Origin of the sequence: Streptomyces cinnamoneus, from assembly GCF_014650495.1 — a bacterium.
In the GTDB taxonomy this organism is placed as follows: Bacteria; Actinomycetota; Actinomycetes; order Streptomycetales; family Streptomycetaceae; genus Streptomyces; species Streptomyces cinnamoneus.
Genome location: NZ_BMVB01000010.1, coordinates 1 through 56,819, shown reverse-complemented (window position 1 = coordinate 56,819; position 56,819 = coordinate 1). Strand labels below are relative to the sequence as shown.

The following is a 56,819-nucleotide window of genomic DNA, read 5'->3' as shown; positions in this document are numbered from 1 at the left end:
CGGGCGTCCGCCATCACCCGTGACCCCCACGGAAACCAGGGCAACGAGAGCGACTATCTGGTCATCGCGCTCGTGCACGACACGCTCACCGCCCCCGGCGCGAAGACCAACACCACCGGCCGCCTCGCCACCTCCTGGACCGCCTCGGACGACCTCAGGACCTGGCGCTTCACGCTCGCCGAGGGCGCCGCCTTCCACGACGGCTCCCCGGTCACCGCCGACGACGTGGTGTGGTCCCTGCGCCGGCTGCGGGGCACCCCCGCCGGGGCCGCCCGGCTGCCCGGCGTCCAGGCCGCGGACATCACCGCGGACGGCAAGCGGACCGTCGTCCTCGTCTCCGACTACGCCAACGCCGAACTCCCCCTGCTCACCCGCCTGTCGACCTTCGTCCTCAGAAAGGACACCGGCGAGAAGGAGCTGGACAAGGCGCCCGGGACCGGGCCCTTCGCCCTCGACTGGTACCGGGGCGGCAACGCCCGCCTGGTGCGCAACGAGCACTGGCACGGCGGCACGGTGCTGCTCGACGCCATCGAGGTGACCATGTTCGAGAGCCCCCAGGCCATGGCCAACGCCATGCTCGCGGGGCAGCTCGACCTCGCCTCCAACGCCGGTGCCGTCGCCGGCCGGAGCGCCGCCTCCCGCAAGGACGTCCAGGTCGTCCGCCGGCCCGACGACATGGCGATGCCCATCGTGATGCGCACCGCGAAGGGCAGCCCGTTCGCCGACCCCCGGGTCCGCGAGGCCGTCAGGCTCGCCGTGGACCGGCAGGCCATGGTCAAGCAGGTGCTGTCCGGCTACGGCACCGTGGCCAACGACGTCCTCGGCACCGCGGACCCCGCCTACGCCGAGGACATCGCCCAGCGCACCCGCGACCTCGGCCGGGCCGGCCGGCTGCTGAAGGAGGCGGGCTTCGACCTCGGCCGGACCTACGACCTCGTCACCACCGAGGACATCGCCGGCCTCGCCGAGTCCGCGACGCTCTTCGCCTCCCAGGTCCGCGAGGCCGGCATCAAGGTCAAGGTCGTCAAGCAGGAGTCCGGCACCTTCTACGACAGGACCTGGCTCAAGGGCGACCTCTACACCACCTACTGGGGCACCAACGACTCCGTGGTGTTCTTCGCCTCCAAGACCCTGGTCACCGGCGCCGGCCAGAACGAGGCCGGCTTCTCCGACCCGGGCTTCGACGCCGCCTACCGCAAGGTCATCGGCACCAGGGACCCCGCGGCCCGCACGGCGGAACTGCGCACGCTCCAGCAGATCGAGCACGAACGGTCCGGCTACCTGCTGTGGGGCATGGCCGACGGCATCGACCTCGCCGCCGCGAGGGTCCGTGACCTGCCCAGGCTGCCCGGGTACGGGCGCGTGCAGCTCGAACGCGTGTGGCTCGCGCGGTGACACCGGCTCCGGCCGGGGCGGCCGCGGTGCGCGCGGCCGCCCCGGCGGTCCGCCGCCTCGCCGCCCCGGCCCTGCGCGTCGCGGCGCTGCTGGGCCGGCGGCTGGCGCTGCTCACCGTGCTGCTCGCCGTCGTCTTCGCGGCCGTCGAGCTGCTGCCCGGCGACGCCGCTTCCGCCACCTCCGACCGCGGCGAGGGCGCCGCCGGCGTCGCCCGCCGCCGCCACCTGCTCGGCCTCGACCGGCCGGTGGCCGAACGGTTCCTGGACTGGATCACCGCCCTGCCCACCGGCGACCTGGGCACCTCGGCGCGCGGAACGCCCGTCACCGGCCTGCTGTCGGCGCCCTTCCCCAACACCCTGCTGCTGGGCGGCACGGCCTTCGTCCTCACCGTGCTGCTCTCGCTCGCCCTGGGCTGCTGGGCGGCCGCCCGTCCCGGCGGCACGGTCGACCGGATCGTGGACCTCACCTCCACCGCCGCCTTCGCGCTGCCCGAATTCGTCGTCTCCATCGGCCTGTTGCTGGTGTTCTCGCTGGGGACCGGCTGGCTGCCCGCCGCCACGCTCACCGGCGCCGACGGCTCCCCCTCCGACGCCTCCATGCTGGTCATGCCCGTCCTCGCCCTGGCCGTGCCGCAGACCGGCTGGAACACCCGCGTCGTCCGCGCCGCGCTGGCCGACCAGGCCGCGACCCCGCACGTGGAGGCCGCCGTCCTCGACGGCCTGCCCGCCCACCGGGTCCTGCTGCACCACGCGCTGCCCGGTGCGCTGCCCGCCGTCGCCACCGGCATCGCCACCTCCACCGGGATGCTGCTGGGCGGCGCCGTCGTCGTGGAGACCCTCTTCAACTACCCGGGCGTCGGCACCGTCCTGGCCGGGGCCGTCGCCGACCGCGACACCCCCGTCATCGCCGGCGTCGTCGCCTGCGCCGCCGCCGTCATCACCGTCGTCCTCTTCCTCGCGGACCTCGTCCGCGCCCGCACCCTGGGAGCCCGCCCATGAGCGTCGCCGCCGCACCCGGACCGTCGCGGGGCGGGCGCCCCCCGCTCCGTGCCCTGGCGGCCGCGGCCCCCTTCCTCGCGCTCGTCCTGCTCGCGCCGGCCGGACCGCTGCTCGCGCCGCACCCCGTCGACCGGCCGGTCGGCGCCCCGTACGCCCCGCCCGGCGCGGGCGCCCTGCTGGGCGGGGACCAGCTGGGCCGTGACGTCTGGAGCCGGCTGCTGCACGGGGGCGGCGCCCTGGTGGCGAGCGCGCTCGCCGTGGCCGTGGCCGTCACGTTCCTCACCACCGTCCTCGGCTGCTTCGCCGTGCTCAGCCCCCGCCTGGGGCGGGCCGTCGAACGGACCGCGGACCTCGTCATGCTGCTCCCGCCGGTGCTGGGCTTCATGCTCCTGGCGCTGGCCTGGCCCGGCGGCCGCCGCCTCGCCGTCGCGACCGCCGCCGTCGCCCTGGGCACCCCCTACGCCGTACGGGTCGTGGCCGCCGCCGCAGCACCCCTGGCCGCCTCCGGATTCGTCGAGGCGGCCGTCGCGGGCGGGGAACGCCCGGTGCACCTGGCCCTGCGGGAGATCCTGCCCAACCTGCGCTCCACCGTCCTGGCCCTGTTCGGGCTGCGCTTCGTCGAGGCCGTCTACGTCATCTCCGTGGCGGCCTTCCTCCAGCTCGGCCCGCAACCGCCCACGCCCGACTGGGCCCTGATGATCCGCGAGAACGCGCCCGGCATCCTGCTCAACCCCTGGGCCGTCGTCGCCCCCGCCCTCGCCATCGGCGTCCTGGCGATCGGCACCAACCTCGCCGCCGACCACCTCCTGCCCGCCGGACGGCGCACGGCGGCCCTGCGATGACCGCCGGCCCGCACCCCGACGCCCCCCTGGTGAGCGTCTCGGACCTGGAGATCGGCATACCCGGCGGGCCGGTGCTGCTCCCGCGCACCGGCCTCGTCCTTCGCCGCGGCCGCGTCACCGCACTGACCGGCGCCTCCGGTTCCGGCAAGACCACCCTGCTGCGCGCGGTCCTCGGCGCCCTGCCCCCCGGGGCGCGCGTCCTGGGCGGCAGCGCGCACGTCCTGGGCGAGGACGTCCTCGCCCTGCCGCCCCGCCGGCTGCGGGAACTGCGGCGCCACCGCCTGGCCCACGTCGGCCAGGACCCCGGGTCCGGGCTCGACCCCCGCATGCGGGTGCGGCGCCTGGTCGCCGAGACCGCCACCGACCCCCGGGAGCAGGCGGTGCGCGACCTGCTCGCCGAATGCCGGCTGCCGGCCGGCGACGGGCTCCTGGACCGCCGGCCGGCGGCCCTCTCCGGCGGCCAGCAGCGGCGCGTCGCCCTCGCCCGCGCCCTCGCCCGCACGCCCGACGTCCTGCTCCTGGACGAGCCCACCGCCGGGCTCGACGCCGCGCTGCGCGACGCGGTGGCCGCCCTCCTGCGCGATGTGGCCGCGCACCGCGCCATCGCCGTCGCCCTGGCCTGCCACGACCCCGCCCTCCTGGAGCTCTGTGCCGACGACGTCGTCCACCTCGGCACCCGGCCGCCCCCCTCCCCCGCCCGGACGGCCGGAGCGGCCGTCGTACCGCGCAGCGCGGGGGCGCCGGAGCCGGCGGTCCCGGAGCGCCTGCCGGCCGCCGGGCTGGCCGCCCGGGGACTGCGCGTGACCTTCGGCCGGTCCCGCGACCGGGAGGCCCACCGGGCGCTCGACGGCGTCGACTTCACGGCCGCGCCCGGTAGCGCCACCGGCGTCATCGGACCGTCGGGTTCGGGCAAGACCACCCTGCTGCGCGTCCTGGCGGGGCTCCAGCCAGCCGAGGAGGGGCGGCTCTCGCTCGACGGCGCACCGCTGCCCGGCAGCGTCCGCAGGCGCAGCCGCGACCAGCTGCGGCGCATCCAGCTGGTGCCGCAGAACCCGCTCGGCGCCCTCAACCCCGCCCGTACCGTCGGCGCGGCCCTCGCGCGCCCCCTGCGGCTGCACGGCGTGGTGCCCCGGCGGAGCACGGCGGCCCACGTCGCCGAACTGCTCGACGCCGTGGGCCTGCCGGCCGGCTTCGCCCGCCGCTACCCGCACGAGCTCTCCGGCGGCCAGCGCCAGCGCGCCTCCATCGCCCGCGCCCTGGCCCCGCGGCCCGAGGTGCTGCTGTGCGACGAGGTGACCTCCGCCCTCGACCCCCGCACCGCCACGGCCGTCATGGACCTGCTCGTGCGGCTGACGGACGAGCGGCGGCTGGCGCTGGTCGTCGTCAGCCACGAGGTGCACCTCGTCGCCGCGTACACCGGCACCGTCCACGTCCTCGACGCCGGCCGCGTCGTCCGCCGCGGTCCCGGCGTGAGCCTGCTCGCACCACCCGGACGAGCGACGGCCCCGGATTGACAGACCGTAACCACGCGGGAAGTCTGGCCCCGCGATGATCGACTGATCATCGATGAACGGACTCTCCCACCCTTTTGGAGTATTTGTGGCATACGTGCGCCCACGTGGCGGCCGGTACGCCAAGGCTCTGGCGGCGCTCGGCGCGGCCTCGGCCCTGACGGCGGCGGCGACCCCCTCCGTCTCCGCCGCCCCCGCCCAGCAGGCCGGCAGCGCCCGCTACGTCGCCCTCGGCGACTCGTACACCTCCGCGCCCGGTGTCCCCGAGCAGAGCGGCGGCGACTGCGCGCGGTCCAGCGTCAACTACCCCGCCCTCACCGCCGCGCAGTTGCAGCAGAAGTCCTTCAAGGACGTCAGCTGCAGCGGTGCGACGACGGACGACTTCTGGCGGGCACAGGGCGAGAACGCCCCGCAGCTCGACGCCCTCGGCAAGCAGACCAAGCTGGTGACCGTCGGCATCGGCGGCAACGACATCGGCTTCGGCACGATCATCGGCACCTGCGCGCAGCTGTCCCCCACGGACCCGGCCGGCGCCCCCTGCAAGAAGCAGTTCACGGCCGCCGACGGCAGCGACCAGCTCACCGCGCGCATCAACGAGGCTGCGCCCAAGATCGCGCGTGTCCTCAAGACCGTGCACGAGCGCGCCCCGTACGCCAAGGTCGTGCTCGTCGGCTACCCGACGATCATGCCGGACAGCGGTGAGAGCTGCTTCCCGGCGGTGCCGATCGCGGCCGGCGACGCCCCTTACCTGCGTGACACCGAGAAGCGGCTCAACGCCATGCTCAAGGAGCAGGCCCGGGCGGCGCACGTCCGCTTCGCCGACACGTACGGGCCGACCGTGGGCCACGATGTGTGCAAGCCCACCGCCGACCGGTGGGTCGAGGGCGCCCAGCCCGAGAACCCGGCCGCGCCCTTCCACCCCAACGCCAAGGGCGAGGCGTCCATGGCCCGTTCGGTGACGGCGGAGCTCCGCAAGCACTGAGCGTGCCCTGTCGGCGGACGGGCTCCGCGAGTAGGCTCCGGGGCCCGTTCGCCCGAATGGAGGCACCGATGGCCCTGCAGAGACCGTCCGCCCACCGCAACCTGCCCGTCCTCGCGGCGGCCGCCGCGCTGCTCGCCGGCGCACTGACGGCGCCCGCCGCGGCCGCCGGCCCGGGCACGGGCGCGGCCCCGCCGCCCCCGAAGTCCCCGCTCGCCGTCGGCTACGGCGGCGTGGTGTCCAGCGTCGACCCCGACGCCTCGGCGGCCGGCATCGAGATACTGCGCAAGGGCGGCAACGCCGTCGACGCGGCCGTGGCCACCGCCGCCGCCCTGGGCGTCACCGAGCCCTACTCCGCCGGCATCGGCGGCGGCGGGTTCCTCGTCCACTACGACGCCACGACGCGCACCGTCTCCACCCTGGACGGCCGCGAGCGGGCGCCGCTCAGCGCGGACAAGGACCTGTTCGTGGAGAAGGGCAAGCCCCTGCCCTTCGCCGACGCGGTCACCAGCGGGCTCTCCGTCGGCACCCCCGGCACCCCCGCCACCTGGGACACCGCCCTGCGCACCTGGGGCAGCCGCTCGCTCGCCCAGGTGCTGGCACCCGCCCGGCGGCTGGCGCGCGAGGGCTTCACCGTCGACGCGACGTTCCGCAACCAGACCGCCGACAACCAGGCCCGCTTCAAGGACTTCCCGGCCAGCGCCCGGCTCTTCCTACCCGGCGGCCGGCTCCCCGAGGTGGGCTCGACGCTGAAGAACCCCGACCTCGCCCGCACCTACGGCCTGCTGGCGCAGCAGGGCACGGACGTCTTCTACCGGGGCGCGGTGGGCCGCGACATCGTGCGGACCGTCCGCAAGCCGCCCGTCGACCCGGCCTCGCACCGCGTGGCCCGCCCCGGCGACCTGACGGAGAAGGACCTGCGGGCGTACGGCGTCAGGAAGCAGGCACCCACCCGGACGGCCTACCGCGGCCTGGACGTCTACGGCATGGCCCCGTCCTCGTCGGGCGGCACGACCGTCGCGGAGGCGCTCAACATCCTGGAGAACGGCGACCTGAGGAAGCTGGACCCGGCGACCTATCTGCACCGCTACGTCGAGGCGAGCCGGATCGCCTTCGCGGACCGCAACCGCTGGGTCGGCGACCCGGCGTTCGAGAACGTGCCCGTCGCGGGGCTCACCTCGCAGCGCTACGCCGACTCGCGCGCCTGCCTGGTCAAGGACGACGCCGTGCTCACCAGCCCCCTGGCGCCGGGCGACCCGCGCCGGCCGGACTCGTCCTGCACCGTCCGCGGCACGGCCGCCCCCACGCCGTACGAGGGGGAGAACACCACCCACCTGACGGTGGCCGACAAGTGGGGCAACGTCGTCGCCTACACCCTGACCATCGAGCAGACCGGCGGCAGCGGCATCACGGTGCCGGGGCGCGGCTTCCTGCTCAACAACGAGCTGACCGACTTCTCGTTCGTGCCGGTGAGCCCGGGGGTGCACGACCCGAACCTGCCGGGGCCGGGCAAGCGGCCGCGCTCGTCGATGTCGCCGACGATCGTCCTCGACCACGGCAGGCCGGCCTTCGCGCTGGGCTCTCCCGGCGGTGCGACGATCATCACGACGGTGCTGCAGACGCTGCTCAACCACGTGGACCGCGGGATGCCGCTCGTCGACGCGATCGCCGCGCCGCGCGCCAGCCAGCGCAACGCGGCGGTGACCGAGCTGGAGCCGGGGCTGTGGAACAGCCCGCTGCGGGGCCGCCTGGAGGCCAAGGGCCACGTCTTCAAGGCCAATCCGGAGATCGGCGCGGCCACCGGCGTCCAGCGTCTGCCGGACGGGCGGTGGCTGGCGGCGGCGGAGACGTCCCGGCGCGGCGGCGGCGCGGCGATGGTGGTGCGGCCGGCGCGGTGACGGCCGGCCGGCCCCGCGGGCGTGCAGGGCACGAGGGCCTGGTGCCCCTGCCCGCCCGCGGGGTGCGGACGCTCGCCGCGGGCGGACCCGGCGCGTGCACGCGACGGCTTTTCCCGGGACGTGGTGCGATGGTCTTGCCACGCGGAGTGACGGCACCTACGGTCGCATGCACACACGGATCTTCGCGTGTCAGCCTGGTGGAAGCCCCTGGCATAGGAGCAGCTCATGGCCAACGTTGTCCGCGCCGCACTGGTCCAGGCGACCTGGACCGGCGATACCGAGTCGATGATCGCCAAGCACGAGGAGCACGCCCGCGCCGCCGCCGCGCAGGGCGCCAAGGTGATCGGTTTTCAGGAAGTCTTCAACGCCCCTTACTTCTGCCAGGTGCAGGAGGACGAGCACTACCGCTGGGCCGAGCCCGTCCCGGACGGGCCGACCGTCCGCCGGATGCAGGACCTGGCCCGCGAGACCGGCATGGTGATCGTCGTACCGGTCTTCGAGGCCGAGCAGTCGGGCTTCTACTACAACACCGCCGCGGTCATCGACGCCGACGGGCGCTACCTCGGCAAGTACCGCAAGCACCACATCCCGCAGCTCAAGGGCTTCTGGGAGAAGTTCTACTTCAAGCCCGGCAACCTCGGCTGGCCCGTCTTCGACACGGCCGTCGGCAAGGTCGGCGTCTACATCTGCTACGACCGCCACTTCCCCGAGGGCTGGCGCTCGCTGGGCCTGGCCGGGGCCCAGCTCGTCTACAACCCCTCCGCCACCTCCCGCAGCCTCTCCTCCCACCTGTGGCAGCTGGAGCAGCCGGCCGCGGCCGTCGCCAACGAGTACTTCATCGCGGCGATCAACCGCATCGGCCGGGAGGAGTACGGCGACAACGACTTCTACGGCACGTCGTACTTCGTCGACCCGCGCGGCCGCTTCGTCGGCGACCCGGCCAGCGACACCAAGGAGGAACTCCTCGTCCGCGACCTGGACTTCGACCTCATCGACGAGGTGCGCCGGCAGTGGGCGTTCTACCGCGACCGCAGGCCCGACGCGTACGACGGGCTGGTGCAGCCGTGACCGCGCCCCAGCCCTCGCTGCACGCCCGGCACCGGGCCGTCATGCCCGAGTGGCTCTCCCTCTACTACCGCGAGCCCCTGCAGCTCAGCCACGGCGAGGGGCGCTACGTCTGGGACGCCGAGGGGCGGCGCTACCTCGACTTCTACGGCGGCGTCCTCACCACCATGACCGCGCACGCCCTGCCCGAGGTCACCAAGGCCGTCGCCGAGCAGGCGGGGCGCATCCTGCACACCTCGACGCTCTACCTCGACCGTCACATGGTCGAGCTGGCCGAGCGCATCGCGGCCCTGTCCGGCATCCCGGACGCCCGGGTCTTCTTCACCACCTCCGGCACCGAGGCCAACGACGCGGCCCTGCTGCTGGCCACGTCCTTCCGGCGCTCGAACCAGATCCTGGCCATGCGCAACGGCTACCACGGCCGTTCCTTCTCCACCGTCGCCGTCACCGGCAACGCCGCCTGGTCGCCGACCAGCCTCTCGCCGCTGCAGACGCTGTACGTGCACGGCTGCGTCCGCACCAGCGGCCCCTACGCCGGGCTGACGGACGGGCAGTTCATCGACGCCTGCGTCGCCGACCTGCGCGACGTGCTCGGCCAGACGCGCCGCGACGTCGCCGCCCTGATCGCCGAACCGGTGCAGGGCGTCGGCGGCTTCACCTCGCCGCCCGACGGGCTCTACGCCGCCTTCCGCGAGGTGCTGGACGAGCACGGCATCCTGTGGATCAGCGACGAGGTGCAGACGGGCTGGGGCCGTACCGGCGAGCACTTCTGGGGCTGGCAGGCACACGCCGCGAGCGGCCCGCCGGACCTGCTCACCTTCGCCAAGGGCATCGGCAACGGCATGTCCCTCGGCGGCGTCGTCGCCCGGGCCGAGGTCATGAACTGCCTCGACGCCAACTCCATCTCCACCTTCGGCGGCAGCCCCGTCACCACGGCGGCCGGCCTCGCCAACCTCACCTACCTGCTGGAGCACGACCTCCAGGGCAACGCCCGCCGCGTCGGCGGCCTCCTCATCGAACGGCTGCGCGCCGTCACCGCCGGCCTGCCCGTCGTCCGCGAGGTGCGCGGCCGCGGCCTGATGATCGGCATCGAGCTCGCCGGACCCGACGGCTCGCCCTCACCGGAGGCCGCCGCACTCGCCCTCGAACACACCCGTGAGCAGGGCCTGCTGGTCGGCAGGGGCGGCCGCGAGGCAAACGTCCTGCGCATCGCCCCGCCCCTGACCCTCACCGTCGCCGAGGCCGAGGAGGGCGCCGCCGCCCTCGCGACCGCCCTGCGCGCGGTGCAGCACGACGTCGAGCCGGCCGTCGACCCGGCCGTCGACCCGAAGGAGCTGCCGTGACCAGAACGATCATCAAGGGCGGGCTCGTCGTCACGGCCGCCGAGGAGATGCACGCCGACGTCCTCGTCGAGGACGGCACCATCGCCGCCCTCGCCGCCTCCGACAGCTCCTGCGCACGGGGCTGGACCGCCGAGCACACGATCGACGCGACGGGGAAGTACGTCGTCCCCGGCGGCGTCGACGCCCACACCCACTTCGAGCTCCCCTTCGGCGGCACGTCCTCCTCGGACACCTTCGAGACGGGCACGCGGGCCGCGGCCTGGGGCGGCACCACCACCATCGTCGACTTCGCCGTCCAGACACGGGGGCAGGCCCTGCGCGAGGGGCTCGACACCTGGCACGCCAAGGCCGAGGGCCGGTGCGCGATCGACTACGCCTTCCACATGATCCTCTCCGACGTCAACGAGGGTTCGCTGAAGGAGATGGACCACCTGGTGGCGGAGGGCTGCACGTCGTTCAAGCTCTTCATGGCCTACCCGGGCGTCTTCTACAGCGACGACGGGCAGATCCTGCGCGCCATGCAGCGGGCCGCGGACAACGGCGGCCTGATCATGATGCACGCCGAGAACGGCATCGCCATCGACGTCCTGGTCGAACAGGCCCTCGCCGCCGGGAAGACCGACCCCCGCCACCACGGCGAGGTCCGCAGGGCCCTGCTGGAAGCCGAGGCCACCCACCGCGCCATCCAGCTCGCCCGCGTCGCCGGCAGCCCCCTGTACGTCGTGCACGTCTCGGCCCAGGAGGCCGTCGCCGAGCTGGCCCGGGCACGCCACGCGGGGCTGCCGGTCTTCGGCGAGACGTGCCCCCAGTACCTGTTCCTGTCCACCGACAACCTCGCCGAGCCCGGCTTCGAGGGCGCCAAGTACGTCTGCTCGACCCCGCTGCGCCCCCGCGAGCACCAGGCCGCCCTCTGGCGCGGGCTGCGCACCGACGACCTGCAGGTCGTCTCCACCGACCACTGCCCGTTCTGCTTCGCCGGCCAGAAGGAGCTCGGCCGCGGCGACTTCTCGAAGATCCCCAACGGCCTGCCGGGCGTCGAGAACCGCATGGACCTCCTCCACCAGGCCGTCGTCGACGGGCACATCTCCCGCCGCCGCTGGATCGAGATCGCCTGCGCCGCCCCCGCCCGGATGTTCGGCCTCGCCCCGCGCAAGGGCACCATCGCCCCGGGCAGCGACGCCGACGTCGTCGTCTACGACCCGCACGCCCGGCAGACGCTCTCCGCCGCCACCCACCACATGAACGTCGACTACTCGGCCTACGAGGGCAAGGAGATCACCGGGCAGGTCGAGACCGTGCTCTGCCGCGGCGTCACCGTCATCGACCGGCGGCGGTTCACCGGACGGGCCGGACACGGCCACTACCTGCCCCGCTCCACCTGCCAGTACCTCACGTAACGCGTAAGGAGCACCCCGCACCGTGGACTTCGGCCTCGTCCTCCAGACCGACCCGCCCGCCACCGCCGTCATCGACCTCATGCGCCGCGCCGAGGGCGCCGGCTTCCGCTACGGCTGGACGTTCGACTCCGTCGTGCTGTGGCAGGAACCCTTCGTCATCCACAGCCGCATCCTGGAACACACCGAACGCCTCGTCGTCGGCCCCATGGTCACCAACCCCTCCACCCGCAGCCCGGAAGTGACCGCCTCCACCTTCGCCACCCTCAACGACATGTACGGCAACCGCACGGTGTGCGGCATCGGCCGCGGCGACTCGGCGATGCGGGTCGCCGGCCGCAAGCCCACCACCCTCGCCACGCTCAGCGAGGCCGTCCGCGTCATCCGCGACCTCGCCGAGGGCCGCGAGACCGACATAGACGGCACCCTGCTGCGGCTGCCCTGGGTCCGCGAGGGCAGACTGCCCGTGTGGATGGCCGCCTACGGTCCGAAGGCCCTGGCCCTGGCCGGGCGGGAGGCCGACGGCTTCATCCTGCAGCTCGCCGACCCGTTCCTGACGGAGTGGATGATCAAGGCCGTCCGCACCGCGGCCGCCGAGGCGGGCCGCGACCCGTCCTCCGTGACGATCTGCGTCGCCGCACCGGCCTACGTCGGCGACGACCTCGCGCACGCGCGCGAACAGTGCCGCTGGTTCGGCGGCATGGTCGGCAACCACGTCGCCGACCTCGTCGCCCGCTACGGCGCGCACTCGGGGCTGGTCCCCGAGGAGCTCACCGCCTACATCGAGCAGCGCCACGGCTACGACTACAGCCACCACGGGCGCGCCGGGAACCCCTCCACCGACTTCGTGCCCGACGCGATCGTGGACCGCTTCTGCCTCCTGGGCCCCGTCGCGGCGCACCGGGAACGGCTGGAGCACCTGCGCGACCTGGGCGTGGACCAGTTCGCCGTCTATGCGATGCACGATGCGAAGGAGGCCACCATCGACGCCTACGGCAAGGACGTCATCCCGGCACTCGGCTGACCGACGCGCTCGTGGACCGTTGCTCTGCTGCTCAGACGTCGAGGTCGACGACCACCGGGGCGTGGTCCGAGGCGCCCTTGCCCTTGCGCTCCTCGCGGTCCACGTACGCGTCCTTCGCGGCGGCGGCGAAGGGGGCGTTGCCGTAGACCAGGTCGATGCGCATGCCCTTGTTCTTCGGGAAGCAGAGCTGACGGTAGTCCCAGTAGGTGTACGGCTGGTCGTACTTCAGCGGACGGGGGACGACGTCGGACAGCCCGGCGTCGCGCAGCGCCGCGAGGGCGGCACGCTCGGCGGGCGTGACGTGCGTGGCGCCCTCGAAGACGGCGGGGTCGAAGACGTCCGCGTCGGTGGGGGCGATGTTGAAGTCGCCGAGGACCGCGAACGGCCGCTCCCCCGCCGCGTCGGCGGCGACCACGTCACGCAGCGTCTCCAGCCAGTGGAGCTTGTACGTGTAGTGGGCGTGGCCGACCTCGCGGCCGTTGGGCACGTAGACCGACCACAGACGCACGGGGCCGCAGTCCGCGGACACGGCCCGCGGCTCCTGCGCGTCCTCGTAGGCGGGGCCGCCGGGCAGGCCGTGGACGACGTTCTCCAGGCCGACCCGGGAGACCAGGGCCACGCCGTTCCACCGGCCGGTGGCGTGGACCGCCGACTCGTAGCCCAGCTCGCGCAGGGCGTCGGCGGGGAACTGCTCGGCCGTGCACTTGGTCTCCTGGACGCACAGCACATCCGTGCCGCTGCTCTCCAGCCAGGCCAGCAGCCTCGGGAGACGGGCGGTGATCGAGTTCACGTTCCAGGTGGCGATGCGCATGCAGCCACCCTAACGGGAGGGTCCGACAGTCAGAGCTCGATGCTCTGACCGGTGACCATGCGCGTGTGCTCGGTGCCGCCGGCGCCCGGCCCGTCCGGGCCCAGCATCCGGTCGTAGACCGGCCGGGCGAGGTCCGTGAGCAGCGCGTCGTGGATGTCGATCGCCCGCCGCGGCCCGACCTCGCGGAGGTAGTCGATGACCTCGGCGACCTTGTTCCAGGGCGCCATGACCGGCACCATCAGCGTGTCGACCGGCTGCCCCGGGAGGGTCAGGGCGTCGCCGGGGTGGAAGACCGAACCGTCCACGAAGTAGCCGACGTTGGTGATCCGCGGGATGTCCGGGTGGATCACGGCGTGCAGCTGCCCGTGCACCTGGACGTCGAAGCCCGCGGCCGTGAAGGCGTCGCCCTCACCGACCGTGTGCACCCGCCCCGGGAAGGCCGCCGAAACCCGCTCGGCGACGCTGCGCAGGGTCCACAGCTCCGCGGCCGGGTTGGCCTCCAGCCCGGCGCGCAGCCGGCCCTCGTCGAAGTGGTCGGGGTGCTCGTGGGTGACGAGGACGACGTCCGCACCGACGGCCGCGTCCTCCTCGCTGAAAACTCCGGGATCGATGACGAGCGTGCGGCCGTCCTTCTCCAGACGGACACAGGCGTGACTCTGCTTGATCAGCTTCATCCCCCCATCTTGCACCGGCCGGACCGGAGGACCGGAAGGGACGGGCGGGGCGGCCCCGGGGGGGGGCGGCCCCGGGGGGGGCGGCCCCGGGGGGGCGGCCCCGGGGGGGGGCGGCCCCGGGGGGGGGCGGCCCCGGGGGGGGCGGCCCCGGGGGGGGGCGGCCCCGGGGGGGGCGCGTCACCCGGGCGGGCGGCGGGGGCGGCTGGCCGGACCCGGGGGCCGGACCCGGGGAGGCCGGCCAGGGCGGAGCCGGCCTGGGCGGAGCCGGACCGGACGGCCGGCCCAGGGCACCGGCCGGGGGGCCGGACCCGGGGGCCGGACCCGGGGGGCCGGACCCGGGGGGCCGGACCCGGGGGCCAGACCCGGGGGCCAGACCCGGGCGGTTCGGTCAGGAAGCCGGTGCCTCTTGGGCCACGACGCGTGCGGCCACCGAGATGGCCGCCCCGGCGGCCGGCACCCCGCAGTACGTCGCCGCGTGCAGCAACGTTTCCTCTATCTCGTCGGCGGTGACGCCGGCGCTCAGGGCGGCCCGCACGTGCACGGCCAGCTCGTCGAGGTGACCGCCCGCGGTGAGGGCAGTGAGCGTGAGGAGGAACCGGGTGCGCCGGTCCAGCCCGGGCCGCGCCCAGGTCCCGCCCCAGGTCATGCGGGTGACGAAGTCTTCGTAGGCGGCTCCGAAGCCGGTCCGCTCCCGCGACCGGTCCTCGCCGCCGAGCACCTCGGCGCGGATGCGCAGACCTGCGGCGTACGGGTCGGCCTCCGCGGCCGACGGGGCACCTGTGCCGGCCCCCTTCCTGGCTCCGGTGTCAGTGCCGGTTTCGATGCCGGTGCCACTCCCGGCCCCGGTCCTGGTGCCGGTGCCCGCACCTATGCCAGTGCCGGTGCTGGTGCTGGTCCCTGTGCCGGTCTTGGTGTCAGTACCGGTGCCGACTCCGGTGCCGGTCCCGGTGGCGGTGCCCGCACCGGTGCCGTGGCCGGGGGCCGTGCCCCCCGGGGTCGCGCTCGGCGTTGCGTACGGGTTGCCGTTCTCTCGGCTGACCGGGCCGGAAGGTACGCCCGCGGTCGCCGGGTCGGGGACGGGCGCCGGGGCCGGGACGGCACCGGGCACCACGGCGGGGCCGGGCCCGAACCCGGGAACGGGGCGAGGACCACCGCCCGGTTCCCCGGCGTCCGCAGCTGCCGCCGACGGCTCGACGACCGCCGGCTGCGGCACGGAAACCCCGTCGCCCACCGCCCCCGGAACCGGTGCCGTGGCAGCGGCCCCAGCCGCTGGGCCCGTGCCGGCGCCCGCGCCCGCCGAGGACGCGGGCGGGGCTCCGAATCCGGCCGGGGCCGGTGCCGGCTGCCAGGGCGCGGAGAAGTGGCGGACCAGCAGGTCCGTGACGGCCGCGGGCTGTTCCACCGGCGTCAGGTGACGCGCCGCCGGCACCACCGCCAGGCGGGCGTCGTGGATGCCCGCCACCAGGACCCGGGCCTCCGCGGCCGGCGTCACCTGGTCGTCGGACCCGACGATCACCAGCGTCGGGGCGCCGATCCGGCCCAGCTCCGCCCGTGCGTCGAACGCGGCAAGGGCCTCGCAGGCCGCCGCGTAGCTGTGGAGGTCGGTCGTGCGCACCATTTGGACGGCCCAGTCCACGATCGCGGGCTGCGCGCCGCCGAACGCGGGCGTGAACCAGCGCTCGGGCGCGGAGAGGGCGACCGGTTCGAGCCCGTTCGCGCGCACCTCCGCGGCACGCGGGCCCCAGCGGTCGGCGACGGCGAAGTGCGCGGCGGAACCGACGACGGCCAGGGAGGCGAGCCGGTGCGGGTGGCGCAGGGCCAGGTCGGTGCCGACGGCACCGGAGACGCAGCAGCCCACGTACCCGAAGCGCTCGACGCCGAGCCCGTCGAGCGTGGCCAGCAGCCGGTCGGCGAGGTCGCCGACGGTGGCGGCGGGCTCGGCCGGGGCGCCGCCGTGGCCCGGCAGGTCGAAGCGGAGGACCCGCCAGTGCCGGGTCAGCTCGGGCACCTGCCGGTCCCACATGTGCCACGTCGTGCCCAGCGCGGGGCCGAGGACGAGGACGGGGGCGTCCTCAGGCCCGTCGAACCGGTGCTGGAGGGACTGCTGGGAAGAACGGGTCTGCTGCTCACTCACCCGCGCCACGCTATCCGCCGGTGGGGCGGCCCCGCCTCAGGGGGTCACGGTGGAGATCACGAACACCCGGGGCCGGTCCGGGTTGTCCATGTTGGCCGTGATCTGGAAGTTCGGCTTGGGCTTGTCCTGTTCCCGGACCGTGCCCTTCCAGTGGTGTCCGCTGCCGAACTTCCAGCCGACCACCGCCGCCTCGTCCGCGTCGATGGTGATGCGGCCGTCCTGGAGGGCCGCCCGGTTCGTGCCGACCTGCTTGAGCCACTTGTCGAGCTTCTTGCGGTTGGTCGTGAACTGCAGGTACAGCGAGCTCGTGCGCCAGGAGTTGGTCTCGTAGTGGGCGACGTCGGTGGCGTAGGCCGGAACCGTCATGCCGTAGATGCGCCGCTGGACCTTGGACGGCCAGCCCTCCTCCAGGCCCTTGGAGACGGCCTCCTCGCGCTTGGTGGTGCTGCCCTTGCGGCTCTGCATCGCGGAGATGTAGAGGTAGCCGGCCGGGATGGCGAGCAGCAGGAAGATGACGACGGGCTTCACCCAGGGGCGGGCCCGGCGGGCGGCCGGCGGAGTGTCGCCCGGGGTGCCGCCCTGAGCGCCGCGCGGAGTGCCGCCCCGGGTGGCGTCGCCGCCCGGGCCGTCCTCGCCGGCCGGCTCGTTCTTGCGGTCCGTGTGTTCCATGGTGCTCATCCCCGGCCCGCCCGTGCGTACCGCTCGTAGCGCTCGACGCGGCGCCGGTTGGCGCGGCGGAAACGGCGGGCGACGAGACGGGCCAGGTCGGCGGCGCCGACCATGCCGGCCTCGGGGCCCAGCTGTGCCTTGACGATCCGGGCCTCCGGGCGGTAGCCGCGCCCGGTGAGGTGCCGGCGGAAGGCGTCCCGGGCCGGGCCGATCAGCAGGTCGTCGGCGGCGCTGACGCCACCGCCGATGACGAAGCAGGAGGGGTCGAGGGCGGCGGCCAGGTTGGCGATGCCGACGCCCAGCCACTGGCCGATGTCCTGGAGGAGCTCGACGCACATGGCGTCGCCCTCCCGAGCCAGCTCGGTGATGAGCGGGCCGGTGATCTCGGGGATGTTGCCGCCGACGCGGTCGATGATGCCGTAGGCGACCGGCGACTCCGCGGCGGCGAGCTCACGGGCCTCGCGGACCAGGGCGTTGCCGGAGCTGTACTGCTCCCAGCAGCCGCGGTTGCCGCAGGGGCAGCGGTGGCCGCCGGGCACGACCTGCATGTGGCCGAACTCGCCGGCGACGCCGAACTTGCCGCGCTTGACCTGACCGTCCTCCAGGATGGCACCGCCGATGCCCGTACCGAGGGTGATCATGACCAGGTGGTCCTCGCCCCGGCCGGCGCCGAAGCGCCACTCGGCCCAGGCGGCCGTGTTGGCATCGTTGTCGACCATGACGGGAACGGCGAGGCGGCCGGCGAGGCGGTCGCGCAGCGGCTCGTTGCGCCAGGAAAGGTGCGGGGCGAAGAGGACGCGGTTGCGGTCGGCGTCGACCCAGCCGGCGGCACCGATGCCCACGGCGTGGACGTCGTGGCGGTCGGAGAGGTCGAGGACGAGCTCGACGATGGTGTCCTCGACGACCTTGGGGCTCTTGGACTTGTCCGGGGTCTCCGTGCGGAGCTTCTCCAGGATGTTGCCGTCGGCGTCGACGACGCCGGCCATGACCTTGGTGCCGCCGATGTCGATGCCGACGGTGGGGACGCGGGGGGCGGTGAGGTGCGAGCGCCGCTCGCGTGTGCCGACCGTGCGGAGCACGGTCGCTGTGGCGGTGCCCCGGTGTACCCGCTCGCGGTACATGCTCATCGCGGTCGTTGCCCCTGCGGTGGTCTCGGGAGGCCAGGGCCTCGGTCGGTGGTCCTGGCCGATTGTGCCTCACCGGCGCCTTGCGCGGCGAAACGGCGGGTTTGGCTGTGGGGCGGGGCCGGGGTGGGGCGGGCCCTTCTGGGGGCTGCATTATTTACGGCAACCCTCAGCCGTCCAGCGTGCTCCGAACGCCGCCGCACATAACGCTTCACGCCCCCTGCCAGGGCCCGCCCCACCCCGGCCCCTCACGCCGTCGGCCCGTCCACAGGCCGTCCTCGGTCCGTCCCCTCACGTCACTACGCAGTGAGTGACGGTGCCGGGTGGGTGGGTGGCGAAGCCCCCCGCCGAAGGCGCAGGACCCGTGGCCGGGCGCCGACGCCGTCAGGCGTCCTCGTCGGTGACGACCGGCTTGCCGCCGATCACGTCCGGCCCCGGCGCCCGCTCCAGCTCGTGGCTGAGCTGGTCGAGCTCACTGCCGCCCGCCATCTGGCGGGTCAGTTCGTCGAGGGCGATCTCGTTCTTGCCGTGGCTGCCCGCCATCGCACCCCGCTTGAGCAGGACGAAGCGGTCGCCGACCAGGTACGCGTGGTGCGGGTTGTGCGTGATCAAGACCACGCCCAGGCCCGCGTCACGGGCGGCCGCGACGTACTTCAGGACCACGCCGGACTGCTTCACGCCGAGCGCGGCGGTCGGCTCGTCCAGGACGAGGACCTTGGCCCCGAAGTACACCGCCCGGGCGATCGCCACGCACTGGCGCTCGCCGCCCGAGAGCGTGCCGATCGGCTGGTCGACGTCGCGCAGGTCGATGCCCATGCGGAGCAGCTCCGCGCGGGTCGTCTCGCGCATCTTCTGCACGTCGAGGCGCTTGAAGGGGCCCGCCCCCTTCGTCGGCTCCGAGCCGAGGAAGAAGTTCCGCCAGACCGGCATCAGGGGGACGACCGCCAGGTCCTGGTAGACCGTGGCGATGCCCTGGTTCAGAGCCTCGCGGGGGGAGGCCAGCTTCGCCTCTTCGCCCTCGATCTCGAAGGTTCCCTCGTCGTGCTGGTGCAGACCCGCGATGATCTTGATGAGGGTCGACTTGCCCGCGCCGTTGTCGCCGAGGACGCAGGTGATCTCGCCGGCGTGGACCTCCAGGGAGACGCCCTCCAGCGCGCGGATGTTGCCGTAGAACTTGCTCACGTCCGTGAGCTTGACCAGGGGGCTCACTTGGTTGCCTCCGCACGCTTACGGACCCAGGCGTTCAGCAGGGTCGCCAGGAGGAGCATGGCGCCGAGGAAGAACTTGAACCAGTCCGGGTTCCACTGCGCGTACACGATGCCCTTGCTGGTCATGCCGAAGATGAACGCGCCGACCGCGGAGCCGATGGCCGAGCCGTAGCCGCCGGTCATCAGGCAGCCGCCGATGACGGCCGCGATGATGTACAGGAACTCGTTGCCCACGCCCTCGCCCGACTGGACGACGTCGTAGGACATCAGCAGGTGCTGGCCCGAGATCCAGGCGCAGAAGGCGACGGCCATGTAGAGGCCGATCTTGGTCTTGTTGACGGGGACGCCGACCGCCCGGGCCGCGTCCGCGCCGCCGCCGACCGCGAAGATCCAGTTGCCCACGCGGGTGCGCAGGAGGATCCACGTCGCCACGGCGACCAGGGCCAGCCACCACAGGATGGTCACCTGCAGGTCGACCCCGCCGATGGTGAGGTGGGAGGCGAAGACCGTGCGGGCGGAGTCGAAGCCCTCCATGTCGCCGATCGTCTTGGTGGAGACCGTGCCGCTGATGAGCTTGGTGAAGCCCAGGTTCAGGCCCGTCAGCATCAGGAACGTGCCGAGGGTGATGATGAAGCTCGGCAGTTTGGTGCGGGTCAGCATGAAGCCGTTGAAGAAGCCGATCGCCAGGGTGGTCAGGAGGGAGACCCCCACGCCCACCCAGACGTTCGCCGTCATCTGGTAGCTGAACATCGACGAGACCAGGGCCGACGTCGTGACCATGACGCCCGTCGACAGGTCGAACTCGCCGCCGATCATCAGCAGCGCCACCGGGACGGCCATGATGCCGATCGTGGAGGACGCGTAGAGGACCGTGGAGAGGCTCGACGCCCTCAGGAAGCTGTCGGCCGCGAACGAGAAGAAGAGGAAGACCGCCGCGGCGCCGACGACCGCGCCCAGCTCGGGGCGGCCGATCATGCGGCGCAGCATGCTGCGGTGGACCAGTCGTTCGTCGGCCTGTGCTGTCGCTGCGCTCATCGTGTGCCCCGCTTGGCGTACTCGGCGAGGACCTTGGCGTCGTCCTTGGTGACGATCTGCGGGCCGGTCAGGACCGGGCGGCCGCCGCCGAGCATGTCGCGGTTGTACCGGTAGAGCCACAGGAGGTCGACCGCCTCGTAGCCCTGGAGGTACGGGTCCTGGTCGACGGCGAAGGCGAGGGTGCCCTTCTGCAGGGCGTCGGCGACCTTGGCGTTGAGGTCGAAGGTGGCGACCTCGGCCTTGCTGCCGGCCTGCTCGGCGGCCTTGACGGCGGTGGGGGCGAAGGGGGCGCCGAGGGTCACGACGGAGTCGATGTCCTTGTCGGACTGCAGCTTCGCCTCGATGGACGACTGCACGTTGGGCATGTTCGTGCCCTCGACGTAGAGGTTCTGCAGGTCGCCCTTGAAGCTCTTCTTGACGCCCTCGCAGCGCTGCTCGTGGCCCACGTTGCCCTGCTCGTGCAGGACGCAGACGGCCTTCTTCCGGCCGCGCTCGTTGAGCTGCTCGCCGACGGCCTCGCCGGCGATCGTCTCGTCCTGGCCGATGTGGGTGAGCGCGCCGAACTCCTTGGACTTGTCGGAGCCGGAGTTCACGGTGATGACCGGGATGCCGGCCTTCTTCGCCTTGGCGACGACGTCCTTCATGGCGTCGGGCTTGGCGAGCGTGACGATCAGGCCGTCGACCTTCTGGTCGATCATGGCCTGCACGTTCTGTGCCTGCTTGTTCCCCTCGACGTCGTGTGCGTAGAGGAATTTGATGTTGTCCTTGGCGGCCGCCTGCTTGGCACCGCTCTGGACGATGTCCCAGAAGGTGTCGCCATCGCCCGAGTGGGTGACCATTGCGAAGGTCCACCGGGGGGTGTCGACCGCGGCGCGGCCCTGGGCGGCCTTGGCGGCCCGCTCCTCGGCGCGCTTGCCGCCCGTGCTGCTGCACCCCGCCAGTGTGGCGCCGAGCACCGCTGCCAGCACGGCGCTCACCGCACGTACGCCTGTCCGAACCCTTGCCACGAGGACTTGCCCTTCCACTGTCTGTCACGGTGCGGTTGGGCCCGCTCAGCGGGCCCAACCGCCCAAGTATCCGTCACCATCCGTCACCGCCGTCGGCCGGGGCGTCGGCGGTGCCGTGCCGGGCGTTCCCTCCCTGGTCCTTGTGGGTGGATGTGTAGTGGCGGGCGCCACAACACGTCAAGACTTTGTCAGAACATTCTTACGCCATGACAGCTCAGGGGCGGGCCAGCAGCTGGAAGTCGAACGCGTACCGCGAGGCCCGGTAGAGATGGGAGCCGAACTCCACGGCGCGGCCCGTGTCGTCGAAGGTCGTGCGCTCCATCGTCAGCAGCGGCGCCCCTTCCGGCTCGGCGAGCAGCTCCGCCTCGGCGGCGGTGGCCGCACGGGCGCCGATGCTCTGGCGGGCGCTGTGCAGGGTGATGCCGGCGATGCGCATCAGCCGGTAGAGGCCGGTGTTCTCCAGCGTGTCCTGGTCGAGGTCGAGCAGCCCGGCGGGGAGGTGGTTGCGCAGCCGGGCCACGGGCTCGCCGTGCGCGAGGCGCAGCCGCTCGACGAGCACGACGTCGGCCCCCTCGGTGACGCCGAGGGCCGCGGCCACTTCGGCGGTCGCCGGCTCGACGGTGTGGCGCAGCACCCGGGTGGCGGGCTTCTGGCCGGCCGCCTCCAGGTCGTCGTAGAGGCTGCTCAGCTCCAGCGGACGCCTGACCTGGCTGTGCACGACCTGGGTGCCCACGCCGCGGCGGCGTACGAGCAGGCCCTTGTCGACCAGCGACTGGATGGCCTGCCGGACGGTGGGCCGGGACAGGCCCAGCCGCCCGGCGAGGTCGATCTCGTTGCCGAGGAGGCTGCCGGGGGCGAGCTCACCCCGCTCGATGGCGGCTTCGAGCTGCTGGGACAGCTGGAAGTAGAGCGGGACCGGACTGCTGCGGTCGAGGGAGAACTGAAGGGGTTGGTGCTTCGCCACGGAGGGAGCGTAGCCCCGGGACCTGATGACGGGAAGTCCGGAGGTCCGATTGTCCTGACATGAGCCATGGGGGGGTCAGAACCGGACGGGCAGGTGGTGCGGGCCGCGCATCAGCAGGCCCTCCCGCCAGGTCAGTGCGGCCGGGTGGGCGTCCAGGGCGAGGTCGGGGCACCGCTCCAGCAACGAGCGGACGGCGATCCTGGCCTCCAGCCGGGCCAGCGGGGCGCCCACGCAGTAGTGGATGCCGTGGCCGAAGGCGACGTGGCCGCGGGGGTCACGGTGGATGTCGAAGCGGCCGGGCTCCTGGAAGCGGGCGGGGTCGTGGTCGGCGTCGGCGATGGCGACGAGCACGAGCTCGCCGCCGCCCGGCACGAGCGTGCCGCCGATGTCCATGGGCGCGGTGGTGAAGCGGAAGGTGGAGGTCTCCACGGGGCCGTCGTAGCGGAGCATCTCCTCGACCGCGTTGTCCAGCAGCCCGGGGTCCGCGCGCAGCTCGGCCAGCTGGGCGGGGTGGGTGAGCAGGGCGAGGACGCCGTTGGAGATCAGGTTGACGGTCGTCTCGTGGCCCGCGACGAGCAGCACCCAGGCCATGCCGAGGAGCTCGCGGGGCGAGAGCCGGTCGCCGTCCTCGTCGGTGGTGCGGATCAGGGCGCTCATCAGGTCGTCGCCGGGCCGCTCGCGCTTGTCGTCGACCAGTCGGGCGAGGTAGGCGGCGACCTCTGCGGCCGCCTCGGCCTTCACCTTCGGCGGGGCGGATCCTATGGCGGTGTTCGACCAGTGGCGGAAGGCGGCGCGGTCGAGGTCGGGCACGCCCAGGAGTTCGCAGATGACCCCCATGGGCAGCGGGAAGGACAGCGCCTCGACGAGGTCGGCGCGGCGGTCCGGGGCGGCCAGCATGGCGTCCAGCAGGTCGTCGGTGAGCTGCTGGACGCGCGGGGCGAGCGCCTCGACGCGCCGCGGGGTGAACTCCTTGGCGGCGAGCCTGCGCAGCCGGGTGTGGTGCGGCTCGTCGGTGATCAGCATGTGCGGGCCGGGGGCGACCACCGGCAGGCCCACGTGCTCGGAGGCGTTCGCCCAGTCCTTGGAGAGCCGGGGGTCGTTGAGCGCGGCCCGCACCTCGTCGTAGCCGACGACGAGCCAGCACTCGGCGCCCTCCGGCATCCGCACCCGGTGCACCGGACCCTGCTCGCGCAGCCGGGCGTAGACGCTGTACGGGTCGCGGGCGAACTGCCCGCCCATCGCCGCCAGGTCGACGATGCCGCCCACCGCGTCGTCCGTGGTCGCCCCCATGGCACTACCCCCTGATCGTCGGAGAATTCGGCGGAGGGGCCCCGGGCCGGCCGCCCCTCGACCGCTTCACCGTACGATGGCGTACGGGCGCCGGGCATCCGTCGCGAGGAGGAGCCTCAACCGCACCTGCTGCTCCACGGGTTGCACCACCGTCAGGCGCAGCGGCGGCCGGCCTCCGCCAGGCGGCCGAGGAGCTCCCCGGCCCGCTTGGCCACCGCGTCGCGGTCCCCCTCGGAGAGTTCCGCGCCCATGCCGCAGGCGACGGCGCCGGCGGCGATCCAGTCGGGCGCGCTGTCGACCGATATCCCGCCGCTGGGAACCAGCGGCGCCTGCGGCAGCTCGGCCCGCACCGCGCCGACCCAGTCGGGGTGCCGGCCCGCCGCGGGGAAGAGCATGAGCGCGTCGGCGCCCAGCTCCATGGCGCGCAGCAGCTCGGTGGGCGTCGCGACGCCCGGGAAGACCGGCACGCCGTAGCGGTGGCCGGTGCGGATGACCCCGGCGTCGAGGCCCGGCGAGGTCAGGAAGCGGGCGCCGGCGTCGATGGCCATCCGGGCGGAGGCCGCGTCGAGCACGGCGCCCGCGCCGATGATGGCCTCGTCGCCGACCTCACGGGCGAGCGTGGTGACGGCCTCCAGGGCGAAGGGCGTGGTGAGGGATATCTCCAGGCTCGTGATCCCCGCGGAGAGCAGGGTGCCCGCCGTCGATGCGGCCTGGTCGTAGCTGTCGCCACGGACCTGGGCCAGGACGCCTTGGGCCAGCGCGGCCCGGGTGATCTCCCAGCGGTACACGGAAGTTCGCCGCCCTTCTCGAAGTGCGTGGGTGTCGTGCCTCCCCGGACGTCGTTCCACCAAAACGTTAACGGGAAGCAGTGACAATCGGCCCCCGTCGGACGGCGACGACCGCCCTCACCACTGGCGCCCTGCCCGGATCGCGTCCAGGTGCGGCGCGGAGAGGTGCAGCACCTCGTAGCGCTCGTCCTGCGTGCCGGCCGTCGCCGGGACGGCCGTCTCCCACAGGACGAACCGCAGCAGCTGCCAGTGGCGCGGGTCGAGGGCCAGCGCCGCGGTGTGCACGCCCTCGGTGCGGGCCAGGTCGCGCAGTTCACCCAGCGCGTCCTCGACCAGGGCGGCGGGGTCGGCCCCGGCCGGCAGCGGCGTCAGCCGCCGGGAGGCCGCGCGCGGGGCGGCGGCCCGGGCCGGGCCCGCCTCGCACGCGATGCCCGTCCAGTGGTGGACGGCGGGTCGCCCGAAGTCGCCGATGATGCCCTGGAATCCGCCGCCGCCGACCAGGAACCGGCTCATCGCGCCGGTCTCCGCCCACAGATAGAAGGGGGCGTACTGGTTGACCGGCGAGCCGTCGACGCCGCGTTCGCGGATGACGTATGCCTTCAGCCCCAGCCCGGCACGGTCGTCGAGGGCGTGGCCACGGGTCGCCACCCGATTCCGGATGACGTTCATGTCGTAGTCGGCGGGCAGGGTGATCTCGTACTGCATGGCGTACACGGGAAGGCTCCCCTTCTCAGGGCGCAGCGCTCGGCGGCTGCGCGGTGGTGGTCTCGGTGACGGTCACGCGGCGGAGTGCGCGGCCAGCAGGCCGAGCACGCCGTCGACGGCCTGCCGGAACGGCTCGTCGGAGCCGGCCGCCCGGGCCAGGACGTAGCCGCCCTGCAGCACGGCCACGACGGTCGACGCCGTGGCGGCGGGGTCGAGGGCCGCGGCCAGCTCGCCGCGGTCACGGCCCTCGGCCAGCACGGAGGCGAGCCGCTCCCGCAACCAGGCGAAGGTCTCGTCGACCGGGGCGCGCAGCGCCGGGTCCGCCATGACGTCCGGGTCCTGGGTGAGGCGGCCGACGGGGCAGCCCTTGAGGACGTCCCGCTCGCGCCGCAGGTACGCGGCGATGCGCTCCACGGCCGTGCCGGGCCCGGCGAACTGCGCCTCCGCGGCGGCGCGCAGTTCCTCGGCCGTGCGCGTGATCGCGGCGAGGGCCAGGTCGGGCTTGCCGGCAAAGTGGTGGTACATGCTGCCCTGCCCGGCCCCGGCGCGCTGCTGGATGGCCTTCGGGCTGGTGCCGACGTATCCGCGTTCCCACAGGAGTTCGCGGGTGCTCTCGATGAGCCGTTCCGGGGTACTCATGATCACCAGTGTACATACCAGTAGGTACAGAACGATCAAGAAAAAGGTCCCGCCCCGGCGAAGGGGGCGGGACCCGGGGCGGGCGGGGTCAGCAGCCGAAGTCGACCAGGTCGAAGGTCGCGTAGTGGTCCCCGGTGTAGTAGTCCTCGTGCGCCTTCTGGCCGGCGACGATGCGGCGCGCACCGCGGTCCGGGGAGCCGGGGGTCACCACGGTGTACTCGTGGTAGTAGCCGCTCGACTGCCTGGGCAGGACGCGCTCACGGTTGGAGAAGACCGTCCCGTCCTTCGGGTACGGGAAGGGGCCGCCCGCGTCGATCAGGCGCAGGGTGTCGTGAGCCTGCGAGGGCAGGTCGGAGTAGCAGATGTCGCCGACGGTCTTCACGGCCGCGGCGCTGTGGACGGCCGGTGCGACGGCCGGGGCGGTGGCGGCGACGGCGGGCGTACTGACGAGCAGCGTCGAGGCCAGGGCGGCGAGGGCGGCAACTCGCACGAAGCGATGGGGGGTTGTCATACGCACAGCATGACGCGCGTAGCACATGTCATGTCAACGCCAATATTTAATGTTTTCCTGACGTTCACCACGGTCGGAGGGGCACATGGGGGAGGCTTTGCCTCTGAGGCAAAACTTTTGCCCCTGAGGTACGACCCGGCTATACCGGAAGCATGAGTGCAGACGACCTGCCCGCCGTGGCACCGCAGTTGCGGGCCCTGCGCCGGCGCAGCGGGCTGACCCTTGAGGCCGCCGCCGCGCGGGCGGGGCTCTCCCCCGCCCACCTCTCCCGGCTGGAGACCGGGCAGCGGACGCCGTCCCTGCCGATGCTGCTGGCCCTGGCGCGCACCTACGGGACGACCGTCTCCGACCTGCTGGGCGAGGTGCCCGAGGGCCGCGATCCGATCGTACGCGCCGACCGGATGGAGGCGCAGGAGGCCGGTGGCTGGACCTACTGGCGGGCGGGCGGCTCGGGGCGGGCCATGCAGGCCCTGCGGCTGCACGTGCCGCAGGGCCGGGGCGGCCAGGAGGACCTGGTGCGGGTGCACCCGGGCGAGGAGTGGCTCTACGTCACCGGCGGCCGGCTGCGGCTGACCCTCGGCGAGAGCGTGCACCTGCTCGACCCCGGGGACGCGGCCCACTTCGACTCCCTCACCCCCCACCGCATCGCGGCCGCGTCGGGTGGCGGGGTGGACCTTCTGTTCATGCACACGCTGATGCAGAGCAGCGCCGCCGGGCTGTGCCTCGGCGGGGCCGCACCGACCCGGAGGGCAATGCCGTGAGCGACCACGCGAAGGACTACCTGGAAGAGGACCGCGCCCCGATGGGCATGACGGTCCGCGTCTTCATCTACCTCGTCGCCGTCCACTTCATCGTGGCCTTCTTCTTCCTCCTCTTCTATCTCGGCGGGGCGCGGTGACGGTCGTGGCTACCCTGGGCCCATGGCCCGTACCGCCCGGGAAGTCCTCGACGACGCCGTGCGCGCACTGCCGCCCGGCGCCAACCGCCTCGTCTCCCTGATCGCCTCGGGGGCCGCTCCGCGCACGGCCGTCGCGGCCCTCGCCCTGGAGCAGCACCACGTCATCACCGGCGACCGCCGCAGCTTCCTGCACCTCGCCGCCCGCGCCGCCGGACGGGGACAGCCGGCCGTCGCGGCCTTCTTCGACCACCTCGCGCTCGGCGAGGTCCTCGCGCTCGGCCTCCTGCCTCCGCTCGCGGCCGCCTGCGGGCTGGACGAGGAGGCGGTGCGGGCCCACGAACCGCGGGCCGGCTGTCAGGCGTACCCGGCGTACGCGGCCTGGCTGGCCCTGGGCGCCGAGCCGGTGGACGCGGTGGTGGCCCTCACCGCCAACTTCGCGGCCTGGGGCGGCTACTGCGCCACCGTCAGCCGCGCCCTGCGCACCCACTACGGCTTCGCCGACACGGCCTGCGGCTTCTTCGACTTCTTCGCCGACCCCGATCCGGACGGCGCGCAGAAGGCGCTCGGGGCGGTCGCGGAGGGGCTGGCGGACGGCCGGCTCTCGGAGCCGCTGGCGCACCGCTACGGGCGGCTCCTCCAGGACTACGAGTCGATGTTCTGGAACACCCTCGCCGACAGCTGACGCGCCCCGGCGTCGGTCAGCGAACCGTGGAGGCGCAGCCGTGCGACACCCCCGTCGGGGTAGATGTCGATCCGGGCGTGGGTGGCGGTGGGCGCGTCCGGCAGCGGGAAGCGGTGCACGGTGTCGGGCTGGAGGCGGGTGCGGGGCAGCACCTCCGTCCAGCCGGTGGTGCGGTCGGCCGGGTCGGCGCCGGTGGTGGCGTCGAGCACGGACAGGGCGGCCCACCCGGCCGCGTTGCCCTTGTAGCAGCCGGTGTCGATCTCGACGGCCCTCGGCACGCACTGCCCGGTGAGGCGGTAGCGCACCCAGTCGTTGCCCTTGTCGCGGCGGCGGCGCGTCTCCCAGCCGTGGTCCATCCGGTGGGAGCGGCCCGGATGGATGGTGTTGGCCGGGGAGGAGAAGAAGCGGTCGGAGGCGTCCTCGGCGTGGCCGCCGTTCTCCAGGGCGGCGAGGTCGAAGGTGCCCAGGGCCGCGAGCCAGGCGGGGTCGGGCAGGGCCTCGCCGTGGACACGCAGGCGGGCCACGCCGCCGTCGGGGTACTGGCGCAGGCGGACGTGGGTGAAGCGGCGCGGGCTCTCCACCGGGAAGCCGTTGGCGGCGTGTCCGCCGACGGGGGTGCGCGGCACGAGGGGGGTCCACGTCACGTCGTCGGCGAGCAGTTCCCGGGGGGACGGGGTGCCGGGCAGTGCCGTGGCCTCGACGCTGACGGCCTGGGGGTGGTTGCCGCGGAAGTGGGCGGTGTCGACGACGACGCCGTGGACGGTGCCGGGGGCGCCGAGGCGGACCAGGGCCCAGTCGTGGTCCGCGTCCTCGGGGTGCGGGCTCTCGCCGGAGGGGCCGCGCCGGCGGCGGGTCTCCCAGCCGTCCATGACCTTGCCCTTGTGCCCGTAGTGCCCGGGGTCGAAGCGGGCGGGGCCCGGCGTGAGCAGGTTCTCCCGCTCGGCGAAGAACTCGTCGTTCGCGGCGATCACGGCGGCGCCCAGCCGCCGGTCGGCGAGGTCGGGGAGGACGGTGAAGGGGAAGTCGGCGGTGCGGTAGTCGGCGTAGGGGTCGCCGCCCGCGTAGGGGCTCGCGGCCCCGAGGAAGGAGGAGGAAGAGGTGCCGGGTATGCCGGGCGTGCTCATGTGCGCTCCAGGAGTCGGCCGGTGGGCTCGGGGGAAACGGCGCCGCGGTCGGCGATCTTGCGGCCGCGCAGCCACGTGGACCGTACGACCCCGTGCAGGGTCCGGCCCGCGTAGGCGGTGACGGGGTTGCGGTGGTGGAGGGCGGCGGGGTCGACGGTGAAGGTCTCGTCGGGGGCGAGGACGGCGAAGTCGGCGTCGTGGCCGGGTGCGATGGCGCCCTTGCGGTCGAGGCCGGCGAGGGCGGCGGGGGCGGTGGACATCCAGCGGGCCACGTCGTGGAGGGCGTGCCCGCGCCGCCGCGCCGCGGTCCAGACGGCGGACAGGCCCAGTTGGAGGGAGGAGATGCCGCCCCAGGCCGTGCCGAAGTCGCCGTCCTTGAGGTCGGCGGTGCAGGGCGAGTGGTCGGAGACGATGCAGTCGATCGTCCCCTCGGCCAGTCCGGCCCAGAGCGCGTCCTGGTTGGCCGCCTCGCGTATGGGCGGGCAGCACTTGAACTCGGTGGCGCCGTCGGGGACTTCCTCGGCGGTCAGGGTGAGGAAGTGCGGGCAGGTCTCGACGGTGACCCGTACGCCGTCGGCCCGGGCGGCGGCGAGCGCGGGCAGAGCCTCGGCGGAGGACAGGTGCAGGACGTGGACGCGCGTGCCGTGCCGACGGGCGGCGGCCAGCAGCGCGCCGACGGCCTCGTTCTCGGCGGCGCGGGGGCGGGAGGCGAGGAAGTCGGCGTAGCGCGGGCCGCCGCAGCGCGGGGCGCGCTCCAGGTGCCCGGGGTCCTCGGCGTGCACGATGAGCAGGGCGCCGAGGCCGGCGACCTCCCGGGCGACGGTGTCGAGGGCGGCGCGGTCCAGGTGCGGGAACTCCTCGACGCCGGACGGGGAGAGGAAGGACTTGAAGCCGAAGACGCCCGCTTCGTGCAGCGGTCCCAGGTCGGCGACGTTGGTGGGCAGCGCGCCGCCCCAGAACCCGACGTCGGTGTGCACCCGGCTGCGGGCGGCGGCCCGCTTGGCGTGCAGGCCGGGCACGGTGGTGGTGGGCGGCAGGCTGTTGAGGGGCATGTCGAGGAGGGTGGTGACGCCGCCGGCGGCCGCCGCGCGGGTCGCGGCCGGGAAGCCCTCCCAGGCGCTGCGGCCGGGGTCGTTCACGTGCACGTGGGTGTCGACGAGCCCGGGCAGCAGCACGTCGTCCCCGAGGTCCTCGACGGCGGCTCCGGGCGGGGGCGGCTCGTCGTACGGCAGGACGCCGCCGATCCGGCCGCGGGTCACGGCGACGGTGGCGGGGCGCACGGCCCCGGGGGTGACGACCCGCGTCGACCGCAGGACCAGCTCCACGTCCCGGCCCGCGCCGCGATCCGCGCCCCGGCCCGTTCCCCGGCCCGTGCTCCGGCCCGGTCCTCGCTCCGTGCTCTGGTCCCTGCGCTCGTCCACGCCTCGGCCTCCCGGCAGCCCGGATGACGCGGTGTCAACGGTCTGTTGAACCGCGATGCGGGCAGTCTTCAATTGCCGCCCACCGCCGTCAAGACCCTTTCACATGCCGGAATCCGTATTTCTCAGAACAGAAACCGCCATGTGGGGCCGGCGGCGGCCGGTAGGCTGCTGCCCACCCATCCCGGAAGGAGCGCCGTGCCCTCGCCTGCCGAGCCCCGAACCGCCGCGACCACGGGCGGAGTCCAGTCCCTTGAGCGCGCCTTCGACCTGCTGGAGCGGATGGCCGACGCGGGGGGCGAGGTCGGACTGAGCGAGCTGTCGGCGAGCAGCGGGCTGCCGCTGCCGACGATCCACCGGCTGATGCGCACGCTGGTCGCCTGCGGGTACGTCCGCCAGCAGCCCAACCGGCGGTACGCCCTGGGCCCCCGGCTCATCCGGCTCGGCGAGAGCTCCTCGCGGCTGCTCGGCACCTGGGCCCGCCCGCACCTCGCCCGCCTGGTCGACGAGACCGGCGAGACCGCCAACATGGCGCTTCTGGACGGCGACGAGGTCGTGTACGTCGCGCAGGTGCCCTCGCGGCACTCGATGCGGATGTTCACCGAGGTCGGCCGGCGGGTCCTGCCGCACTCCACGGGCGTCGGCAAGGCGCTGCTGGCCCAGTCGCCCGACGAGGAGGTGCGCGCCCTGCTGGGGCGTACGGGCATGCCCGCGGCGACCGAGAAGACCATCACCACGCCCGAGGGCTTCCTGGAGGAGCTCGCCCGGGTGCGCGAGACGGGCTTCGCGATGGACGACAACGAGCAGGAGATCGGCGTCCGCTGCCTCGCGGTCCCGGTGCCCGACTCCCCCACGTCCGCGGCCATCTCCGTCTCGGGCCCGGCGGGCCGGGTCACCGAGGCGGCGACGGAGCGGATCGTGCCGCTGCTGCAGGAGGTGGCGGCCGAGCTCTCGGCGACGCTCGCCGGGGCGGCCGCCTCCGCCTGAGCGGCCCGCACGCGGCGTCAGGCGCCCTCGCGGGGGCGCGGCAGCGCACGCTCGTCCGGCGCACCACCCGGCGCCCCGTTCACCGGGCCGTCCGCCGACCCGTTCACCGGCCCGTTCGCGGCCTCGGCCTCGCCCGGCAGTCCGCCGAAGCTCTCGACCGCCGCGCGGACGTCGCCGAGGGCGGGTGCCAGGGCGCTGACGGAACCGACGGCACCGGCCACGAGCAGGAGGGAACGCCGCAGCCGGGAGACGTCCGTCGCACCGGCCCGGGCCATCGCGTCCAGGGCGGCCAGTTCGTCCTCGGCCGCGTCCCTGTCGGGTAGGAGGGCGGGGTGCCCCGCCAGGGCCCGGCGCAGGCGGGACACCGCCGCGCCCAGCTCGCCGGCCCTCGGATCCGGCTCCTCGCCGAAACGGTCCGCTCGCTCCTCTTCCACCACAACGGCGCCTTCCGCCACGACTGCCCCCCTCCCACACACGCGCTCGCGCGGATCAGTTAACGCCACTTTCCGTGCGACGCGCCACACGCACAGCGAAATTCAGGCCGCGTGTTCACGTGCGGGTGACGAACTGGCGTCCGGCGCACATCCGGTCACCCATGCGGTATGCAGGGCCTATGGCTGCGATGACGGACACGAGTGCGAAACGGGCGTCGGTGGCGGGGCTGTTGCTGGCGGCGGGGGGCGGGCGGCGGCTCGGGGGCCGGCCCAAGGCGCTGCTGGCGCAGCGGGGCGGCGAGCTGCTCGTGGAGCGTGCGGTGCGGGTGATGCGGGAGGGCGGGTGCGCACAGGTGCACGTGGTGCTCGGCGCCGGGGCGTCCGCGGTGCGGGCGCGGCTCGGCGACCGTCCGCCGGGGGCGGCCCTGGTGGACCACCCGGGCTGGGCGGAGGGCATGGGTTCCTCGCTGGTGGCCGGCCTGGCCTCGCTCGCGGCCGCCGCGGACGCGACGGCGGCGCTGGTGATGCTCGTGGACCAGCCGCGCGTCGGCCCGGAGGCGGTGGCGCGGGTGCTGGCCGCGCACCGGGCCGGGGCGGGGCTCGTGGCGGCGGCGTACGGCGGCGAGCGGGGGCACCCGGTGCTGCTGGGGCGGGAGCACTGGGACGGCGTCGCCCGTTCGGCGACGGGCGACCGGGGCGCCCGCGCGTACCTGCGCCAACACGGCGCTGCCGTACGGCTCGTGGAGTGCGCGGACGTCGCGGCGCCGGACGACGTCGACACCCCGGACGACCTCGCGCTCCTGGAGTGAGGAGGGCTCCGGTCCGGCGCCCGGCACCCTTGAACTTCCACCATGAGGAAAATATTCTCCATTCGTCCGCGCGGCACTGCGTGCCGCGCCTGCCGTGACCGGCTGACCCCGGCGGCTGCCTCCGGGCAGCGCGCCCGCTGAAGGAGTGACAGCCCATGTCCGCACCAGCGCCGTCCCCGCTGGCCGTCGTCGACGCCCCGTACGTGGAGCGGCAGGAGGAAGTGCTGACCGATGCGGCGCTCGCCTTCCTCGCCGCCCTGCACCGCCGGTTCACGCCCCGGCGCGACGAGCTGCTCGCCCGCCGCGCCGGGCGCCGCGCGGAGATCGCCCGCACCGGACGCCTGGACTTCCTCGCGGAGACCGCCTCCGTCCGCGCCGACGCCGGCTGGCGCGTGGCCGCGGCACCGGCCGCGCTGCAGGACCGGCGCGTGGAGATCACCGGGCCGGCCGACGACCGCAAGATGACGATCAACGCCCTCAACTCCGGTGCCCGTGTGTGGCTCGCCGACTTCGAGGACGCGTCCGCGCCCGCCTGGCGCAACGTCGTGGGCGGCCAGCTGAACCTCATCGACGCCTACGAGCGCCGCATCGACTTCACCTCGCCCGAGGGCAGGACGTACGCCCTCGGGCCCGCCGACGAGCTCGCGACGGTCGTCATGCGGCCGCGCGGCTGGCACCTCGACGAGCGGCACCTGACCGTCGACGGCCGTCCCGTCCCCGGGGCACTGGCCGACTTCGGCCTCTACTTCTTCCACAACGCGCGCCGGCTGCTCGACCTCGGCAGGGGACCGTACTTCTACCTCCCCAAGACCGAGTCGCACCTGGAGGCCCGGCTGTGGAACGACGTGTTCGTCTTCGCGCAGGAGTACGTGGGTCTGGACCGGGGCACGATCCGCGCCACCGTCCTCATCGAGACGATCACCGCCGCGTACGAGATGGAGGAGATCCTCTACGAGCTGCGCGAGCACGCCTCCGGGCTCAACGCGGGCCGCTGGGACTACCTCTTCTCCCTCGTGAAGAACTTCCGTGACGGCGGGGAGAAGTTCGTCCTTCCCGACCGCAACGCCGTGACGATGACGGCCCCGTTCATGCGCGCCTACACCGAACTGCTCGTCCGCACCTGCCACAAGCGCGGCGCGCACGCCATCGGCGGCATGGCGGCCTTCATCCCCTCGCGCCGGGATCCCGAGGTCAACGCGGTCGCCCTGGAGAAGGTCAGGGCCGACAAGAACCGCGAGGCGGCCGACGGCTTCGACGGCTCCTGGGTCGCCCACCCCGACCTCGTGCCCGTCGCCCGCGCCTGCTTCGACGCCGTCCTGGGCGACCGGCCGCACCAGAAGGACCGGCTCCGCGAGGACGTCGCGGTGACGGCCGATCAGCTCATCGCCGTGGGCTCGCTGCAGGCCAGGCCGACCGCGGCGGGCCTGCGCAATGCCGTTCAGGTCGGCATCCGCTACATCGAGGCATGGCTGCGGGGGGTGGGCGCGGTGGCCATCTTCCACCTCATGGAGGACGCGGCGACGGCGGAGATCTCCCGTTCCCAGATCTGGCAGTGGGTGAACGCGGGCGTCGTACTCGACACCGGCGAGAAGGTCACGGAGGCGCTGGTGCGCCGGATGGCGGCGGAGGAACGGGCGGCGGCCGGCGACGATGCGGCGGGCACGTGGCAGCAGGCCCACGACCTGCTGCTGGAGGTCGCGCTCAGCGAGGACTACGCCGACTTCCTGACGCTGCCGGCGTACGAGCTGCTGGACTGAGGGGCGCGGGGCGCGGCCCACGTCACGTCAGGGCCGCGCCCAGGGCCACGAAGCCGCAGATGAGCACGGCGAGGATCGCCAGCAGCGGCCAGACGAACCGCAGATAGCGGTCGTAGCCGACCTTCGCCAGGGACACGCCGCCCATCACGACGGCGGTGGTGGGCACCCACAGGTTCATCCAGCCGCTCGCCGCCTGCCAGGCCGTGACCACCACCGCCCGCGAGACGTGCGCGAAGTCGGCCAGCGGCGCCATGATCGGCATGGCGAGCGTGGCGTGGCCGGAGGTGGAGGGGATCAGGAAGGCCAGCGGCAGGTTCACCACGTACACCAGGATCGCGAAGACCACCGGCGGGGTGCCGGTGACCACGCCCTCGACGGCGTGCAGGACCGTGTCGATGACCTTCGCGTTGGTCATGATGACGGTGACGCCGCGCGCCAGCACGATCACCAGCGCCGGGGCGATGAAGTCCGCCGCGCCCTGCACCAGCGTGCTGCTCAGCCGCTGCTCCCCCAGCCGGGCCACCAGCCCGACGAGCACGGCCGCCACGATGAACAGCGCCGCCAGCTGGGCGAAGGACCAGCCCAGCTCCCAGGGATAGGGGGTGGCGTCGGCCTTGCCGGTGAGTGCGCTCGCCCAGGGGATCACCGAGAAGATCATGAACGCGAAGACCAGGGTGACGAGCACCAGCACGGTCTTGTGCAGCGCCGTCAGCTCCGGCGGCCGGGCGGCCTGGGCGGCCAGCTCGCGGTCGCCCTCCCGGAAGCCGACGAGCGAACGGTCCGGGTCGGCCCGCACCCGGTGCGCGTACCGCACGACGTAGCCGATCGTGACCGCGGTCAGCACCAGCCACATCGCGAAGCGCAGCGCGATGCCGTCGCCCAGCGAGACACCGGCGGCGGAGGAGGCGACGCCCGTGGCGAAGGGATTGACGGTGGAGGCGAGGACGCCGACGCCCGCGCCGAGGATGATCGCGCCCGTGGCCACCATGCGGTCGTACCCGAGAGCCAGCATCAGCGGCACGAGCAGCCCGTAGAAGCCCAGGGTCTCCTCGGCGAAGCCCTCGACGGTGCCGAGGAGCGAGAAGATCGTCATGACGCCGGCGATGAGCAGCGCCCCGCGGTCGCTCAGCCGGTGGGCGAGCCGTTCGATGCCGCGGTCCAGGGCGCCGGTGGCGAAGACGACGGTGATGAACGCCCCGATGGCCAGGACGAAGAGGAAGACGCCCGCACTGCCGTAGAGCGCGCCGACCGCGTCCGGGGCGACGAGCCCGGTGGTGACGTCGCGGATCCCGTAGAGGCCGTTGACCGGGGCCAGGAAGAGCTCGCCCAGCCGGTGGAGGAAGCCGCCGGGGGCGGCCTCGTGGTGGTAGGTGCCCTGGAGGGGGTCGCCGTCGGGGGTGCGGCGGTAGGTGCCGGAGGGGATGACGAAGGTGAGCGCCCAGACGATCAGCGTCACGGCCGCGAGGACGGTCAGCGCGCTGGGGAAGACGAAGCCGCGCTTGTCCTGCTCCCGGTCCCCGCGGTCGTGGTCCGCCTCCGGCGGCTGCTGTGCCATGACGCCACACCTTTCGGAACGAATGGGTGCTTTTCGTGCCGATTGTGGCGTAGGGAGGAGACGGGGTGGCCGAGGCGCGCAGCCCCGGCCTCCGCCCTGTTCAGGAGCCGGGTGGCGACGGCCGGGGGCGGCGCCTCCACCGGGCGTGGTGGAAGGCGAGGTTCAGGACGACCGCCGTCAGGCAGCCGGCGCTGACCCCCGAATCCAGGATGATCTTCAGGGTCTCGGGGATCGCCGGGTTGTCGTAGAAGGTGCGGGAGACCACCGGGACGAGGCCGACGCCCAGGGAGACCGCGGCGATCAGGAGGTTGTCGCCGTGGTCGAGGCCGGCGGTGCGCAGCACGTCGATGCCGCTGGCCGCGACCGTGCCGAAGAGCACGATGCCCGCACCGCCCAGCACCGGCTGCGGCACGACGGCGATCAGCGAGGCGAACACCGGGCTCAGCCCCAGCAGGACGAACATCAGCCCGCAGGCGGCGACCGTGTGGCGGCTGCGTACGCGGGTGAGGGCGACCAGGCCGATGTTCTGCGCGAAGGCGCTGTTGGTGAAGCCGTTGAAGAGCGGGCCGAGGGCACTGCCCAGGGTGTCCGCGCGCAGGCCGGCCGCGATGACCTTCTCGTCGGCCTCGCGCTCGACGATCGCGCCGAGCGCGAGCATGTCGGCGGTGCTCTCGGTCATGCAGACCAGCATCAGCACGCACATCGAGACGATCGCCGACACCTCGAAGCGCGGCTGGCCGAAGTGGAAGGGGGCGGGGAAGCCGACGACCGCGGCGTGCCGCAGGGCCGTGGTGTCGACGGCGCCGACCGTCGCGGCCACCAGCGTGCCGGCGATCAGCCCCAGCAGGATCGCGATCTGCCGCAGGAAGCCCGTGAGCGTCCTGCGCAGGACCAGCACGATGAGCAGGGTCGCTCCGGCCAGGCCGAGGTTGGTCAGGGAGGCCGGGCGTTCCGGGTGGCCTCCTTGGATCCAGCCGAAGGAGACGGGCAGGAGCGTGATGCCGATGAGGGTGATGACCGTGCCGCTGACGACGGGCGGGAAGAAGCGGACGAGTCTGCAGAACGAGGGGGCGAGCAGGAACCCCAGCACGCCGGCCGCGATGACGGCCCCGTAGATGACGGGCAGGGCGTCCCGGCGGTCGGCCTGGGCGTCGGCGATGGCGAGCATCGGCGCGACGCCGGCGAAGGAGACGCCGTTGACGAACGGCATCCTGGCCCCGACCTTCCAGAAGCCGATGGTCTGCAGCAGGGTCGCGATGCCGGAGGTGAAGAGACTCGCCCCCACGAGGAAGGTGATCTCCACGGGCGACAGCCCGAGATACGCCCCGAGCACGAGGGGCGGCGCGACGACCCCCGCGTAGCTGGCGGCGACGTGCTGGAACCCCCCGGCCATCAGTCGCCCGAACCCGGGCACCTGGTCCACGGGGTGCACCTCCTGCGGCCCCGCGGCGAGCGCGCGACCGGCACCGGGAGGGGCCGCGCCCGCGGAAGCGGTGGTGCCTGCCGGGGCCGCGCCGGCCGGCCCGGCAGGCCCGGGCGTGCGCTCCCCGGCGGACGCCCCGCCCTCCCCGGTCACCTCCGCCGTCCCGGACGGCGGGTCGCCCCGGCCAGGTGCCCCCGGGATCGCCCCGGCCGGGCCGGACGACGGCCTCGGTACCCGCTCCCCGACGCCCCCACCCCCCTCGGCGGTTGCGGCCTGCACCGGCCCGGACGGCACATCACCTGGGCGGGACGACCCCGGTACCCGCTCCCCGACGTCCCCACCCCCCTCGGCGGTTGCGGCCTGCACCGGCCCGGCAGGCACATCGCCCGGGCCGGACGACCCCGGTGACAGGCCGCCGGCTGAATCGGGCGGCCCCGCCACCCGCTCCCCGACGTCCCCACCCCCCTCGGCGGTTGCGGCCTGCACCGGCCCGGCAGGCCCGTCACCCGGGCCGGACGACCCCGGTGACAGGCCGCCGGCTGAATCGGGCGGCCCCGCAACCCGCGGCCCGGCGGGCGCACCGCCCCCGGTGGATGCGTCCCCCGCCGGCGCGGGAGGTCGTGGGGCCGGGGGCAGGGCGGGGGCCGGGGGGCCGTGTTGCTTGCGGCCGGGGGGCTTCGGCGCTGGCGGCACGGCGGTTCCTCCTGTCGGTGGGGAGGGACCGGGGCGTGGGCGGCCCGCGCCCCGGTCCTGTCCCGGCCGAGGGCCGTCCCCCTCGGCGGGTCGGTGGTCAGCCGGCGTCGGCGGCGATCCGTGCGAGGCGGCGGGCCTCGGCGCGGGCCTCGCGGGCGATGGTCTCCTCGTCGGCGGTGACGAGCCGGCCGTCCTCGACGACGGCCCTGCCGTCCACGAGGGAGAGGGTGACGGGCGCGGGCGGCCCGAGGACGAGGGCGGCGACGGGGTCGGCGATCGTGGAGTGGCCCAGCCCGTCCAGCCTCCACAGCACCAGGTCGGCGAGTTTGCCGGCTTCGAGCGAGCCGGTCTCCTCCGCCCGGCCCAGGACCCGCGCCCCGCCGTACGTGCCCAGCCGCAGGGCCTGCCGTGCGTCGAGGGCCGCCGCTCCGCCGGCGAGCCGGTGGACGAGCAGGGCGTTGCGCAGCTCGGTGTGGAGTTCGCCGGACTCGTTGGAGGCGGTGCCGTCGACGCCGAGGCCGACGGGGATGCCGGCGCGCAGCATCGCGGGAACGCGGGCGGTGCCCGCGCCGAGGCGGGCGTTGGAGGAGGGGCAGTGCGCCACCCCCGTACCCGTGCGGGCGAAGGCGTCGACGTCGGCGTCGGTCATGTGGACGCAGTGGGCCATCCACACGTCGTCGCCGAGCCAGCCGGTGGACGCGAAGTAGTCCGTCGGCCCCATCCCGAACAGCTCTTTGCAGAAGTCCTCCTCCTCCACCGTCTCCGAGCCGTGCGTGTGCAGCCGCACGCCCTTGCGGCGGGCGAGCGCGGCGGACTCCCGCAGGAGTTCGGTGGAGACGGAGAACGGCGAGCAGGGGGCGACGCCGATGCGCAGCATCGAGCCGAACGAGGGGTCGTGGTGGGTGTCGATCGCCTCCTCGGTGGCGGCGAGCGCGGCCTCGGTGGTCTCGACGGCGAAGTCCGGCGGCAGCCCGCCCGCCGACTGCCCGCGGTCCATGGAGCCACGGGTGGGGCTGAAGCGCACGCCCAGTTCGCGGGCGGCCCGGATCTCGGCGCCGAGCAGGTCGCCGGCGCCCCGCGGGAAGACGTAGTGGTGGTCCATGGCGGTGGTGACGCCGCCGCGGACCATCATGGCGAGGGAGCCGCGGGCGGCGGCGTACACCATCGGCTCGTCGATGCGGGCCCAGGTGGGGTAGAGGGCGACGAGCCAGTCGAAGAGGTTGCTGTTCTGGGCGAGCCCGCGGGTGAGCCATTGGTAGAAGTGGTGGTGGGTGTTGACGAGACCGGGGGTGACCAGGTGTCCGGTGCCGTCGATGCGGTGGGCGACGTCCGTGAGCTGCGCGGGCGCGGGTCCGGGACCGACGGACTCGATGAGGTTGCCGTGGACGACGACGTGACCGTCCGCGTACTCGGTGTCGTGCGCGTCGACGGTCGCGACGGCGCAGCCCTCGATGACGGTCCGGGTCGCTGAAGGGGGTGCTGCCATGGTTGCCAGGTCCTTAGGGTCGCCGGAGGTCCGTCAGGGGTTCGCCGGATCCACCGGTATGCCGGGCTCGGCGCCGTCGCGCAGGATGGTCGCCTCGATGAGGCCGTAGGGGCGGTCGGCCGCGTAGTAGACCTCGTTGTCGTTGTCGAGGCCGAAGGGGGTGAGGTCGGCGAGGAAGTGGTGCTTGTTGGGGAGGGACAGCCGGATCTCGTCGATGCCGGGGCACTGGTCGATGACGCGCGACCCCATGCGGTAGAGGGTCTGCTGCAGCGAGAGCGAGTAGGTGTCGGCGAAGGCGGTCAGCAGGTGCTCGCGCGCCCGCTCGTAGGCGCGGTCCCACGCGCCGGGCTGCGGTTGTCCGCTGCCGCCGGTCCAGGCGTGGCGCCAGCGGGCGTGGACCTGGGTGGCGAGGATGCGGTCGTGGGTCTCGGGGAGGGTGGTGTAGCGGTCCTTGACGTAGCCGTGGAACTCCGAGTCGGTGGAGTTGAGGACGACGAGGTCCTTGAGGCCGGAGAGGATCTGCCACCGCTCGCCGTCGAAGGTGACCTGCGCGGTGCGGGTCTCCCGGTTCTCCCGGACGAAGGAGTGCTGCTTGGGGCCGGGGGTGTCGATGCGCCCCCAGGCGTACTCCTCGATGCGGATGCGGGCGGTGTGGATGGCGTCCTGGCTGGTGACGAAGTGCCGGGCGAGGTGGATGCCGAACTGCTCGGCGGAGTCGATGCCGTGTTCCTTGGCGAAGGCGAAGACGGTGTTCTTGGTCGCGTCGGTGGTGAGGACCTTGGCGTTGCAACCGGAGAGGTGGACGTCGGTCATGTCGCCGGAGAGGGACACGGAGACGTTGAGGTCCTTGATGTGGTGCGTGGCGCCGTCGCGCTGGATCCTGACGACGCGGTTCTCGGCCTTGCCGTACTGGTTCTGGCCAAGGATCACGGAGCTAGCTCCCTCGGTAGACGGAGTAACCGAACGGGCTGAGGAGGAGGGGGACGTGGTAGTGCTCGCCCCGGGCGACGGCGAAGGTGACCGTCACTTCCGGGAAGAAGGCGGCCCCCTCGGCCGGCCGGCGGGACAGGTGGGGCCCCACGTCGAAGCGGAGCCGGGCCCAGGTGTCGCTCTGCGGCAGGGCGGGAAGGTCAGCGCACCGCCCTGCCGCGTCGGTCCTCGACGCCCCGAGCACGGCCCAGCCGTCGCCGTCACCATCGGGGACGGAACCGGAGACGGACAGCTCGACGACGATGCCGGCCGCGGGGCGTCCGGCGGCGGTGTCCAGGACGTGCGTGGACACGGTGGTGACGCGCGCGGCGGCGGGTGCGGCGGCGGCACCCACCCCGGTGCGTGCCGGGGCGCCGGCCTCGGTACGTGCGGGGGCGCCGGACCCGGTGCGTGCCGGGGCGCCGGCCTCGGTACGTGCGGGGGCGCCGGACGCGGTGCGTGCTGGGGCGCCGGACGCGGTGCGTGCTGGGGCGCCGGACGCGGTGCGTGCTGGGGCGCCCGCCTCGGTACGTGCGGGGGCGCCGGACCCGGTGCTCCCGTTCCCCTCCTGCGCGCTCACGGGCGGGACGCTCCTTCGGCGGGGGCCTGCACGGCGAGCCGGGCCAGCCGGATGCGGTTGATCCGTCCCAGCTCCCGGCGGACGATCTCGCGTTCGCGTTCTGGGCCGTTGCCGAGCCGGTCACGGACGGCGTCCCGCATCTGCCGGGCCGTCAGCCCGGTGGCGCAGATGAGGAAGACGTGACCGAACTTCTCCTGGTAGGCCAGGTTGAGTTCGAGCATCTCGGCCCTGAGCTCCGCCGGGGCATCGGCCATGCCGCGCTGTTCCCGTGCGGAGACCGGATCGCCGGGTGCCGGTCGGCCGATGGGCGGGTGCGCGGCCATCGCCTCGGCCAGGTCGGCGGCGCCGAGGCGGGCGACGGCGGAGTCGGCGGCGGTCAGCAGTTCCTCGGCGTCACGGTAGGGACGCCGGGCGAGGACGTCGTCGGCCCACGCGGTGCTGGCGCAGATCTCGTGGAGGGCGGACCGGGCAATGTGTTCCTCGGCCGCGTTGAACCGGGCGAGCCCCGGCGTCGAACTCGAAGACACGGCAACCTCCGTGACACTTCTCGCTGCACTCACTCGGACGAGCTGCGCATAGCTAACGCCCTACGGAAGACCGCGTCAACACTTTGTTGAAAATCTGCACGCGGCTCGTCCCCCGGGGCGGAGCACCCAAGGCACCGTCGTCCAGCGATCAACCATTACTGCACCCGTACGGCGGGTAAATGGGCCTCCTACCAGGTGGTATGGCACCTGTGTGACCTCAGAACCGCCTGGCCCGCCGACAGGCCCCCTCAAGTCCCCGTCGACCCCGGAGCCCGATCCCCGGCGCAAGAAGCGCAGGATCACGGTGCTGGCCGTCGCCGGCGGCGCCGCGGTCATCGTGATCGTCCTGGTGGTCGTCATGCTCCTCGGCAAGGGCGACAACCCGGGCAGAAGCCAGACGGAAGCACAGCAACTGGCGGAGGAAGTGTCCCCCCGCCCCGCGGACTGGGGACCGGGCTTCTCGGATACACAGTCAACCGCTTCGACCGACGAGTACTCCGTGGCGGACGACTGCAAGGTGTCAACGAAAGCCGCTCGCCCCGGGACCACACACTCCTTGAGTCGAGCCGTAAGCAGGAAGAACCCGGAGACGAACGCATACTCCACGGTGACTGTTTACAACACGGCGAAGACAGCAGAATCCTTCATGAAGGATCTGGAGAGCGGGATCCAGCGATGCCCCAAGCAAGAGGGGGACGGTTACGGCTGGGAAAACGTGCGCCAGGGGTCTGCCGCCCAGCTGTCCGGCTTCGATCAGGCCGTGGTGAGAGAAGCCGCCTACTACGAGGTGGACAGCAACAACCAAAAAATCCAGACCGCGAACGCACTGGCGGCCGGCAGAAGCGGCGACGTCGTACTCTCGACCGAGGTGGACGCCCCCCCAGGGCAGGAAAACCAAGTCCGTGACATTGCAGTGAAGACACTCCAGCTCATGCAGAAACGGCTGGCCGAAAAGGAAAAGGCACTACCCGCCAAGCACTGACACCATCCACCTACTCCCGGTTCAGGTAGTTGTAAACCGTGAAGCGGCTGACGCCCAAGGCGGCGGCCACCGTTTCCACGCCGTGGCGCAGGGCGAAGGCGCCGCGGGCCTCCAGGGTGCGGACCACCGACTGCTTGGCGCGGCGGTCCAGTTCGGACAGCGGCATGCCGTGCCGGCGTTCCAGGTCGGCGAGGATGCGCTCCAGGGAGTCGGCGAGGTGCGGCAGGCGTACGGCGGCGACCGGGCGGCCCTCCCAGGAGAGGACGACGTCGTCCCCCTCGGCCCGGTCCGGCGCGAGCAGTCGTCCGCCCATCGCGTCCACGAGCGGCATGATCGCGGCCCGGAAGGCGTCGGCGTCCTCGCTCACGCGCCGGCCCCCGCTACCCCGTCAACGACGTTGACCTGCAGCGACACTCGCGTCGCGCCCGCCTCCAGCGAGGCGCGCACCAGCGCGTCCAGGGTCGGCAGCACGGCGTCCGCCCGGCCCTCGACGGTGTTGCCGAACGGGCCGACGTCCACGGCGTCCAGCTCGGCGGCCTGGACGACCTCGCGGGCCGCCACGGCGTGCGGCGGCGGCTCGTCGAGGTCGAACGGTTCGGTCGTGAACTCCACTCTCAATCGCACGCGGTCAACGTACTGCGGCAGCGCGGGGCCTTGACAGGGGGGAGCGGAGCAGAGGACCGTTTCCTCTTGCCGGAATCTCTATTCCATAATGCGGAAGAGAGTGGAGTTCTCCCGTGACGGCCCTCTCCGATCACCGATTCGATGTGAACCTCTCCCTCCTCTTCACGGAGCTGCCCCTGCTCCAGCGGCCCGCCGCGGCCGCCGCGGCCGGGTTCGCGGCCGTGGAGCTGTGGTGGCCGTGGCCGGACGACCCCGTGCCACCCGATTCCGAACTCGCCGCGCTGGCACGTGCGTTGGAGCGGGCCGGGACGCAGCTCGTGGGGCTCAACTTCTACGCCGGCCGCCTCCCGGGCCCCGACCGGGGCGCGCTGTCCGTGCCGGGCGCCGAGTCGGAGCGCTTCCGCGCCAACGTCGACGTCGCCGCCGGCTTCGCCCGGTCCGTGGGCTGCCGGGCGCTCAACGCGCTGTACGGCAACCGCGTCACCGGCGTGCCCCCCGGCGTACAGGACGCCCTCGCCCTGGAGAACCTCGTCCTGGCGGCGGGGGCCGCGGACCGGGCGGGAGCGGTGTTGCTCGTCGAACCGCTCAACGCGCGGGAATCACCGCACTATCCGCTCGTGACGGCCGCCGATGCCGCGGCGGTCGTCGACAAGGTCAACGCCGCGACGGGACGGGGCAACGCACGCCTGCTCCTGGACCTGTACCACCTGGCGGTGGGAGGGGAGGACCTGACGTCCGTCATCGACCGCTACGGCGCGGGCGCCGGGCACGTGCAGATCGCGGACGCGCCCGGGCGCGGGGCGCCGGGCACCGGCGACCTCGACGTCGGCGCCCTGCTCGGCCGCCTCCGCGCGGCCGGCTACGACGGCTGGACCGGCCTCGAATACCGCCCCGCCGGCGCGAGCGCGGACAGCTTCGGCTGGCTGACCGGCACCGGCCACTGACTCCCCGGAAGCCGCCCCCTCGGACGCCCCTTCGGAAGCCGCCCCCTCGGAAGCCGCCCCCCGGACGCCCCTTCGGGAACCGCCCCCTCGGAAGCCCCCCCCCGGACGCCCCTTCGGGAACCGCCCCCTCGGAAGCCGCCCCCCGGACGCCCCTTCGGGAACCGCCCCCTCGGAAGGAGACACCGTGCCCCTCCCCCACGTCGCCTGGATAGGACTCGGCATCATGGGCTCGCCCATGGCGGAGAACCTGCTCAAGGCCGGCTACCCCGTCACGGGGTACACCCTCGAACCCCACAAGCTCGACCGCCTCGCCGCAGCGGGCGGCACCCCCGCCGCCTCCGTCCGTGAGGCGGTCGCCGACGCCGCCGTCGTCGTCACCATGCTCCCCGCCGACCCCCAGGTCACGGCCGTCACCAGTGGCGACGACGGCATCCTGGCCTGCGCCCGCCCCGGCACCCTGCTCATCGACATGTCGACGGTCGGTCCGCGGACCGCGACCGGCCTCGCCGCCCGGGCCGCCTCCCACGGCGTGCGCGTCCTCGACGCCCCCGTCTCCGGTGGCGAGGCCGGGGCCGTCGAGGGCGCGCTGTCCGTCATGGCCGGCGGCGACCGGGCCGACTTCGACGAAGCCGTCCCCCTGCTGCGCACGCTCGGCACGACCGTCGTGCACTGCGGCCCGCACGGCGCCGGCCAGACCGTCAAGGCGGCCAACCAGCTGATCGTGGCGGCGAACATCCAGGCGTGCGCGGAAGCCGTCGTCTTCCTGGAGAAGTCCGGCGTCGACCTCGCCGCCGCCCTGGACGTGCTGGGCGGCGGCCTCGCCGCCTCGGCCGTGCTCACCCGCAAGCGGCACAACCTCCTCGCCCGCGACTTCACCCCCGGCTTCCGGATCGACCTGCACCACAAGGACATGGGCATCCTCACCGCCGCCGCGCGCGAGGTCGGAGCCGCTCTGCCGCTGGGCTCCCTGGTCGCTACCCTGGTGGCCGCCGTCCGCGCCCAGGGCGACGGCGGGCTCGACCACGCGGCGCTCCTGCGGGGCGTGGAACGGCTCTCGGGCATCGCCTCGTGACCGGCACCGTGCCCGCCATGGAGGCGGCCGTCCACATCATGAAGGACGAGGGCGTCGACGTCGCCTTCGGCTGCCCCGGCGCCGCGATCCTGCCCCTCTACCAGGCCATGGAGACCGTCGGCGGCATCGAGCACCTCACCGTCCGCCACGAGGAGGGCGCGGCCCACATGGCGGACGGCTGGGCCCGCACCAACGGCCGGGTGGGCGTCGCCCTCGCCACCTCCGGCCCCGGCGGCACCAACCTCGTCACCGGCCTGTACACCGCGTTCGCCGACTCGGTCCCCATGGTCTGCATCACCGGCCAGGCGGTCTCCGCGAAGCTGCACCAGGAGGCGTTCCAGGCGGTCGACATCGTCGGGATCGTGCGCCCGGTCACCAAGTGGGCCGTGCAGGTCAAGGAGGCGGCGCAGATCCCCTGGGTCTTCCGCGAGGCGTTCCGGACTGCGCGCGAGGGGCGGCCCGGGCCGGTGCTGATCGACATCCCGGTGGACGTCGCGCGCCGCGGGATCAGGTACGACGCCACGATCGACGCCCGGCTTCCCGTCCGTACCGTCGCGCCCCACCCGCCGCGGGTGGAGGCCGCGCTGGACCTCCTCCTCGCGGCGGAACGGCCGCTCGTCCTGGCCGGCGGCGGGGTGATCCTCTCCGGGGCGGCGGCCGAGCTGCGGGCGCTGGTGGAGTACCTGCGCGTGCCCTTCCAGGTCACGCTCATGGGCAAGGGCGCCGTCGAGGACGACCATGAGCTGCACCTGGGCACAACCGGCATCCAGACCTCCCAGCGGTACGCCAACGCCTCCTTCCTGGAGAGCGACTTCGTGCTGGCCGTGGGCGCCCGCTTCGGCGACCGGCACACGGGCGCCGACACCGCCGTCTACCGGGGCGGCCGCACGTTCGTGCACGTGGACGTCGAACCCACCCAGCTCGGCAGGGTCATCGAGCCGGACCTGGGCATCGTCTCCGACGCCCGGCTCTTCCTCGCCGCGCTGCTGGAGGCGGCCCGCGGGCGCGCGGCCGGGCCCCTGCCGGGAGTCGGCGCCTGGCGGCGACGCTGCGCGGAACTGAAGCGGACCCTGACCCGCCGCGAGGACTTCACCGCCGTGCCCGTGAAGGCGCCGCGGGTCTACAAGGAGATCAACGAGGTCTTCGGCCCCGACACCTACTTCGTCACCGCCATCGGCCTGTACCAGATCTGGGGCGGCCAGCATCAGAAGGCGCATCTGCCCCGCCGCTACCAGGTGTGCGGGCAGGCCGGCCCGCTGGGCTGGGAGGTCCCGGCGGCGATCGGGGTGAAGAAGGCGCTGCAGGGCATGGGCCGGGGCACGACGGAGGTGGTGGGCGTCGTCGGTGACTACGGCTTCCAGTACATGGTCGAGGAACTGGCCGTGGCGGCGCAGTACGACGTCCCGTTCGTGCTGATCATGCTGAACAACGAGTACCTGGGGCTCATCCGGCAGGCCCAGATCCCGTACGGCATGAACTGCCAGGTCGACGTCCACTACGACGAGACGGGCACGGACCACATCACCCTCATGCGCGCGTACGGCTGTTCGGGGCGTCGCGTCGTCGACCCCGCGGACATCCGGCCGGCGATCGAGTGGGCCCGCAAGGAGGCCGTCGTGACCTCCCGCCCCGTGCTGGTCGAGATCATGATCGAGCGGGAGGCGAACACGCCCCACGGCCCGGACATCGACTCCGTACGGGAGTTCGAACCCCTGCCGTAACTTCCGCCCCACAGACCCCGGATGGCGGCGCCCATACCGATACTGTCGCGCCCCGGGCGCCGCCGTCCGGTCCCCTCTCACTCCGCCTTGGCGTTTCGCTCCCCGGCCGCCCCCGCATCGTGGACGATGGGGTACCCCACACCCCTACGGACCCCTCGCTGGAGCCGAACATGGCCAAGAGCGTGCCGGTGCACTGCCCCACGTGCCACCGGGAACACTCCTTCACCCCGCCGACCTTCCCGTGCGCGTGCGGTGCCCCGCTCACCGTGCCCGTACTGCCGGACGCGGCACCCGAGTTACTGGCGCACCGCACCTGGCGCGACGCCTGGGTGGCGGTGCGCTGTCCGTCGTGCGACCGCCAGGGCCAGTGGCCGCGCCCCGAATTCGGGTGCTCCTGCGGAACGGTCGTCCGGCTGCCCGTACCGCCGGCGTGCGGGGCGGAGCCGGCGCCCGAACGGCCGGACGACGAGAAGCCGAAGCGGCGGACGGTCTCACGGCCGCCCTTCCGGCCGGTGACCATCCGCACCGAACGGGACGCGGTCATGGCCGCCGAGCGCTATCTGCGGTGGCTGGGCTTCACCGACGTGCGCCGTCCCGGGAACTGCCCCGCCCCCGCCGCGGCCGGGGTGGACCTGCGGGCCACCGGCCTGGTCGCCCGCGTCGATCCGACGACCCTGCCGACCGCCCTGCGCGACATCGAATGCCTGTGGCTGCACGGCCTGCTCGACTCCGTGTCCTGCGCCTGCTTCTCCCTGGCGGGCTACGCGCACGACGCCCGCTGCAGGGCGGACGACCTGCGCCTTCCGCTGTTCGTGATGGACCTGGCCGGCACTCCGCAGGCGCTCAACGACTGGGCCGACAAGCTGGTGCGGCGCGGCCGGGGCTGACCCCGCGCGCACCGCGAAGCTCAATTCTTGCTCTGAACTGCCCGCAGACGATGGCCAGTTGGCCCGGGCCGGACGGAGACTTGACGCAGGGCCCGCGACACACGGGGGAACGCGGGTCCGTCCACGGGGGAAACACGGGGGATCGCACGGGGGTGGCGGGGCGGGCCGCAGGCGGCGGCCCGCCCCGCACACGTCCGGCCGGCGGTCAGGACCGCACGCCCGCCCGGGGCGCGTCGCGCAGCATCGCCGCCGCCTCCTGCCGCAGCTCCACCTTGCGCACCTTGCCGCTGACCGTCATGGGGAACGCCTCCATCACCCGCAGGTGGCGCGGCACCTTGTAGTGCGCGAGCCGGCCCCGGCAGTGGTCGGCGAGCTCCTCCTGGGTGAGGGTGTCGTCGGGGTCGCGGAGGATGACACAGGCCATGATCTCCTCGCCGTACTTCTCGTCGGGCACGCCGACGACCTGCACGTCGGAGATCTTGGGGTGGGCGTGGAGGAACTCCTCGATCTCGCGCGGATAGACGTTCTCCCCGCCCCGGATGATCATGTCCTTGATACGGCCGACGATCCGGACGTAGCCCTCCTCGTCCATCTCCGCGAGGTCGCCGGTGTGCATCCAGCCCCCCGCGTCGACGGCCTCCGCGGTGCGCTCGGGCTCGTTCCAGTAGCCGAGCATCACCGAGTAGCCGCGCGTGCACAGCTCACCGGGCTCCCCGCGGCCGGCCGTCGCGCCCCCGGCCGGGTCGACGATCTTCACCTCGATGTGCGGCAGCACCCTGCCGACCGTGCCGGTGCGGCGGTCGAGCCCGTCGTCGCGCCGGGTCTGGGTGGACACCGGGGAGGTCTCCGTCATCCCGTAACAGATGGCCACCTCGGCCATGTGCATCTCCGAGACCACCCGCTTCATCACCTCCGCCGGGCACGGCGATCCCGCCATGATGCCGGTGCGCAGCGAGGAGAGGTCGTAGGTGGCGAAGTCGGGCAGCCCCAGCTCGGCGATGAACATGGTGGGGACGCCGTAGAGCGACGTGCAGCGCTCGCGCTCGACGGCGTGCAGGGTGGCGGTGGCGTCGAAGGAGGGGGCGGGAATGACGATGCACGCGCCGTGCGAGGTGGCGGCGAGGTTGCCCATGACCATGCCGAAGCAGTGGTAGAAGGGCACGGGCAGGGCGATGCGGTCGCGCTCGGTGTAGCCGAGGGCCTCCCCCACGAAGTAGCCGTTGTTGAGGATGTTGCGGTGGGAGAGGGTGGCGCCCTTGGCGAAGCCCGTGGTGCCGGAGGTGTACTGGATGTTCACCGGGTCGTCGCAGTGCAGCCGGGCCTCGCGCTCGGCCAGGAGCCGCGGATCGGCGTCCTCGCCCAGGGCGAGCAGGCCGTCCCAGCTCGCGTCGCCGATGTGGACGACGTCGCGCAGGTCCGGGCAGTCGGCGCGGGCCTCCTCGACCATGGCGCGGTAGTCGCTGGTCCGGTGGGCGAGCGAGGCGACGAGCACGCTGATCCCCGCCTGCCGCAGGACGTAGGTCAGCTCGTGCACCCGGTAGGCGGGGTTGACGTTGACCATGACGGCGCCGATGCGGGCGGTGGCGTACTGCACCATGACCCACTCGGGGCAGTTGACCGCCCAGATACCGACCCGGTCGCCCTTGGCCACGCCCATGGCGAGCAGCCCCTGTGCGACCTGCTCGACCACCCGCCCGAACTCCGCGTACGTCCACCGCCGGCCGCCCTGGACGTCCACGAGCGCCTCGTGGTCCGCGTACTGCCGGACGGTCCGGGCCAGGTTGCCGCCGATGGTGTCGTCGAGCAGCGGGGTGTCGGTGGGGCCTGCCGCGTAGGCGGGGGACGGCGTGTTCACGGTGGTCACCGGTGGTCTTCCTCTCGGTACTCGGTCCCGCCGCCCTGTGCGGTGCGCTCGCGCAGCTCGATGCGGCGGATCTTGCCGGACACGGTCTTGGGCAGCTCGGCGAACTCCAGCCGGCGGACGCGCTTGTACGGGGCGAGCACGGCCCGCGAGTGGGCGAAGAGGGCCTTGGCGGTGTCCGGGCCGGGCTCCCAGCCCGCGGCGAGGACGACGTACGCCTTGGGCACGGACAGCCGAACGGGGTCGGGGGCGGGCACGACGGCGGCCTCGGCGACGGCCTCGTGTTCGAGGAGGGCGCTCTCCAGCTCGAAGGGAGAGACCTTGTAGTCACTGGATTTGAAGACGTCGTCGCTGCGGCCCACGTAGGTGATGTACCCGTCGGCGTCCCGGGAACCGAGGTCGCCCGTGCGGTAGTGGCCACCCGCCATGACCTCGGCGGTGCGTTCCGGGTCGCCCGCATAGCCGGTCATCAGGCCGACGGGCCGCTCGGTGAGGTCGAGGGCGATCTCGCCCTCGTCGGCGGGCTCGCCGGTGTGCGGGTCGAGGAGGACGACGCGGAAGCCGGGGCTCGGGCACCCCATGGAGCCCGTCTTCAGCGGCAGGCCGGGCGGGTTGGCGACCTGCACGGACGTCTCCGTCTGCCCGAAGCCGTCGCGGATGGTGACGCCCCAGGAGCGCCGGACGGCCTCGATGACCTCGGGGTTGAGGGGCTCCCCGGCGGCCACCGCCTCGCGCGGCGGGGTGCGCAGCGCCCCGAGGTCGGCCTGGATGAGCATGCGCCACACGGTCGGCGGGGCGCAGAAGCTCGTGACGCCGCAGCGGTCCATCTCGGCCATGAGGCGGGCGGGATCGAAGCGGCTGTAGTTGTGGACGAAGACGGTGGCCTCGGCGTTCCAGGGTGCGAAGAGGTTGGACCAGGCGTGCTTGGCCCAGCCGGGCGAGGAGATGTTGAGGTGGACGTCGCCGGGGCGCAGCCCGATCCAGTACATGGTCGACAAGTGACCGATGGGGTACGAGGTGTGGGTGTGCTCGACGAGCTTGGGGCGGGCGGTGGTGCCGGAGGTGAAGTAGAGGAGCAGCGGGTCGTCGGCGTGGGTGACTCCGTCGGGGGTGAACTCCTCGTCGGCCGCCGCGGACTCCTCGTAGGCGAGCCAGCCGGGCCCGCCGCTGCCGCCGACCGCGATGCGGGTGTAGTCGCCGGGCACGTCGGCGAACTTGCCGGTGTCCTCGGCCCGTACGAGCACGTGCCGGGCCCGGCCGCGGCCGACGCGGTCGGCGAGGTCCGCGGGGCCGAGCAGGGGCGTGGCGGGGATGACGACGGCGCGCAGCTTCATGGCGGCCAGTGCGGTCTCCCACAGCTCGGTCTGGTTGCCGAGCATGACGACGATGCGGTCGCCGGCCCGTACGCCGTGCCGGCGCATCCAGTTGGCGACGCGGTCGGAGCGGCGGCGCAGCGCGTCGAAGGTGAGGCGGGCCTCGGTGCCGTCCTCCTCCACGATCCACAGAGCGGTGCGGTCGTTGTCCCGGGCGATGGCGTCGAACCAGTCCAGCGCCCAGTTGAACGTCGTGGGCCGGGGCCAGACGAAGCCCTCGTACGCCGCCGCGTAGTCCTCGCGGTGCCGGAGCAGGAAGTCCCGGGCCTGCCGGAACACATCGGCCGGGCCGTCGGTCCCGGCCGGATTCGTTGCGGTCACAAGTCCTCCCCGTTTCCCCTCGTTCTCGTGTCCTCCAACTATCCCAGGAGAGCGGGTCACGGCCAGGGGTGACGGGGCCGGGCCGCAGACGTCAACGAGCCGTCAAGGGACCGCCGGTGGGGGTCAACGTGCTGTCAAGGAGACGGTTGTCCGGACCGGGGCCGGGCATAGCGTGGGCGACGCACTTCCCGACACCTCCCAAGGACCGTCATGCATGTGAGCCGAACCCCCGCCGAAGCGGCGGCCGTGGCCGCGGTCACCCACTCCGACCGCGCCGACGGCGCCCACGCCCTCCCGGCCGACGACGGCGAGCCTTCCCATCCGGGCCCCGCGGAGCCGCTCCACGTGCCCGTGCGGCCGTGCTCCTGCGGCTTCGCGCTGCGCGTCTACCGCACTCCGCTCGGCGCCCGTACGGCCGTCGCCTTCACCTCCCGGCGGCGGCTGTCCGACTGTCTGGGCCAAGGCGTCCCCTCGGTCCGCCTCGCCCTGCCGGCCGTCCGCGCCCTGGCCGAGCCGCTCGGGGTGACGCTGGTCCGCGTCGACCCGCAGCTGAGCGCGGCGCCCGTGCGGCCCTTCCCCGAGGACACGACGCCGCTGCTGCCGACGCTGCCGGGCTGACCGCCCGTTCCTTTCGTCCGACTCCGGCCGGGTTCCTTGTGCCCGGGTTCGCTCGGGCACCGTCCGGCTTCCGTGTGCCCGGGCCCGCACGGGCACCGCCCGACTTCCGTGTGCCCAGGTCCGCACGGGCACCATCCGGCTTCCGCGTGCCCAGTCCGCACGGGCACCATCCGGCTTCCGCGTGCCCGGCCCGCACGGGCACCGCCCGACTTCCGTGTGCCCGGGTCCGCTCGGACACCGTCCAGCTTCCGCGTGCCCGGCCCGCACGGGCACCGTCCAGCTTCCGCGTGCCCGGCCCGCACGGGCACCGTCCAGCTTCCGCGTGCCCGGGCCCGCACGGGCACCGTCCAGCTTCCGCGTGCCCGGGCCCGCTCGGGCACCGTCCAGCTTCCGTGTGCCCAGGTCCGCTCGGGCACCGTCCGGCCCGTCACCCGCCCGCGGGCCCGTTCCCCCGATGGAGATACCCGTGACCCTTCCCCTCGCCCCGGCCGGCCTCCCGCCCCTGCCCGAGGAGCCCTCGCCGGCGCCCGTGTGGCCCGCCTCGGCACGCCTCCTGCGCTCGGGCGACCTGGCCGTCGGGGGTGTCTCCCTCATGGAGCTGGCCGACCGCTTCGGCACCCCCTGCTACGTCCTCGACGAGAGCGAGGTCCGGGCCAGGGCCCGGGCCTGGCGGGCCGCACTTCCGGACGCCGACGTCGCGTACGCCGGCAAGGCGTTCCTCTCCCGCGCGATGATCCGCTGGATCGGGGAGGAGGGCCTGTCGCTGGACGTCTGCTCGGCCGGCGAGCTCGAACTCGCCGCGCACGCGGGCTTCCCCGCCGAGCGCATCGTCCTGCACGGCAACGCCAAGAGCCCCGACGACCTGCGCACGGCGCTGCGGCTGGGCGTGGGGCGCATCGTCATCGACAGCACCGGCGAGATAGCCCGGCTGGCGGCGCTGGTGCCGCCGGGGGCGCGGCAGCGGGTGCTCGTGCGCGTGGTGCCGGGCGTGGAGGCGGGTGCGCACGCGGCGGTGCGCACCGGCGTCGAGGGGCAGAAGTTCGGGCTGCCGGTGGCGGGCGGCGAGGCGGAGGGCGCGGTGGCCCGCATCCTGGGCCAGCCCCGCCTCGAACTCGTGGGCCTGCACTGCCACCTCGGTTCCCAGATCGCCTCCGTGGACCCGTACGTCACCGCCGTGCGCCGCATGGTGGCGCTGCTCGCCCGGCTGCGTGACGTGCACGGGGTGACCTTCCAGGAGCTCGGCATGGGCGGCGGCTTCGCCATCGCCTACCGTGACGGCGGGGCGGCCCTGGACCCGAAGGCGTACGCCGCCCGGGTCACGAGCGAGCTGTCCTTGCGGTGCGCCCACGCCGACCTGCCGGTGCCCCGGCTCGCGGTCGAGCCCGGGCGCTGGATCGCGGGTCCGGCCGGCGTCGCGCTGTACCGCGTGCTCGCGGTGAAGTCGACGGGGGGCCGGGTCTTCGTGGCCGTCGACGGTGGCATGAGCGACAACCCGCGCCCCGCGCTGTACGGCGTGCGCTACACGGTGCGGCTCGTGGGGCGCGCCCCGGCGGCGCCGGCGCGGCCGGTGACCGTGGTGGGCCGTCACTGCGAGGCGGGGGACGTTCTGGCGGAGGACGTGGCGCTGCCGGGCGACGTCCGCCCCGGCGACGTCCTCGCGGTCCCCGCCTCGGGGGCGTACCAGGTGTCCATGGCGTCGGCGTACAACCTCGTCGGCCGGCCGCCGGTGGCGGCCGTTGCGGACGGCCGGGCCCGGCTGCTGATCCGCCGGGAGACGCCGGCGGACCTGCGCAGCCGGGACGTGGGGGAGTGACAGGGGCGGATCCCTCCCGGCCGGCGGCCTCTCCCCCGCCGGCGGCCCTTGCCCTGTCGGCGGAACTTCCCCCCGCCTGCGGACCTTCACCCGTCGGCGGAGCTTCCCCCGCCGGCCGCCCTTCCCCCATCGGCGGGCCTTCCCCCGCCGGCCGCCCTTCCCCCGCCGGCGGGCCTTCCCCCATCGGCGGGCCTTCCCCCGTCGGCGGGCCTCCCCCCCGTCGGCGACCCCGGCCCGGTCAGGCGCGCCGTCGCTCCGGCGCGAACGGCACGCCGCTGGCGAGGCCCCGGGCGCCGATCACCAGAGCCTCGCCGAGGAAGCCCACCCCGATGGACAGCTGGGTCGGCCGCGCCTGCTCGTGCATGCCCATCCGGGTCGCCAGCAGGCCGAACCCGGCCATGACGGCCGCCGACGCCACGAGGACGAGGAAGGTGCGGCCGGTGTAGCGCTGCCACAGCACGCCCTGCTTCTCGAAGACCCGGACGGTCGTGCCCCGCAGGGCCCCCAGGGCGATACCGAGCGCCACTCCCCCGACCGCCCAGGCGATGTCGGCCCCGGTGAGGTGCTCCGCCTTGTACAGGGCCCAGACGCCGAGGCCGCTGAGGACGACGGGAGGGCCGAACAGGTCGCGGGCGTTGAGCGGTTCGCCGATCAGCCGCTTGATGACGACGACGATGACCACCGCCGTGATGAGACCGGCCAGCAGCCAGACGTTCATACCGCCCCCTTTTATTAGCTCAACCGTGCCAAATTAATGTAGCCCGGTCGTGCTATAAACGGCAACATGCCGAAGATCGTCGACCGTGAGGCCCGCCGCCGGGCGGTGGCCGACGCGGTGTTCCGCATCGTGGCCCGCGACGGCCTGGAGCACGCGTCCCTGCGCAACATCGCCGACGAGGCGGGACTCGTCGTGGGCTCGGTGCGGCACTACTTCACCGGGCACGGCGACATGCTGATCTTCGCGATGGACGAGCTGGCCGGCCGCATCGACGCACGCGTCCGCGGGCACGCCGCCCGGCTCCTGGGCGCCGCCGCGGACGCCGGGGAACGGCGGGCGGCCACCGAGGAACTGCTGGGCGAGTTCCTGCCGCTGGACGACGTGCGCCACGAGGAGGCCGTGCTGTGGCTGGCCTTCACCACCGCCGCCCGGACCCGGCCCGAGCTGCGCCCGCGGGCGGACGAACTGCAGCAGGGCATGCACGAGCTGCTCACCCGCATCCTGACCGAGGCCCGCCGGGCCGGCGCCCTGGCCGAGGGACTGGACGTCGGCACGGAGGCGCTGCGGCTGTCGGCCCTGCTCGACGGCCTGGCACTGCAGGCCGCCCTGTGGCCCGACGCCGTGACCCCGGACGCGATGCGCCGGGTGCTGCGGCAGCACCTGACCTCCCTCACGGCACGCGGCTAGGGAAACGGGGAAGCGCCGCCAGGGGCAACGGGGAGCGCACCGGCACCGCCGTGGGGCCGCCCCGAGGGGTCTGCGCCGGTACCGATGGGGCTGTATATCCTGTTCTGCGACCCAAGTGACGAGCGAGAGGGAAGCAACGATGCCCGAGCGCCCGCCGCGCCATCGGTCCACACCCAAGAAGCACTCCTGGCTGCGCCCACCGAACGGCCGCAACGCCGCTCCGGCCGCTCCCCCTGCCGACGCCACCGCACCCGACGGCCCGTCGGAGGCCGAGGGCAGCATCGTCCACGCCGCCGTCTACTGCGACGGCCACCGCGTCGCCACCCCCGAGACCCTGGCCGAAACGTACCGGCAGCTGCGCGAGCAGCCGGAGAGCATGGCCTGGATCGGCCTCTACCGGCCCACCGAGGAGGAACTGGTCTCCCTCGCCGGGGAGTTCGACCTCCATCAGCTGGCCGTCGAGGACGCCCTGGAGGCCCACCAGCGCCCCAAGCTGGAGCGCTACGGCGACACCCTCTTCGTCGTCCTGCGCGCCGCCCGCTACCTGGACGCGCCCGAGGAGGTCGACTTCGGCGAACTGCACGTCTTCGTCGGCCCCGACTTCGTCATCACCGTCCGGCACGGCGCGGCCCCGGACCTCTCCGCGGTCCGCCGCCGCATGGAGGCCACCCCCGAGCTCCTCGCCCTGGGCCCGGAGGCCGTGCTCTACGCCATCCTCGACGCGGTCGTCGACGGGTACGCCCCGGTCGTGTCGGGCGTCCAGAACGACATCGACGAGATCGAGACCGAGGTCTTCGGCGGCGACCCCGCCGTCTCCCGCCGCATCTACGAACTCGCCCGCGAAATGGTGGAGTTCCAGCGCGCCACCCGCCCCCTGGTGGGCATGCTGCACGGCCTGATGGCGGGCTTCGCGAAATACGGCACCGACGACGAACTCCAGCGCTACCTCCGCGACGTCGCCGACCACGTCACCCACACCAGCGAGCGCGTGGACGGCTTCCGCTCGGCCCTCACCGACATCCTCCAGGTCAACGCCACCCTCGTCACCCAGCAGCAGAACGCAGAGATGCGCGCCCTGGCGGAGGCCGGCTTCGAGCAGAACGAGGAGATCAAGAAGATCTCGTCGTGGGCGGCCATTTTGTTCGCACCCACGTTGGTGGGAACCATCTACGGCATGAACTTCGACCGCATGCCGGAGCTGCACTGGGCGTTCGGCTACCCCTTCGCAATTCTGCTGATGGCAGCGGTGTGTACGAGCCTGTACTTCATCTTCAAGCGGCGGGACTGGCTGTAGCGACAGGGCATTCGGAACGCCTTGCGGATCCACAGCACGGCACACAGCCGGAAAACCGCGGCGCAGACCAGAGGACCGCGAGGGTCGGTAGACACTCGCGGAGGCATGGCCGACATGCACCCTTACCTCCCGCACGGCCATGACGGGACATCAGATCCTGTCAGTGGCCACCGCTACAACCGAACTGGAGGTCCGCGCAGCGCGGACCGACAGGGAGGGGATGCAGCATGCCGAAGGTTCCGGACGGATACGTGCGCGTACGAAGCCACATCCGCCGCAAGCCGGGGCCGAAGTCCGCCAAGGGGCTGAGCATCTGGGCCGTTGCTGGCTTGTGTGCGGTGGTGTGGCTCTGGGGTCAGATCTTCGGGTTCGGCGACAGCGACGCCGAACAGCAGCCTGCCACTTGGATCTCCCCGCCCACGGCCACCTGACGGGGAGCCACTTGGCCGTGTCAGGGTTCGTGATCGGTGACGATGACTAGGGCGTGTCCGATGGCTCTTTGATGAGATCGCGGAGCCAGATCACGATGGCTGCGGTGGTCAGCGTGCCGTGGA

At 73.6% G+C, this 56,819-nt stretch carries 54 protein-coding genes and 1 pseudogene (1 of these 55 running past the window's edge); 26 read left to right on the top strand and 29 right to left on the bottom strand.

The window, feature by feature from the left end; translation table 11 throughout:
• From IE182_RS16685 to IE182_RS16640, 10 genes are all read left to right on the top strand, one after another.
• Positions 1-1,395 carry the 3' portion of an ABC transporter substrate-binding protein gene (locus IE182_RS16685; protein WP_190110612.1) on the top strand. The gene continues 150 nt to the left of window position 1, outside the view, so only the last 1,395 of its 1,545 coding nucleotides appear in the window; the start codon falls outside the window, past its left edge; its stop codon occupies positions 1,393-1,395.
• On the top strand, positions 1,392-2,393 hold the full coding sequence (locus IE182_RS16680) for an ABC transporter permease (protein WP_229844869.1): 1,002 nt from the start codon (positions 1,392-1,394) through the stop codon (positions 2,391-2,393). Before IE182_RS16685 ends, IE182_RS16680 begins: the two co-directional genes overlap by 4 nt.
• Complete coding sequence (locus IE182_RS16675) at positions 2,390-3,235, top strand: ABC transporter permease (RefSeq protein ID WP_190110611.1); 846 nt, start codon at positions 2,390-2,392, stop codon at positions 3,233-3,235. The genes IE182_RS16680 and IE182_RS16675 overlap by 4 nt, the downstream gene beginning before the upstream one ends.
• Entirely contained in the window at positions 3,232-4,749 is a 1,518-nt protein-coding gene (locus IE182_RS32610) for an ABC transporter ATP-binding protein (protein ID WP_190110610.1), read from the top strand. Before IE182_RS16675 ends, IE182_RS32610 begins: the two co-directional genes overlap by 4 nt.
• Positions 4,750-4,843: 94 nt before the next feature.
• Complete coding sequence (locus IE182_RS16665) at positions 4,844-5,728, top strand: SGNH/GDSL hydrolase family protein (protein WP_229844867.1); 885 nt, start codon at positions 4,844-4,846, stop codon at positions 5,726-5,728.
• A 68-nt stretch (positions 5,729-5,796) separates the two neighbouring features.
• Positions 5,797-7,623 carry a gamma-glutamyltransferase gene (gene ggt / locus IE182_RS16660; protein WP_190110608.1) on the top strand — a complete coding sequence of 609 codons (1,827 nt, stop codon included), beginning with the start codon at positions 5,797-5,799 and terminating at the stop codon, positions 7,621-7,623.
• Positions 7,624-7,848: 225 nt separating this feature from the next.
• On the top strand, positions 7,849-8,691 hold the full coding sequence (locus tag IE182_RS16655; RefSeq protein WP_190110607.1) for a nitrilase-related carbon-nitrogen hydrolase: 843 nt from the start codon (positions 7,849-7,851) through the stop codon (positions 8,689-8,691).
• A gap of 41 nt (positions 8,692-8,732) precedes the next feature.
• Positions 8,733-10,031 carry an aspartate aminotransferase family protein gene (locus IE182_RS16650; protein ID WP_190110762.1) on the top strand — a complete coding sequence of 433 codons (1,299 nt, stop codon included), beginning with the start codon at positions 8,733-8,735 and terminating at the stop codon, positions 10,029-10,031.
• Complete coding sequence (gene hydA, locus IE182_RS16645; protein WP_190110606.1) at positions 10,028-11,428, top strand: dihydropyrimidinase; 1,401 nt, start codon at positions 10,028-10,030, stop codon at positions 11,426-11,428. The genes IE182_RS16650 and hydA overlap by 4 nt, the downstream gene beginning before the upstream one ends.
• A 22-nt stretch (positions 11,429-11,450) precedes the next feature.
• The gene (locus IE182_RS16640) at positions 11,451-12,449 is read left to right on the top strand and encodes a TIGR03842 family LLM class F420-dependent oxidoreductase (protein ID WP_190110605.1); all 999 of its coding nucleotides are present in this window, start codon (positions 11,451-11,453) and stop codon (positions 12,447-12,449) included.
• Positions 12,450-12,480: 31 nt separating this feature from the next.
• On the opposite strand, the gene IE182_RS16635 is transcribed toward IE182_RS16640, so the two are convergent.
• The 15 genes and pseudogenes from IE182_RS16635 to IE182_RS16565 form a co-directional block, all read right to left on the bottom strand.
• Positions 12,481-13,260, bottom strand: a complete 780-nt coding sequence (locus IE182_RS16635; protein WP_190110604.1) for an exodeoxyribonuclease III — start codon at positions 13,258-13,260, stop codon at positions 12,481-12,483.
• A gap of 29 nt (positions 13,261-13,289) precedes the next feature.
• Complete coding sequence (locus IE182_RS16630) at positions 13,290-13,934, bottom strand: MBL fold metallo-hydrolase (protein ID WP_190110603.1); 645 nt, start codon at positions 13,932-13,934, stop codon at positions 13,290-13,292.
• 388 nt (positions 13,935-14,322) lie between these two features.
• Entirely contained in the window at positions 14,323-14,652 is a 330-nt protein-coding gene (locus tag IE182_RS16625; RefSeq protein WP_268249623.1) for a carboxymuconolactone decarboxylase family protein, read from the bottom strand.
• Positions 14,653-15,141: 489 nt separating this feature from the next.
• Positions 15,142-16,068: pseudogene (locus tag IE182_RS16620) on the bottom strand (alpha/beta fold hydrolase); the annotation flags it as partial.
• Between the two features lie 36 nt (positions 16,069-16,104).
• On the bottom strand, positions 16,105-16,737 hold the full coding sequence (locus IE182_RS16615) for a hypothetical protein (RefSeq protein ID WP_229844866.1): 633 nt from the start codon (positions 16,735-16,737) through the stop codon (positions 16,105-16,107).
• A gap of 5 nt (positions 16,738-16,742) precedes the next feature.
• A complete protein-coding gene (locus IE182_RS16610) occupies positions 16,743-17,864 on the bottom strand; it encodes an ROK family glucokinase (RefSeq protein ID WP_190110602.1) in 1,122 nt (373 codons plus the stop codon).
• A 381-nt stretch (positions 17,865-18,245) separates the two neighbouring features.
• Positions 18,246-19,070 carry an ATP-binding cassette domain-containing protein gene (locus IE182_RS16605; RefSeq protein ID WP_190110601.1) on the bottom strand — a complete coding sequence of 275 codons (825 nt, stop codon included), beginning with the start codon at positions 19,068-19,070 and terminating at the stop codon, positions 18,246-18,248.
• Entirely contained in the window at positions 19,067-20,104 is a 1,038-nt protein-coding gene (locus tag IE182_RS16600; RefSeq protein WP_190110600.1) for an ABC transporter permease, read from the bottom strand. The genes IE182_RS16605 and IE182_RS16600 overlap by 4 nt, the downstream gene beginning before the upstream one ends.
• Positions 20,101-21,111: a sugar ABC transporter substrate-binding protein gene (locus tag IE182_RS16595; protein ID WP_443742915.1), complete on the bottom strand. Its 1,011-nt coding sequence runs from the start codon at positions 21,109-21,111 to the stop codon at positions 20,101-20,103. The genes IE182_RS16600 and IE182_RS16595 overlap by 4 nt, the downstream gene beginning before the upstream one ends.
• A gap of 214 nt (positions 21,112-21,325) precedes the next feature.
• On the bottom strand, positions 21,326-22,075 hold the full coding sequence (locus IE182_RS16590) for a GntR family transcriptional regulator (RefSeq protein WP_190110598.1): 750 nt from the start codon (positions 22,073-22,075) through the stop codon (positions 21,326-21,328).
• Positions 22,076-22,150: 75 nt separating this feature from the next.
• Positions 22,151-23,365: a cytochrome P450 family protein gene (locus tag IE182_RS16585; protein WP_190110597.1), complete on the bottom strand. Its 1,215-nt coding sequence runs from the start codon at positions 23,363-23,365 to the stop codon at positions 22,151-22,153.
• A gap of 152 nt (positions 23,366-23,517) precedes the next feature.
• Positions 23,518-24,153, bottom strand: a complete 636-nt coding sequence (locus IE182_RS16580) for a bifunctional 4-hydroxy-2-oxoglutarate aldolase/2-dehydro-3-deoxy-phosphogluconate aldolase (RefSeq protein WP_190110596.1) — start codon at positions 24,151-24,153, stop codon at positions 23,518-23,520.
• A gap of 117 nt (positions 24,154-24,270) precedes the next feature.
• Positions 24,271-24,867: a DUF4865 family protein gene (locus tag IE182_RS16575; RefSeq protein ID WP_190110595.1), complete on the bottom strand. Its 597-nt coding sequence runs from the start codon at positions 24,865-24,867 to the stop codon at positions 24,271-24,273.
• 63 nt (positions 24,868-24,930) lie between these two features.
• Positions 24,931-25,497 (bottom strand): TetR/AcrR family transcriptional regulator, encoded by a 567-nt coding sequence (locus tag IE182_RS16570; RefSeq protein ID WP_190110594.1) that lies wholly within the window; start codon positions 25,495-25,497, stop codon positions 24,931-24,933.
• Positions 25,498-25,585: 88 nt separating this feature from the next.
• Positions 25,586-26,008: a guanyl-specific ribonuclease gene (locus IE182_RS16565; RefSeq protein ID WP_190110593.1), complete on the bottom strand. Its 423-nt coding sequence runs from the start codon at positions 26,006-26,008 to the stop codon at positions 25,586-25,588.
• A 152-nt stretch (positions 26,009-26,160) separates the two neighbouring features.
• Between IE182_RS16565 and IE182_RS16560 the strand changes: the two genes are divergently transcribed.
• Genes IE182_RS16560 through IE182_RS16550 form a run of 3 tightly spaced genes read left to right on the top strand, consistent with a single transcriptional unit; the run spans position 26,161 to position 27,588 of the window.
• The gene (locus IE182_RS16560; RefSeq protein ID WP_190110592.1) at positions 26,161-26,769 is read left to right on the top strand and encodes a helix-turn-helix domain-containing protein; all 609 of its coding nucleotides are present in this window, start codon (positions 26,161-26,163) and stop codon (positions 26,767-26,769) included.
• On the top strand, positions 26,766-26,906 hold the full coding sequence (locus tag IE182_RS16555; RefSeq protein ID WP_190110591.1) for a DUF6126 family protein: 141 nt from the start codon (positions 26,766-26,768) through the stop codon (positions 26,904-26,906). Before IE182_RS16560 ends, IE182_RS16555 begins: the two co-directional genes overlap by 4 nt.
• A 22-nt stretch (positions 26,907-26,928) precedes the next feature.
• Positions 26,929-27,588 (top strand): transcriptional regulator, encoded by a 660-nt coding sequence (locus IE182_RS16550; RefSeq protein ID WP_190110590.1) that lies wholly within the window; start codon positions 26,929-26,931, stop codon positions 27,586-27,588.
• Here IE182_RS16550 and alc read toward each other — a convergent pair.
• Both alc and allB read right to left on the bottom strand, forming a co-directional pair.
• Positions 27,549-28,712, bottom strand: coding sequence for an allantoicase (gene alc / locus IE182_RS16545; RefSeq protein WP_190110589.1), 1,164 nt, complete (start codon positions 28,710-28,712; stop codon positions 27,549-27,551). The genes IE182_RS16550 and alc overlap by 40 nt on opposite strands.
• Positions 28,709-30,037, bottom strand: coding sequence for an allantoinase AllB (allB, locus tag IE182_RS16540; RefSeq protein WP_229844886.1), 1,329 nt, complete (start codon positions 30,035-30,037; stop codon positions 28,709-28,711). Before allB ends, alc begins: the two co-directional genes overlap by 4 nt.
• A gap of 291 nt (positions 30,038-30,328) precedes the next feature.
• On the opposite strand from allB, the gene IE182_RS16535 reads away from it, so the two are divergent.
• Positions 30,329-31,117: an IclR family transcriptional regulator gene (locus IE182_RS16535; RefSeq protein ID WP_190110587.1), complete on the top strand. Its 789-nt coding sequence runs from the start codon at positions 30,329-30,331 to the stop codon at positions 31,115-31,117.
• Between the two features lie 17 nt (positions 31,118-31,134).
• Here IE182_RS16535 and IE182_RS16530 read toward each other — a convergent pair whose 3' ends face one another.
• Positions 31,135-31,551, bottom strand: a complete 417-nt coding sequence (locus IE182_RS16530) for a DUF5955 family protein (RefSeq protein ID WP_229844863.1) — start codon at positions 31,549-31,551, stop codon at positions 31,135-31,137.
• 188 nt (positions 31,552-31,739) lie between these two features.
• Between IE182_RS16530 and IE182_RS16525 the strand changes: the two genes are divergently transcribed.
• Both IE182_RS16525 and aceB read left to right on the top strand, forming a co-directional pair.
• The gene (locus tag IE182_RS16525) at positions 31,740-32,360 is read left to right on the top strand and encodes a nucleotidyltransferase family protein (RefSeq protein WP_190110759.1); all 621 of its coding nucleotides are present in this window, start codon (positions 31,740-31,742) and stop codon (positions 32,358-32,360) included.
• A gap of 155 nt (positions 32,361-32,515) precedes the next feature.
• Positions 32,516-34,117 (top strand): malate synthase A, encoded by a 1,602-nt coding sequence (gene aceB / locus IE182_RS16520; protein ID WP_190110586.1) that lies wholly within the window; start codon positions 32,516-32,518, stop codon positions 34,115-34,117.
• A gap of 22 nt (positions 34,118-34,139) precedes the next feature.
• Here aceB and IE182_RS16515 read toward each other — a convergent pair whose 3' ends face one another.
• The 6 genes from IE182_RS16515 to uraD form a co-directional block, all read right to left on the bottom strand.
• Positions 34,140-35,672, bottom strand: coding sequence for a YfcC family protein (locus IE182_RS16515; RefSeq protein ID WP_190110585.1), 1,533 nt, complete (start codon positions 35,670-35,672; stop codon positions 34,140-34,142).
• 100 nt (positions 35,673-35,772) lie between these two features.
• Positions 35,773-37,065: a nucleobase:cation symporter-2 family protein gene (locus IE182_RS16510; protein WP_190110758.1), complete on the bottom strand. Its 1,293-nt coding sequence runs from the start codon at positions 37,063-37,065 to the stop codon at positions 35,773-35,775.
• An 820-nt stretch (positions 37,066-37,885) separates the two neighbouring features.
• Positions 37,886-39,274: an 8-oxoguanine deaminase gene (locus tag IE182_RS16505; protein WP_190110584.1), complete on the bottom strand. Its 1,389-nt coding sequence runs from the start codon at positions 39,272-39,274 to the stop codon at positions 37,886-37,888.
• A 33-nt stretch (positions 39,275-39,307) separates the two neighbouring features.
• A complete protein-coding gene (pucL, locus tag IE182_RS16500) occupies positions 39,308-40,204 on the bottom strand; it encodes a factor-independent urate hydroxylase (RefSeq protein WP_190110583.1) in 897 nt (298 codons plus the stop codon).
• Between the two features lie 4 nt (positions 40,205-40,208).
• Positions 40,209-40,598 carry a hydroxyisourate hydrolase gene (uraH, locus tag IE182_RS16495; protein ID WP_190110757.1) on the bottom strand — a complete coding sequence of 130 codons (390 nt, stop codon included), beginning with the start codon at positions 40,596-40,598 and terminating at the stop codon, positions 40,209-40,211.
• Positions 40,599-40,819: 221 nt separating this feature from the next.
• Positions 40,820-41,350, bottom strand: a complete 531-nt coding sequence (gene uraD / locus IE182_RS16490) for a 2-oxo-4-hydroxy-4-carboxy-5-ureidoimidazoline decarboxylase (RefSeq protein ID WP_190110582.1) — start codon at positions 41,348-41,350, stop codon at positions 40,820-40,822.
• Between the two features lie 304 nt (positions 41,351-41,654).
• Here uraD and IE182_RS16485 point away from each other — a divergent pair, with 304 nt between their 5' ends.
• Positions 41,655-42,332, top strand: a complete 678-nt coding sequence (locus IE182_RS16485) for a hypothetical protein (protein ID WP_190110581.1) — start codon at positions 41,655-41,657, stop codon at positions 42,330-42,332.
• A gap of 10 nt (positions 42,333-42,342) precedes the next feature.
• Here the strand turns inward: IE182_RS16485 and IE182_RS16480 are convergent, their stop codons facing one another.
• Positions 42,343-42,699 (bottom strand): helix-turn-helix domain-containing protein, encoded by a 357-nt coding sequence (locus IE182_RS16480; RefSeq protein ID WP_190110580.1) that lies wholly within the window; start codon positions 42,697-42,699, stop codon positions 42,343-42,345.
• Complete coding sequence (locus IE182_RS16475) at positions 42,696-42,956, bottom strand: thiamine-binding protein (RefSeq protein ID WP_190110579.1); 261 nt, start codon at positions 42,954-42,956, stop codon at positions 42,696-42,698. Before IE182_RS16475 ends, IE182_RS16480 begins: the two co-directional genes overlap by 4 nt.
• Positions 42,957-43,069: 113 nt before the next feature.
• Between IE182_RS16475 and IE182_RS16470 the strand changes: the two genes are divergently transcribed.
• From IE182_RS16470 to IE182_RS16455, 4 genes are all read left to right on the top strand, one after another.
• On the top strand, positions 43,070-43,900 hold the full coding sequence (locus tag IE182_RS16470; RefSeq protein ID WP_190110578.1) for a TIM barrel protein: 831 nt from the start codon (positions 43,070-43,072) through the stop codon (positions 43,898-43,900).
• Between the two features lie 184 nt (positions 43,901-44,084).
• The gene (locus tag IE182_RS16465) at positions 44,085-44,972 is read left to right on the top strand and encodes a 2-hydroxy-3-oxopropionate reductase (RefSeq protein WP_268249620.1); all 888 of its coding nucleotides are present in this window, start codon (positions 44,085-44,087) and stop codon (positions 44,970-44,972) included.
• A 17-nt stretch (positions 44,973-44,989) separates the two neighbouring features.
• Complete coding sequence (gene gcl / locus IE182_RS16460) at positions 44,990-46,693, top strand: glyoxylate carboligase (protein WP_190110755.1); 1,704 nt, start codon at positions 44,990-44,992, stop codon at positions 46,691-46,693.
• A gap of 170 nt (positions 46,694-46,863) precedes the next feature.
• Complete coding sequence (locus IE182_RS16455; RefSeq protein WP_190110577.1) at positions 46,864-47,580, top strand: hypothetical protein; 717 nt, start codon at positions 46,864-46,866, stop codon at positions 47,578-47,580.
• A 205-nt stretch (positions 47,581-47,785) separates the two neighbouring features.
• Here IE182_RS16455 and IE182_RS16450 read toward each other — a convergent pair whose 3' ends face one another.
• Together IE182_RS16450 and IE182_RS16445 are read right to left on the bottom strand one after the other, a co-directional pair.
• Complete coding sequence (locus tag IE182_RS16450) at positions 47,786-49,444, bottom strand: AMP-binding protein (protein ID WP_190110576.1); 1,659 nt, start codon at positions 49,442-49,444, stop codon at positions 47,786-47,788.
• Entirely contained in the window at positions 49,441-51,135 is a 1,695-nt protein-coding gene (locus IE182_RS16445; protein WP_190110575.1) for an AMP-binding protein, read from the bottom strand. The genes IE182_RS16450 and IE182_RS16445 overlap by 4 nt, the downstream gene beginning before the upstream one ends.
• A gap of 216 nt (positions 51,136-51,351) precedes the next feature.
• Here IE182_RS16445 and IE182_RS16440 point away from each other — a divergent pair, with 216 nt between their 5' ends.
• Both IE182_RS16440 and lysA read left to right on the top strand, forming a co-directional pair.
• A complete protein-coding gene (locus tag IE182_RS16440) occupies positions 51,352-51,753 on the top strand; it encodes an SAV_915 family protein (RefSeq protein WP_229844862.1) in 402 nt (133 codons plus the stop codon).
• Between the two features lie 454 nt (positions 51,754-52,207).
• Positions 52,208-53,566, top strand: a complete 1,359-nt coding sequence (gene lysA, locus IE182_RS16435) for a diaminopimelate decarboxylase (protein ID WP_190110574.1) — start codon at positions 52,208-52,210, stop codon at positions 53,564-53,566.
• Between the two features lie 238 nt (positions 53,567-53,804).
• On the opposite strand, the gene IE182_RS16430 is transcribed toward lysA, so the two are convergent.
• Positions 53,805-54,284 (bottom strand): DUF1453 domain-containing protein, encoded by a 480-nt coding sequence (locus tag IE182_RS16430; RefSeq protein ID WP_190110573.1) that lies wholly within the window; start codon positions 54,282-54,284, stop codon positions 53,805-53,807.
• 66 nt (positions 54,285-54,350) lie between these two features.
• Here IE182_RS16430 and IE182_RS16425 point away from each other — a divergent pair, with 66 nt between their 5' ends.
• The 3 genes from IE182_RS16425 (at position 54,351) to IE182_RS16415 (ending at position 56,696) form a co-directional block, all read left to right on the top strand.
• On the top strand, positions 54,351-54,971 hold the full coding sequence (locus IE182_RS16425) for a TetR/AcrR family transcriptional regulator (RefSeq protein WP_190110572.1): 621 nt from the start codon (positions 54,351-54,353) through the stop codon (positions 54,969-54,971).
• A gap of 139 nt (positions 54,972-55,110) precedes the next feature.
• A complete protein-coding gene (locus IE182_RS16420; protein ID WP_190110571.1) occupies positions 55,111-56,265 on the top strand; it encodes a magnesium and cobalt transport protein CorA in 1,155 nt (384 codons plus the stop codon).
• A gap of 227 nt (positions 56,266-56,492) precedes the next feature.
• Complete coding sequence (locus tag IE182_RS16415) at positions 56,493-56,696, top strand: hypothetical protein (RefSeq protein ID WP_190110570.1); 204 nt, start codon at positions 56,493-56,495, stop codon at positions 56,694-56,696.
• Positions 56,697-56,819: the final 123 nt, after the last annotated feature.

Bases quoted from the DNA above. Each gene is read 5' to 3' on its own strand.
- IE182_RS16675 (WP_190110611.1), top strand. From the start codon at position 2,390: ATGAGCGTCGCCGCCGCACCCGGACCGTCGCGGGGCGGGCGCCCCCCG.
- IE182_RS32610 (WP_190110610.1), top strand. From the start codon at position 3,232: ATGACCGCCGGCCCGCACCCCGACGCCCCCCTGGTGAGCGTCTCGGAC.
- ggt (WP_190110608.1), top strand. From the start codon at position 5,797: ATGGCCCTGCAGAGACCGTCCGCCCACCGCAACCTGCCCGTCCTCGCG.
- IE182_RS16655 (WP_190110607.1), top strand. From the start codon at position 7,849: ATGGCCAACGTTGTCCGCGCCGCACTGGTCCAGGCGACCTGGACCGGC.
- IE182_RS16650 (WP_190110762.1), top strand. From the start codon at position 8,733: ATGCCCGAGTGGCTCTCCCTCTACTACCGCGAGCCCCTGCAGCTCAGC.
- IE182_RS16635 (WP_190110604.1), bottom strand. From the start codon at position 13,260: ATGCGCATCGCCACCTGGAACGTGAACTCGATCACCGCCCGTCTCCCG.
- IE182_RS16630 (WP_190110603.1), bottom strand. From the start codon at position 13,934: ATGAAGCTGATCAAGCAGAGTCACGCCTGTGTCCGTCTGGAGAAGGAC.
- IE182_RS16615 (WP_229844866.1), bottom strand. From the start codon at position 16,737: ATGGAACACACGGACCGCAAGAACGAGCCGGCCGGCGAGGACGGCCCG.
- IE182_RS16610 (WP_190110602.1), bottom strand. From the start codon at position 17,864: ATGAGCATGTACCGCGAGCGGGTACACCGGGGCACCGCCACAGCGACC.
- IE182_RS16600 (WP_190110600.1), bottom strand. From the start codon at position 20,104: ATGAGCGCAGCGACAGCACAGGCCGACGAACGACTGGTCCACCGCAGC.
- IE182_RS16585 (WP_190110597.1), bottom strand. From the start codon at position 23,365: ATGGGGGCGACCACGGACGACGCGGTGGGCGGCATCGTCGACCTGGCG.
- IE182_RS16570 (WP_190110594.1), bottom strand. From the start codon at position 25,497: ATGAGTACCCCGGAACGGCTCATCGAGAGCACCCGCGAACTCCTGTGG.
- IE182_RS16565 (WP_190110593.1), bottom strand. From the start codon at position 26,008: ATGACAACCCCCCATCGCTTCGTGCGAGTTGCCGCCCTCGCCGCCCTG.
- IE182_RS16560 (WP_190110592.1), top strand. From the start codon at position 26,161: ATGAGTGCAGACGACCTGCCCGCCGTGGCACCGCAGTTGCGGGCCCTG.
- IE182_RS16550 (WP_190110590.1), top strand. From the start codon at position 26,929: ATGGCCCGTACCGCCCGGGAAGTCCTCGACGACGCCGTGCGCGCACTG.
- alc (WP_190110589.1), bottom strand. From the start codon at position 28,712: ATGAGCACGCCCGGCATACCCGGCACCTCTTCCTCCTCCTTCCTCGGG.
- IE182_RS16525 (WP_190110759.1), top strand. From the start codon at position 31,740: ATGACGGACACGAGTGCGAAACGGGCGTCGGTGGCGGGGCTGTTGCTG.
- aceB (WP_190110586.1), top strand. From the start codon at position 32,516: ATGTCCGCACCAGCGCCGTCCCCGCTGGCCGTCGTCGACGCCCCGTAC.
- IE182_RS16515 (WP_190110585.1), bottom strand. From the start codon at position 35,672: ATGGCACAGCAGCCGCCGGAGGCGGACCACGACCGCGGGGACCGGGAG.
- IE182_RS16510 (WP_190110758.1), bottom strand. From the start codon at position 37,065: ATGGCCGGGGGGTTCCAGCACGTCGCCGCCAGCTACGCGGGGGTCGTC.
- IE182_RS16505 (WP_190110584.1), bottom strand. From the start codon at position 39,274: ATGGCAGCACCCCCTTCAGCGACCCGGACCGTCATCGAGGGCTGCGCC.
- gcl (WP_190110755.1), top strand. From the start codon at position 44,990: ATGGAGGCGGCCGTCCACATCATGAAGGACGAGGGCGTCGACGTCGCC.
- IE182_RS16455 (WP_190110577.1), top strand. From the start codon at position 46,864: ATGGCCAAGAGCGTGCCGGTGCACTGCCCCACGTGCCACCGGGAACAC.
- lysA (WP_190110574.1), top strand. From the start codon at position 52,208: ATGGAGATACCCGTGACCCTTCCCCTCGCCCCGGCCGGCCTCCCGCCC.
- IE182_RS16430 (WP_190110573.1), bottom strand. From the start codon at position 54,284: ATGAACGTCTGGCTGCTGGCCGGTCTCATCACGGCGGTGGTCATCGTC.
- IE182_RS16425 (WP_190110572.1), top strand. From the start codon at position 54,351: ATGCCGAAGATCGTCGACCGTGAGGCCCGCCGCCGGGCGGTGGCCGAC.
- IE182_RS16420 (WP_190110571.1), top strand. From the start codon at position 55,111: ATGCCCGAGCGCCCGCCGCGCCATCGGTCCACACCCAAGAAGCACTCC.
- IE182_RS16415 (WP_190110570.1), top strand. From the start codon at position 56,493: ATGCCGAAGGTTCCGGACGGATACGTGCGCGTACGAAGCCACATCCGC.